This is a genomic window from Halalkalibacter suaedae, assembly GCF_017939705.1.
Lineage (GTDB): Bacteria > Bacillota > Bacilli > Bacillales > Bacillaceae_D > Halalkalibacter > Halalkalibacter suaedae.
On sequence record NZ_JAGKSQ010000007.1, the window covers coordinates 173014 to 230684 of the forward strand.

The following is a 57671-nucleotide window of genomic DNA, read 5'->3' on the forward strand; positions in this document are numbered from 1 at the left end:
TCAACGTAATCAAGATTGACCATCAAAAGAAGATAGTGAGTTTGATCCTGAAGATCACCAACAACAATATGGTCGCGACCAGCTTCCTCAACAACTCCTCTAAAGATTTTGGCATTCCACTCTGAGTTGTTTTCAAATGTCATATAAAACGAGGCTACTTTACCTCGGTTAAGTCTTAAAATGTTTTCAATGTAGGATTGTTCAAGTGGCAGCATATCTTGCCCACCTAATTGAGGCTGCTGATAGCCAGGTACTGGCCCTCCTAAAGGTGGGTATTGCTGTGCTTGCACAAATCCAGGTGTTTGATAGGCCTGAGAAGAGTAATAAGGTACACTTCCCTGTGTCTGTGAAGTTGGTGCTTGTGTCTGAGCTTGTGGCTGTGCCTGACCTGCTTGCGTTTGCCCATATTGTGGATACCATTGTTGTTGATTCATGCTGATCGCCCCTTTTTTTTAAAAGTGATTAAGTACTAAAATAGAGGGCTGTGCTCCTTACAGTTAAGTGCAAAGAGCCGAGCCGTCTTTTCTCACATTAGTAAGTTCTAAAAACATCAGGACATTCTGAAGCGAGTGGGCTGTAGAAGCAATGTGCTTTATAACGCCCGGTATTCCATTGTCCCCACCACTGGGCAGGGCAAGTTCCTTCAGGTCTGAAAAACCATAGTGAATTCTCCGCCGGATGAAATCTTTCACCATCAATCACACGTTTGGCTAACCGTTTATCGCGCTCTCTTGCGTGTTGGTAAAAGTAACTTTTCTGAACGGCTTCAAAGCCACCGGGTGACTGGAACGCCATATTAGGTACAGAGTTCACATTTTCAAAATCTAAGCAACGTGTACGTACGCGATTGACCATTACATTTCCTGCCGTAAGCATACCGAGTTCACCATCACCCTCAGCTTCGGCACGCATCAGCCTTGCCAGCATATCAACATCACTTGATGAAACATTTATAACAGCCATCCGTTCACCTCCTAATCAAAGTTGAAAATCTTAGTTGTTTTTAAGTATGACGTAGGCTGTGCAGTTACTTCACTATATGTGCCCAGTGAAGCGTGTATGATAGTTATTTTTAAAAAAATAACCCCCTCTTCCTATATAGAATAGGAAAAGGAGGTTATGAATTAGATCTGGAAATAGCTTGCTACATGGTCAGTATCGAGTAAATTTCCTACGTAAAAGGAACCGAATTCCCCGTAACGTGCAGATACTTCATCGAAACGCATCTCATAAACGAGCTTTTTAAATTGGAGCACATCATCCGCGAATAAAGTAACGCCCCATTCCCAATCATCAAAGCCAACAGAGCCGGTAATGATTTGTTTTACCTTCCCTGCATACGTTCGCCCGATCATCCCGTGACTACGCATAAGGGAACGACGGTCTTCCATTGGGAGCATGTACCAGTTGTCATTCCCCTCGCGTCGCTTGTCCATTGGGTAAAAGCAAACATGATTAGACTTAGGTAGTGTCGGGTAAAGTCTACTACGAACATGAGGATTTTGATACGGATCCTCATCGCTTTCGCCAGCCATATAATTACTTAACTCAACGACAGAAACATAGGAATAGGTTGGGATTGTAAATTCTGCTAGCTTTGATTTATTAAAAGCATTCTCAATTTCATTAAGCTCTTCCATTGTTGGGCGCAAAATCATCATCATAAAATCTGCCTTTTGGCCAACAATCGAATAAAGAGCATGGCTTCCGTTTTCACTTGCTTCGGTTTCTTGCCATAAACCGATCATTGAGTTGAACTCGTCCAATATTTGGTTGCGTTCCTCGTTCGAAATAGATTTCCATGCAGGCCAATTCATTGTACGAAAATCATGTAGGCAATACCATCCGTCTAGCGTTACTGCAGCTTCACTCATTTTTTGTCCACTCCTCATTTAGGGTCAATTACCCTTAATATACCATAACTAAAGTGAGACTTAAAATGATGAGCGATTCTGACACATAAGGTTCAAAGCTTTGGTCATCCTAAAAAACGACGGAATGAAGAAATAATGAGATATAGAGCGTCTGAAAGCGTAATCAGAAAGATTTTTTCAAAAATTGAAACTTTAACGAACTTGACAAAGATGGTTCCTTTTTACTACAGAGAAGAGTATTCTTATTATAAAGATAAATTAGAGAACGAAAAGGATATGAGGAGGAATTGACGTGAGTGATCTCTTTGCTGAAATAAAAAAACAAGTAGAGAAGCATCAGCCTACGATTGTGTTACCTGAAGGAACAGACGAACGTATTTTAGAGGCTGCAGTTAATCTAAAAAAGGATAAGGTTGTTGAACCTATTCTTATCGGAAGTGAAGAAGAAATTACAGAGAAGGCCGAAGAGCTGAACATTAATATACAGGGTGTAAAAATCATGGACCCATCTAGCTACGATGGAATGGACGAGATGGTCGCTTCCTTCGTAGAACGGAGAAAAGGAAAAGAGACAGATGAAACAGCGAGAGAAAAGCTAGTTGATGTTAACTACTTCGGAACCATGCTTGTCTATATGGGTAAAGCGGATGGTCTCGTAAGTGGTGCTGCACATTCTACTGGAGATACGGTTCGTCCAGCACTACAAATCATTAAAACACAGCCAGGAATCAAACGAACGTCCGGTGTGTTCGTGATGGTGAAGGATGATAAGAAATTTGTATTTGGTGATTGTGCGATTAATATTGCTCCAAATAGTGAAGAGCTAGCGGAAATCGCCATTGCTACAGCTGAAACAGCGAAGGTTTTTGGTATTGATCCAAAAGTAGCAATGCTAAGCTTCTCGACAAAAGGATCTGCATCATCGATTGAAACACAAAAGGTGTCTGAGGCGACGAAGCTTGCTCAGACGTCTAGACCAGATTTAGTCATTGATGGAGAGTTCCAATTTGATGCGGCTTTCGTCCCAGCTGTTGCTCAAAAGAAAGCACCAGACTCACCACTACAAGGGCAAGCAAATGTATTTATTTTCCCGAGTCTTGAATCAGGGAATCTAGGTTACAAAATTGCTCAACGACTAGGTGGCTATGACGCGATTGGACCGATTCTTCAAGGCTTAAATAAGCCAGTTAATGATCTTTCACGCGGTTGTAACGCAGCTGATGTCTATAAGCTCTCATTAATTACTGCAATGCAAGCAATTAACCAGACAGTAACAAGTAAATAAATACTTACTTATAAAAAGAGCATCCCAGTTCAAATGAGCTAGGATGTTTTTTTTGTGTATGAATTGAACATAAACCATCAACACTAAAGAAAACAGTAACTGAGGGGACGCTTGATGAAAAAGCAAACGAAGCCATTTGTCATTTTAGGAGTACTTCATTTAATTCTACTCGTTTTTACATTTATGAGAAAAAAGCAAAAAGTGGTGCTTCTTTTATGGAGTGCGATCGGACCTGCTTATTTATTTGAGTATTTTGTTTTGAATATGTTCAAAATGTACCAATATAAACCAAAAGTCTTCAAAAATAAATGGTTTGATAATGTGTTTGGGGCATTTCTGTCACAATGTCTCTTTGTGCCTATTAAAGCAACTGCCCTTATTTTATTTAGATTAAGCTGGCAATGGAAGTTAGGGGCAGCTGTCCTGTTTAGTTTAATTGAGCGTTTCTTTATTTTTAAAGGGATTTACAAAAATGATACTTGGAGAACGTATTATACAGTTACGTTAATGTTTCTATACTTCTTGATAATAACTAAGTGGTGGGAAGGTTTAAAAGCAAAAAAGAATGCTTTTTTTCCGATAACTACATTGTTTTTTGCGTACCTAATTAACTATACAAATGCCTTTTTCTTTATTACTGCCGTTTTTAAAGGTTTTTTATTTCAGGCCGGGTTTGTTAAGAATAAATATCAGGATCACTTCCTTGTTGCACCACTTTATGCGATTTACTTAAGTATTCTTGGGACGATCAACTCGCTACTACTTCCGGGCAAGTTTAAGATTATTGGTTTGCTGTTGATGCATGGGTCTGATCATCTCCTTGTGAAATGTGGGATTCTTAAATTAAAACGACTAAATATCTTTACTTTTATTCCGATTCATATTGGGGTTCTTTTCATTGGGCAATATACGAAGTCGTTGTTGAAAAAACTATGAGGGTTATTTGCGGACATTCACTCTGTTATAGGGTTTGCTGGACTTTTCGTAATAAATTAGTATTAAAAAAAGACAGTTAACTGAAAAACCAGCATATGTACGAGCTTTATCAAAGATGAGGTACTTATTACCCTTCATTCAGCTTAGAATCGGTTGATTAGGAGAGGCTTATGAGCCGAAATTTGCTTATTATGAGCGGGAATCATCCTTTTATGAGCGGGTTCACCGCACTTATGAGCCAGATCAACACTTTTATGAGCGGATAGCGATGTGGCTGGCCTTTTCGTTAATAAATCCCTTATTAAAAAGAACATTAACCGAAAAACCAGCATATGTACGAGCTTTTTCAAAGATGAGGTTGCTTTTTACCCTACATTCAGCTGAGAATCGGTTAATCAGGTGATGCTTATGAGCCGGGATTTGCTTATTATGAGCGGAAATCATCCTATTATGAGCGAGATCAACACTTTTATGAGCGAATAGCGATGTGGCTGGACTTTTCGTTAATAAATCCCTTATTAAAAAGAACATTAACCGAAAAACCAGCATATGTGCGAGCTTTTTCAAAGATGAGGTTGCTTTTTACCCTTCATTCAGCTTAGAATCGGTTGATTAGGAGAGGCTTATGAGCCGAAATTTGCTTATTATGAGCGGGAGTTATCCTTTTATGAGCGAGATCACCGCACTTATGAGCCAGATCAACACTTTTATGAGCGAATAGCGATTTTGGCTGGCCTTTTCGTTAATAATCTCTTATTAAAAAGAACATTAACCGAAAAACCAGCATATGTGCGAGCTTTATCAAAGATAAGGTACTATTTCCCCTACATTCAGCTGAGAATCGGTTGATCGGGTGAGGTTTATGAGCCGGAATTTGCTTATTATGAGCGGGAATCATCCTTTTATGAGCGGGTTCACCGCACTTATGAGCCAGATCAACACTTTTATGAGCGGATAGCGATTTTGGCTGGACTTTCAGTTAATCACTCTCTTATTAAAAAGGACATTTAACCATAGATCATAATGTGAATACGAACAAAAGCAATGAACCAAGGTGGAGTTCAACCTAGGTTCATTGCTTTTATATTTCTTTGATTTATTCGTTCATAATGGGTTTGGAGCATGTTGATTTCGGCGGGTGATAATGCTTGGATGTGTAGTTTGATGCCTTCATCATGTAGGGAGTGTAGAATTCGGCCAACGATGTCTGTTATCGTTAATGGTGTGTCTAGAAGGTCGGAGAGGGAGGCCATTGTCGCTGGGACAATTTGTGGATAACTGAACTTTGTCGGTGCGCCTTGGACTGATTTAGTATAGAAATTCTGAATCAGCTGAGCACGATCCTCTCCGCTTCCATCAACACATAGGTAGATTTGGACAGCTACTCCGCCCCTAATTCTTCGCTGGGATATTCCCGCAAACTTCTTGCCACCGATACTAAGGTCAAAGCTACCAGGGCAGTAAGACCCGACAATTTCCTTTGCTTCAATGTGAACAGGGAAGTCCGCAAATAATCGTTGGATAAAGGAATACATCAGCTCGTAGCCTGCATCAATCGTGAATCCTTTTTCTTCTTTAATAATTAATGAAAGATTTAAAATGCCTGGATCTAATACAACGGCTAAACCACCGGAATTGCGGACGACGACACGATAGCCCTCTGCTTCGAGATATGCTTGTCCATCCTCGATATAGGGTAAGCGGCTATCTTGAATACCTAGAACAACTGTCTTTTCATGAACCCACGGACGAATCGTTGGCGGAGCATCCTGCTGACCGACAACTGTAGATAATGTGTCATCATAGGCAAAGGATTGCAGGGCATCGAAATTCAATCCAAGTGTTGAATGATCTAGAAAACGCCATGACGTTGATATATTTTTCATACATTAAGCTCCTCGTAACAAACTTCATTTATTATAACACTATTCTAAATATGAAAGAACATCGTGCAACAACATAACCAATGTGCTATACTATTGCTTGGTTTAATGAAACATCCTGATATTATCAATGAAAGGAACCGAGATATGGCTAATGAATTTCGTATTTGTGATGAGTGTCAAGCAACTAATATTAATTCGCTAGTACCCAGGTTAAAAAAGCTCGATCCTACTGCAACTATCGATATTCGCTGTCAATCCTATTGCGGTCCTGGTCGAAAAAAATCATTTGCATTTGTAAATAGCCGTCCATTATCAGCACCAGATGAAGATCAATTGCTTGAAAAGGTCGGTCAGAAAATAAAAGCATAATCGTTTCTGATTCATAGATGAGCCTGTAGGAGAACCCGATTTTTCTATGGGCTTTTTGTTATGGGAATTTAATGTTCTTCATCCGTTTTTTCCTATGACAGCTGTCCACACTTTCGTTATAATGTAGATACTACTCACTGAAACGAGAGGGTTCACTATGACAAAACCACCATATGGTTTATTAGAAGAAGAGAAAGTATTTAAAGATCCTGTTCATCGATATATTCATGTTCGTGATGAATTAATCTGGGAATTAATCGGCACGAAGGAATTCCAACGCCTGCGACGAATTCGTCAGCTCGGAACTACCTATGTAACGTTTCACGGGGCTGAGCATACACGCTTCAACCATTCTCTTGGTGTATATGAGATCACAAAACGGATTCTAGAAGTATTTAAAGGACGTCCAGGCTGGGATGAAAAAGACCGGCTGCTAGCTCTTTCTGCAGCACTTCTTCATGATGTTGGACATGGGCCTTTTTCTCATTCCTTTGAAAAGGTTTTTGATACAGATCATGAGGAATGGACGAGGGAAATTGTTCTAGGTGATACCGAAGTGAATAAGGTTCTTTCACATGTAAGTCCGACTTTTCCTAAAGAGGTTGCTGATGTGATCGAGAAGACCTCCCCTAATAAATTAGTAACGAGCATGATTTCAAGCCAAATTGACGCCGACAGAATGGATTATCTTCAGCGTGATGCCTATTATACTGGTGTCAGCTACGGTCACTTTGATATGGAGCGGATTTTGCGTGTCATGCGTCCAACCGAGGATCAAGTCGTCATTAAGCAGAGTGGGATGCACGCTGTTGAAGACTATATTATGAGCCGATATCAAATGTATTGGCAGGTCTACTTTCATCCTGTAACTAGAAGTGCAGAAGTCATTCTGACGAAGATTTTAAAAAGGGCAAAAGAGCTTTCTGACCAAGGCTATGATTTTAAACAAAAACCAAATCATTTTTATTCGTTTTTTGACGGAAAAGGGAGTTTAGAGGATTATTTACGGTTAGATGAAGCGATAACCATGTATTATTTTCAAATTTGGCAGGATGAGGAGGATCGCATTTTGAGCGATCTTTGTGTAAGATTCCTTAATAGACACTTATTTAAGTACGTGGAATTCAACCCTAATTTAAGAATGAATGATTGGCCGATCCTTCAAGATCTTTTCAGACAAGCTGACTTGAATCCGGACTATTATTTAGTGATCGATTCTTCATCAGATTTGCCTTACGATTTCTATCGTCCAGGGGAAGAAGAAGAACGATTGCCAATTCATCTTGTTATGCCGAACGGGAAGTTGCGTGAACTTTCACGGGAGTCAGATGTTGTTGAGGCAATTTCGGGTAAAAAACGTACCGATCATAAACTCTATTTTCCGCTTGATTGCTTAGAGGACGAGCGTGAACATAAAGAAGTGAAACAGAAAATCAGAGACATACTTAATGTGTAAAGGAGGAGCAGGCATTGCTTAAGGATCATGCAAATGTAATGGCACTTTTCTTGCAGGCTGGAGAAGTAATTGGACGGAAGAAGCTCCAGAAAATCATCTATATTGCCAAGAAAATGGACGTGCCTTTTTCCGAGCGTTTTAAGTTCCATATGTTTGGGCCATACTCTGAGGAGTTAAGCTTGCGAATGGAGGAATTATGTAATTTGGGCTTTGTCGAAGAACAAAAAGAAGACAAAGGAAATTACTATCAATACCGGTATGCACTTTCTGAGGAAGGCAAGCGCTTTTTGAATTTATACCAGTTTGAAATTCCTCAATCTGAAGCCTTAATAAATGAATTAAACGGACAAAGCTCACGTTTTCTTGAGCTTGTATCGACCCTACTTTATTTCGAGGATCTCACAAAGGATGAGGTGAAGGAAAAGGTCTTTACACTCAAACGAAAACAAAATTATAGTGAGGAAGATATCGACCTCGCATATGCCTTTATCGAAACATTGCGTGATACAAAACAATAGTGCGGATCATTTACTGAAAGTAGCATATGTATACGATGTCTGTGTACAATGGAAAGATAGAACTGTGTAAGAAAGGGTGAGCGATTTGGATTTACTAAACAGTGACAACTTAAAAAAGAAAAAAGGTAGTGGCTTTACCATTCTTAGTGGCGACTCTACTGATGGACATGGTGGATACGGGGCTGGAGTAATGAATTTAGATAATATTTCACCTGTTTTTGTATGTCCAGATGACGATGAAGCATTCGTTGATATGGGTGCTCTCCATGCTCGCTCGGCCGTTGAAAAGCGAATTAAGTTCCTCCCTGACAAAGAGAAGGTACCTAATGGAAAGCTTTACTGGTTAGTATGGGTGGCCATTCAGTATAAAGAAAGCAAACCATACTATGCTGGAGTTGCTGCCTGTGAAATGACTGTTGATATAGAGATCCGTAGAGGCTACAAAAGTATGCCAGAGCATGTCAACCACATGGATCGTGCGTTAAAGGGTAAAATTATTGTTAGTCAAATGGATCAAAAATCAAAGCAAATTCTTGCTCGTTTTCTAAAGGAGCATAATGAACAAATGTGGGAGCATTCCGACAAGGAGCTTCATGAATCTTTGCTATCAGAGTAAAAGCGATTTGTAAATGGCAAATATCATAAACTTTTGAACGATTATTGAACACTGGCTTCGACTCTTGAGCTTTTCGGTTAGAGCGAGTAAACTGAAAGAAGTATAAACGCACATTTATACTAGGACACGAAGAAGCGTGAAGGCAACCAAGCCTTCACGCTTTTTCAATTTCTTAGTTCCCTAACCAACGAAATAAGCGATTAATTAAATTTTCTTTTTCCTTTGTCGCTTCATCAATAACCTCTGTCTCAGGTTGTCCATCTGCTGCTGGTGGTGGACAAGGCTTAGTAGGCTCGGTTCCTTCAACAAAGTAAGAAACACGATGGGTCGGGCAATCCTCTGTTGCAAGTAGCCCATTTTCAGGATTCATTTTAACACCAACGACACCGGCTGGAACTGGAAATTCCTTTTTGAGCTGGCCTTTCAAAGCACCCTCTGTAAATTGAGCCCAAATTCGTTTGGCAATTTGTCCTTCTGCAGGCTTCTGTAGGTTTCCTTTGTCATAACCAACCCAAACACTTGTCACTAATTGCGGTGTAAAGCCAACCATCCAACTATCAGATGAGGTAGAGCCTGATTTACCTGCGATTGGACGACTAACTAGATGTGAAACAGAGCCTCCTGTTACTGAGGTGTGAGCATTCAAGTAAGGATCGAACATCCCTGTCATCAGGTCTGTCATAATAAATGCGAGCTTCGGATCGAGTACTTGCGTCATCTCTGGCTCGGCCTCAAAAAGAACCTCACCCTCTGAATCAACAATTTTTCGAATTAACCGTGGTTCGACTCGTTTTCCGCCATTTGCAAACGCACTGTAAGCACGAGCCATCTCAAATGGACTAACTCCAGAAGTTCCAAGAGCGAGTGATGGATGATTCTTTAGCTTGCTTTCGACCCCTACACGTTCAGCGACCTCGACGAGCTTATCTGTGCCTAGAAGAAGATGTGTTTTGACAGCATAGATGTTGTCCGAGAAAGCTGTAGCTTGCAGCAGTGTAATAAAATCATCCGCATAATTGTCATTGAAATTACTAGGAGACCAAGAGCCTCTTCCCTCATCAATAGTAAATGTTGTTTCCTCACTAAGCAGCGTTGTTGCAGCGGTATAGCCGTTTTCTAATGCGGCGTAGTAGAGAAATGGCTTAAAGGAGGAACCTGGCTGTCTTTTAGCTTCGGTTGCTCGGTTATACGGGCTCTCGGTATAATCCTTTCCACCAACAAGTGCTTTTACATCACCCGTTCGTGGATCAATTGCGACTAATGCCGTTTGTAGTTCTGAATCGGGCATTTCACTAGCGACCCATTTCTCAGCTTCCTTTTGCATTTGGGGGTCAAGTGTCGTATAGATTTTTAAACCACCAGCCTCAAACAAAGCTTGATCAATACCGATCGTTTGGATCAATTCCTTTTCAACCGTATCCTGAAAATAAGGACCGATCGTTGAAGGCTGATCAAGCTCGTTTTGAACAAAGGTAAGTTCCTCTAGATGAGCCTCATCAGCTTCAATCTGATTAAGATACCCAGTCGCAACCATTGATTGCAACACAACCCCTTGACGCTTCTTGGCACGCTCTAAATCGAATAAAGGAGAATAATAGCTAGGACCTTTCGGGATACCTGCAAGCATGCTTGCTTCAGCTAGATTAAGTTGTTCAGCTGTTTTACCGAAATAATGCTGGGCTGCTGCTTCAATTCCGTAAGCCCCGTGCCCGTAATAGACCGTATTTAAATAACCTTCAAGAATTTGATCCTTGTCATAGTTCATTTCTAGACGTAATGAGTAGAGGAGTTCATTCCATTTTCGCTTCCATGTTTTATCATGACTTAAATAGAGATTTCTAGCATACTGCTGCGTAATCGTACTAGCCCCTTGTGATTTTGATCCAGTCTTTAGGTTAGCAAGAACGGCAGCCCCGATTCGAGTAGGGTCAAATCCAAAATGACTATAGAATTTTCGGTCCTCAACCGCAAGTGTTGCTTCAATCACTTCAGTGTCAATCGAGGAAATAGGAAGCCAGTGCCGATTCTCGCCTTGATGATGTTCACCGATGATTGATTGATCTGCCCCGTAATAGACGGTTGTTTGAGTAACATTAAGTGGAGGCGGTCCTTGCATTTTTGTATAGGAGAGTAGACCGACTGCACAAGCAGCTGCAAAAACCAAACTAATTAATAGTAAGCGAAGAAACAAACGAACAAGTCGTCTCTTTCTCCGATCCTGTCGATTTACAACGACTTCCATCATGCCACCCCCTGTAGTTTTTTCTTGTTTTTTTTGACGATAGGAATCAATTGATAAACTCATTTACATCATTGGTAGAAAGTGAGTATTTTAAACATCGATCCTCGCTTTTAATTGGTTAGGTTTTCCTTGATTTTTCGATTTGATGTTATATACTTTCACTTGATACATGCAAAGATGGTTTAAGAAAACATAAAAGAGAGAACCTATAGATAAGACTGTTCAAAGAGGTGATAGGATGGAGTTATGGTATACAGAGAAGCAAACCGAGCGTTTTGGGATTACAGCAAAAGTTAAACAAACGCTTCATACCGAGAAAACTGATTTTCAACAATTAGATATGATTGAGACAGAGGAATTTGGAAAGATGCTTGTACTCGACGGAATGGTCATGACAACGGAGAAGGATGAATTTGTGTATCACGAGATGGTCGCACATGTACCGTTATTTACACATCCAAATCCAAAGCGAGTCTTAGTCGTTGGTGGAGGCGACGGTGGGGTGATTCGTGAAATTCTTAAGCACCCTTCTGTTGAGAAGGCCGTCCTCGTTGAAATTGATGGCAAAGTAATTGAATACTCAAAGAAGTACCTCCCAACCATTGCGAGTGCTCTTGATGATGCAAGAGTCGATGTTCAAGTTGGCGATGGATTTATGCATATTGCCAAATCTGAAAATGAATATGATGTCATTATGGTCGACTCAACCGAACCAGTTGGACCTGCTGTGAAGCTATTTGAGAAGGGCTTCTATGAAGGAATAGCGAAGGCGCTGAACGATGACGGTATTTTTGTTGCCCAGACCGATAACCCGTGGTTTCACAGTGAACTGATTACAAAGGTGTACAGTGATGTGAAAGAAATTTTCCCAATCACGAATCTATATACAGCGAATATCCCAACATACCCAAGTGGACTTTGGACATTCACAATTGGTTCAAAGAAGCACGATCCTCTTCAAGTTGAAGAAAGCCGCTTCCATGACATAGAAACGAAGTATTACACGAAGGAACTTCATAAGGCAGCATTTGCGTTGCCTAAGTTTGTTGGGGATTTACTTAAGCGTTAGTGACCAAGACCAAGAAAGCATGTGGACACCCGCTGCTGAAATATACTTCGCTTTCCGCGGGAAGCCGGTGAGCCTCCTCGTGCCTTGGCACTGTGGGGTCTCACCTTTGGCTTTTGCATCCCGCAGGAGTCTACGTATATTTCATCCGCTATATGAGTGCTTTGTTCGAGATTTCAGTCAACCCCTGCCTTTTTATGTTGGTTACGGACATTTGTTCCGTTAATCTATCGAAAAGCGGGAAAACTACGTGCTAACGGACATTTAATCCTTTATTCAGCTCAATAACCGTCTATTTCAAAGGATTTGTATGAAATAAGGGATCATATGTCCGCAAACTTGTTAGGATAGGGGTTTTAGACGAAATTAAGGGATCAAATGTCCGTATAAATTCCTGAACAGCATGAGCCACGACTACTTCCTCTCTCATGCTAGTTTTTTTCTTTAAATAAAAAAATAAAGGAGACATTCAATGGATCTACTATTATTTCGCTTAATTAATAATCTGAGCATGAAAAATGACCTCTTGGACAATATAGCTATTTTATTATCGAAATATGGAATTATTTTAATGATTATTTGCATTATTTGTCTTACACTTAGTAAACAGAAGCGTCTTATTGGTCTTTATGGCATTCTTGCCCTTGCGATTTCACTTGGGGTAAACCGACTGCTTAAGATGAGCTTTGATCGGCCGAGGCCTTTCATGGAGCACACGGTCAATCTTGTTATTGAACGAGCGCCATCACCGTCGTTCCCGAGTGATCAGGCGTTAATTGCTGGGGTCTTTCTTGTCGTTATATTGCTAGCAAGTAAGAAGCTAGCGGCAATTGCATTCATTTATTCGTTCGCAGTGATTGTCTCAAGAGTGTATGTCGGACACCATTATCCTAGTGATGTGCTGACTGGATATATGTTAGGGATACTACTCACAATAGTTGTTTTTTATGTTGTCAAACGAATAAAGAAAGCACCATCACCGAAGCTTACTGTTGATGTTTAATAGGCTAAGTAATCGTCGCGAAAAAGGGCTTCTTGCAACAATGATACAAACTCGCTAAACTTGATGGATAGAAAGGTGTGCGAGACACATGAATAAACCAATCAAACGTTTCTTGAAAATGCGGTTCCAAACAAAAGTTGAACATGAAGATCACACAGATTCCTATGAGTTCACGGCTCGAGGAGAATTATTTCATAAAGGCAGTCAGGATTACCTGCGTTTTGAAGAAGCGTTGTCTAAGGATGAAACGGTCCAAACGACGATGAAGTGGGATGGACGCGAGCTTATGTTGATCAGACAAGGTGTTATTTTAATGAGACAAGGCTTCGTTGCCGGTCAACAAACGCTTGGTCGCTACGTCACTCCAGAAGCATCATGGGAAACGGTCGCAACAACAGAAAAGGTCTTAGTTCAATGGCCTCAAGGAAAAAGTCGTGGCCGAATTGAAATTAAATATCGCTTTACATTACAGGGGCAGGACACGGGCAAACATCAGGTTCGGTTAACGTTAGAGGAGGACAAAGGAAATGAATAGTGTTGAGCAAATGAAACAACAATTAAAGGAAGAAATCATCCTAGCGGTTAAAGCCGCAGAGCTTGCAACGGATGAAACGATACCAGAGGTGACACTTGAGTCGCCGAAGGATAAGGCACACGGGGATTATGCAACGAATATGGCGATGCAGCTCGCACGTGTGGCAAAGCAGGCACCGCGTGCTATTGCTGAGCAACTAGTTGCAAAGCTTAACCAAGAGCGTGCTTCCATTGAGAAAGTTGAAATTGCAGGACCTGGATTTATTAATTTTTATATGAATAATAGCTATTTAAGAGAGGTTATTCCAACCGTTTTAGCGGCAGGCGAAGCATATGGACAAACGAATGTCGGGCAAGGAAAGAAAATTCAAGTTGAGTTCGTCTCAGCCAATCCAACAGGTACGCTTCATTTAGGGCATGCCAGAGGTGCAGCAGTCGGTGATGCACTTTGTAATGTTCTTGCTAAAGCAGGATTTGAAGTAGAACGTGAATATTACATAAATGATGCTGGTAACCAGATCAATAACCTAGTGTATTCATTGGAAGCACGTTATTTTCAGGCATTAGGAATTGATAAGGAAATGCCAGAGGATGGCTACCATGGCAAAGACATTATTGAATTTGGACAGGCACTTGCAGACCAATATGGGGATCATTATGTGAATGTATCTGAGGAGGAGCGTGCAGCGTTTCTACGTCAATATGGTCTTGAGAAGGAATTAGATAAAATCAAAGTCGACCTAAAGGAATACCGTGTTGAATTTGATCATTGGTTCTCTGAAACCTCTTTATATGAAACAGGAAAAGTGGTTGAGACACTTGATGTGCTAAAGAATAAAGGTGAAACATATGAAGAAGAAGGAGCGACTTGGTTCCGCTCAACAACGTATGGTGATGATAAAGATCGTGTATTGATTAAAAATGACGGTAGCTATACGTACTTAACGCCAGATATTGCTTACCATCAGGATAAGATGAGCAGAGGCTTTGAGAAATTAATTAATATTTGGGGTGCCGATCATCATGGTTACATACCAAGAATGAGGGCTGCCATTCAAGCACTAGGCTATGGTCCTGAGCAGCTTGAAGTCCAAATTATTCAAATGGTTAGCTTATTCCAAGGCGGGGAAAAGGTCAAAATGAGTAAGCGTACAGGAAAAGCTGTTACGCTACGAGACTTAATGGAAGAGGTTGGCGTTGACGCAACAAGATACTTCTTTGCAATGAGAAGTGCTGATTCGCATCTTGATTTCGATATGGATCTCGCCGTTTCAAAATCAAACGAGAATCCAGTCTATTACGTCCAGTACGCTCATGCTCGGGTTAGTAGCATGCTTCGCCAAGGGGCAGAACAGGGATTAACCTTTGACGAGTCAACTGATTTATCATCACTAACATCTGAAAAGGCATATGAGCTTTTAAAAACACTTGGAAACTTCCCAGAAGCAATTGCAGAAGCTGCTCAGAAGCATAGTCCGCACAGGATCACGAATTATGTCCACGAGCTCGCTTCAACCCTGCATAGCTTCTACAATGCAGAGCGCGTTATTGACGTTGAGAAGAAGGAAGAAAGCTGTGCAAGACTTGCTCTAATGAAAGCAACTCAAGTAACAATAAAAAATGCACTAGCACTGGTAGGAGTTTCGGCACCAGAGAAAATGTAAACAATACGTGAACCTAGCCATTTAATCGCACGCTTCTTTGTCGAAGTTGAGCAAGTAAAAGGCTAGGTTCTTTTTAAAGGAGATGAAAATATGGACGTTATTTTATGGGTGCTTATTTGTATATTATTTGTTCTTAGCTTTGTCGGATTAATATTTCCGATTATCCCTTCAATCCTCGTACTATGGGGAGGGTTCCTTCTCTATTTATTTGGGATAGGTGGTACGTTATCACCATGGTTTTTCATTGGAGCAGGGTTATTTACTGTTCTGATCCTAATAGCTGATTTGCTCGTTAATCAGTTTTTCGTTAAGAAATACGGTGGCTCAAAATGGTCGGAGCGTGTGGCAGCAGTAGCGGTTATTGTCGGATCCTTTGTCTACCCGCCATTCGGTCTCTTAATCATCCCTTTCTTAGCTGTTTTTATCACAGAAGTAATCGTGACGAAAAATACAAAGCACGCCTCACTTGTCGCTGTTGGCTCGGTCTTTGCCTTTTTAAGTAGTACCTTTGCGAAAGGATTTATCCAGCTCTTATTAATTGGTTGGTTTTTTATAGAGGTTTTTTTCTAAGAAGTGTGCAAATGCCGCATGAAAGTCCCTCTTTCTACGCATAGTACAAATAGAAAGAAGGGATGATTATGCAGGAAGTAGCACTAGCTCTCTTGGCTGGACTGGTCGTTGGCTTTCTTTTCGCACTAATTAAGCTACCTATTCCAGCTCCTCCAGCCCTTGCTGGAGTTATGGGCATTGTCGGGGTTTTCTTAGGCTATAAACTCTTTCTATTAATTGCCCCGTATTTCCAATCTTAGAGGTCGACCTTCGTTGGGAGGCCTCCAACAATTATTAGAAAGGGGTTATTGAATGCCCTATATAGAGACCGAGCATTATCACATCTATTACGAAGTTCACGGCGAGGGACAACCAATTGTCTTTATTCATGCCCCTGTCATGGGACATCTCACGTTTAGATCACAGAAACCATTAGCTGAGCATTTTCAGCTTATTTTTATTGACTTACTTGATAGTGGACGAAGCACTAAACATACGGAGGGACAGGATCTCTCAATCCGAGCATTTGCCGACATCGTCTATACGGTTGTTTCCACATTAGATCTCAAGCCGGTGGTGTTATGTGGCTATTCAAACGGTGGATCGATTGCTCAAGAATTTGCTCTCGCTTATCCTAAACATACTGCAGGCTTAATTATGATTAGTGCTTTTCCTGAAGTCTCGTCCTTTTTACTAAGTAAGGAGTTTGATTTAGGGATTTGGGTCGCGAAGCATCAATGGTTGCCACTACTTTCAACCGTCCTCACGAAAGCCCATTTCAAATCAAAGGAAGAACAAAAAGAAATGGCCCGATTTATCACAAATGCGGATGGTCAAGTGTTACATCAGATCTATGAACGAGGGAAGGCGTATGCAGCAACTGGAAGATTGAAGGAAATCAACGTACCAGTGCTTGCTGTATATGGAAAGCTGGATATGGTCACAAGCAGATATATGGTTCCGTTTGTAGAGGGAATTAGTGATGTTGAAGTCGCTGTCGTTAGCGGAGTAGCCCACCAAGTCCCAACAAGAAAACCAACCGAATGCAACCAAATTATCAAAAGCTGGATCAGTCGTAAACTAGGAAAAACACCTCTTTTAATTTAGAGGTGTTTTTGTTTTGGAGTGAAAAAAGGGTGGAGAAGTGGGGGCTCATAATAGTGTGGGTTTGGCTCATAAACTTGCTGATTCCGCTCATAACCATGCTAAGTCCGCTCATAAACCTCTCTATCCGGCTCATTAATAGCTCCGCCCCTTGAGAAACAGCTTGTTATGGGCGGTTAGAGAGGTCGCTTCTTCGAAAAAGCATGAGGAATTGGCTGGAATTTGATTAATATAGATGGTTTTAGAGTGCATATTGTATGAAAAGCCAACCGTAAAGTGAAAAAACTACGCATCAGGTGCTAGTTCGCGGCTAGGCTTATAATAGTGTCAATTTGGCTCATAACTCCGCAAATCCCGCTCATAACTATGCCAAGTCCGCTCATAAACCCCCAGATCCCGCTCATAAATAGCCCCAACCCTTGAGGAACATCCTGTTTTGGCGGTTCGAGAGGTGACTTCTTCGAAAAAGCCTGAGAAATTGGCTGGAATTTTATTAATATAGATGGTTTTAAAGTTCATATTGAATAAAAAGCCAACCACTAAGTGAAAAATACTAATTCATAATCTAGGTTCAACTACGCATCAGCTGCTAGTTCAGGGCTTGAGGCTCATAATAATGCGGATTTGGCTCATAACTCCGCAAAACTCGCTCATAACTATGCCAATTTCGCTCATAAACCCCCAGATCCCGCTCATAACTAGCTCCCGCCCCTTGAGAAACAGCCTGTCTTAGCGGTTCGAGAGGTCACTTCTTCGAAAAAGCATGAGAAATTGGCTGGAATTTTATTAATAGATGGTTTTAGAGTGCACATTGAATAAAAAGCCAACCATAAAGTGAAAAATATTAATACATAATCTAGGTTCAACTACGCATCAGCTGCTAATTCAGAGCTAGGCTCATAATAGTGTCAATTTGGCTCATAACTCCGCAAATCCCGCTCATAACTATCTCCCGCCCCTTGAGGAACAGCCTGTTTTGGCGGTTCGAGAGGTGACTTCTTCGAAAAAGACTGAGGAAATGGCTGGAATTTTATTAATATAGATGGTTTTAAAGTTCATATTGAATAAAAAGCCAACCACTAAGTGAAAAATGATCATTTTAATATATTAATCTAGATTCAACTACGCATCAGATGCTAGTTCAGGGCTTGAGGCTCATAAAAATGCGGATTTGGCTCATAACTCCGCAAATCTCGCTCATAACTATGCCAATTTCGCTCATAAACCCACAAAACTCGCTCATAACTATCTCCGTCCCTTGAGAAACAGTCTGTTATGGCATTTCGAGAAGTCACTTCTTCGAAAAAGCATGAGGAATTGGCTGGAAGTTTATTAATATAGAAGATTTTAGAGTGCATATTGAATAAAAAGCCAACCAGAAATTGAAAAATCTAATTTAAGGTTCAGCTATGAATCTCAGTCAATCTTTATTTTAAGATTGCCCATGCATCGAAGTTACATTCATCAATATTGAAAAGCAGCTAAATCCCATTTAACCTCTCGCAAAGCGGACGGGATGGGAGGGCCGACTCCTGCAGGAAATAAGGGCAAAATGGAAATCCACCGGCTTAGCCGGTTAGTTCCATGCCCTCCTGCGGAAAGCGTGCCCCCCATCCCGGTAGCGTAGCCGGAGCCCCTCAACATCGCCTCAAAAATTCCGTCCTCCTACAATAAACCAGAAACCAGCGAGGCAATCTTCTCCTTACCCTTATGAACAAACGGACGCTTCTTATAATTTTCAAACGTCAACCGCTCTGAAATCGCGAGATCATGGTCAAGCTCGCGTATAACCAATTGAACAAAATCACTATCATAAATCAAACAATTGATCTCATGATTAATATGGAAGCTACGCTTATCGAAATTTGCTGTGCCGACATCACACATTTGGTTATCGATGACGAGGCATTTTGCGTGAAAGAAGCCTCGGTAGTACTGATGAATCGTAATGCCAGCAGTTAAGAGATCGTTGAAATAAGGATATGCTGCTTCCTTTACAAGAGGATGATCACCCTTCTTTGGCAAAATAAGCTTCACATCAACACCACGCTTCGCTGCTGCAATTAGCTCCTGATGAACTGGATCACCAGGAATATAATAGGGTGTTCCTAGCATAATGGTATGCTTGGCTTGTGCGATTAGATCAACGAATGTCTCCTCAAGATATACCCCATCTGTTGGTAGGATTCGTATTGGGCTATCACCTTTTGTCAGAAACGGATAATGTGAGGGCTGCTCAACATATCTCTGTTTCGCTGTTTGCCAGTCCTGCATGAATTGTTCCTGTAAATCTTGAACCCCGTCTCCAAAAAGACGAAGGTGGAAATCACGCCAGAAGCCGAATTTTGGATCGCGTCCTAAATACTCATCCCCGACATTATAGCCACCGATAAAACCTGTATTGCCGTCAATGACCGTTAGCTTGCGGTGATTTCGGCGGTTTGTTGTAAAGAATAAATACGGGAGTGAGGCAGGGTGAGAATAAGCAAAGTGGATGCCGTCCTTTCTCATCTTCCTAATAATTTTTTTGGGGATCCTGCAACCAGCCCGATCAACAAGGAGTCGAACGGTGACGCCTTCCTTCGCCTTTGATTCTAGAGCGGAAATCATTTTCTTCCCAATATGGTCATATCTAAAAATGTAGAAAAGCATATGAATATGGTCTGTGGCAACCTGGATATCCTGGAAGAGTTGCTTAAAAAATTCATCACCAGTCGGTAACAGAGTGATGTCACTATATCGTGTTTCTTGAACATGTCGTGAAGCCTCGCTTCGCTGCTTTCGCATTCCTAATACAAAATCGAGACGTAGCCAAATGACTATCGCTATAAATATAATGCCTGCAATCATCCAACCATTCATAGCATGACCTACCTTCTGAAAAAATGTCCTCTTTTTATCATGACCGAATTCGGCATAGAACATGAAAAAAATAAAAAAATGCTTTCTCAAAAGTAAAGGTATAGCTGAAATGTGTAAATTTTAGTATGCTTATAGCAACATAATCAGCGGAAGTAGGTTGATAGAGTTGAAAAAAGCAGTAAAATCAGCTGTAAAAGATCCGGAGCTTATTAAGAAGCGTCGTGAGCAAATGGTTAAGGCAGCTGTTCATCTTTTTACAGAAAAGGGATTCCATCGCACGACAACACGCGAAATTGCCAAAGCGTCAGGCTTTAGCATTGGGACATTGTATGAATACATCCGCACAAAGGATGACGTTCTGTTTCTAGTGTGTGATTCGATCTATGAAGAGGTTCAAACGAGGCTTCAATCGCTGTTAACGGATGATACCAAAGGAATTGAACGATTGAAAAATGCAATAACCTCATATTTTCAAGTGATTGATGAAATGCAAGATGAGGTATTAGTTATGTACCAAGAGGTGAAATCGCTTCCGAAAGAGGCTCTTTCCTATGTACTTGAAAAAGAAGTAGAGATGACGTCAATGATTGAAGAGGTCATTCGCTATTGTGTGCGGGAAGAGGTTGTATTTCTAACCGAAAAGCAAGTCAAGCTCGCAGCACATAATATTTTGGTGCAAGGTCAGATGTGGACTTTTAGACGGTGGTCGATTCAAAAGCTATATAATATTGAAGACTACACAAAGCTCCAAATTGAACAATTTATCTCAGGAATCACGAAAGCACAGGTGGCGGATTAATTTTTCTTTTCCATGAACTAGCATAAACCCCTGAATTATGTTTATAATGAAAAAGATGCTCTAGAGATGTGTAAGAAATAGGTGGAAGATTGATCTGAAAGGAAGTGCCTTGATGAATTTACAGGAAATGACGAAGGAAGAGTTACAAGAGGTATCAATGATTGAAGTTGCTTTTGAAATTATGAAAAAAGAGCGTAAGCCATTCGACTATTATGATTTAATTAAAGAAGTTGCGAAAATAAAGGGTATGTCAAAAGAAGAAGTGAACCAACGTATCGCTAATCTATATACAGCTATGAATATTGATGGACGTTTTCATTCATTAGGAGACAACAATTGGGGACTTAAGAGTTGGTATGCTCTTGAACAATCAGATGAGGAAATCACAACACCGGTCAAGCCTCGTAAGAAAGCGAAAATCGCTGATACTGATCTTGATGCTGGATTCGATGACTTTGATGATGAGTATGAGGATCTTGAGGACGAGCTTGATGAGCTTGCAGTTGATGACGATGCAGATGATGATGACGATACCGATGTCGAGGACTTCGACGATAAGGCAGATATCGACGAAGATCTTGATGATGACGACGATGATAGTGATGATTTAGAAGATGATGATGACGACTTAAGCTAGTCTAATCCAACTCTTGACTTATGCCCGCTTTCTAGGTAGAATCATTTTTGGGCTTAAGAAAATACTGATAATGTTGAAACAAAAGTGTGCCCCCTACTTTGAGGGAGATCTCACTTTTGTTTTTTTATTTATATACAAAAAAATACTTATATTACAGCGAGGGAGACGAAAAAATGGCAGCAAAATATATTTTTGTAACGGGCGGTGTTGTGTCATCTCTTGGTAAGGGAATTACAGCAGCTTCTCTTGGACGTTTGCTTAAAAACCGTGGCCTAAAGGTGACCATTCAAAAATTCGATCCATATATTAATGTCGATCCAGGAACAATGAGTCCATATCAGCATGGAGAAGTATTTGTAACCGATGATGGTGCCGAGACAGATTTGGACTTAGGCCATTATGAGCGCTTCATTGATATTAATTTAAGTCAGAATAGTAATGTCACAACAGGGAAAATCTATTCAACTGTTATCAAAAAAGAACGTCGCGGCGATTACTTAGGTGGGACAGTTCAAGTTATTCCACACGTCACAAATGAAATTAAAGAACGTGTCTTCCGAGCAGGTCGTGAAACAAATGCTGATGTTGTTATTACCGAGATTGGTGGTACGGTTGGTGACATCGAAAGCTTGCCTTTCCTTGAAGCAATTCGTCAAATCAAGAGTGATGTCGGCTCTGAAAACGTCATGTATGTTCACTGTACACTTATTCCTTATTTAGCAGCTGCTGGTGAGATGAAGTCGAAACCAACACAGCACAGTGTTAAGGAATTAAGAAGTCTTGGTATTCAGCCGAATATTATCGTTGTTCGTACCGAAAAGCCAGTCCCTCAAGAAATGAAAGAAAAGATTGCTTTGTTCTGTGATATCGATAAGGATGCAGTTATTGAAGCACGTGATGCGGATACCCTTTACAAAGTTCCACTAGAACTACAAGCACAGCATCTTGATGATATCGTTTGTCGTCATCTACGTCTAAAATGCCAAGAAGCTGATATGACTGAATGGATTGACCTAGTGAATAAGGTTCAAAATCTTTCTGAGAAAGTAACGATTGGTCTTGTTGGTAAATATGTTTCTCTTCAAGATGCTTATTTATCTGTTGCTGAGTCACTTCGTCATGCAGGATATGCTTATGATGCAGACGTAGAAATTAAATGGATTCATGCTGAAGATGTAACAGAAGCGAACGTAGCTGAGCTTCTTTCGTCAGTAGATGGCATTCTAGTCCCAGGTGGCTTCGGTGATCGTGGGGTAGAGGGCAAGATCAGTGCAATTAAGTATGCGAGAGAGAACAATGTACCGTTCCTCGGTATTTGTCTTGGAATGCAGCTAGCATCGATTGAATATGCACGTAATGTTCTAGGGCTTGAGGGTGCTCATTCGGCAGAGCTAGATCCACAAACGCCTTATCCAGTCATTGACTTGTTACCAGAACAAAAGGACGTCGAAGATATGGGTGGAACGCTGCGTCTTGGACTATATCCTTGTAAGCTTGTTGCAGGCTCCCTTGCAGAGGCGACATATCAAGAGCCAGTTGTCTATGAGCGTCACCGTCATCGTTATGAGTTTAACAATGAATACCGTGAGCAAATGGAAAAGGCCGGCTTTATCTTCTCTGGGACAAGCCCAGATGGCAGGTTGATTGAAATCATTGAATTGAGTGAGCATCCATTCTTTATTGCATCTCAATTCCACCCTGAATTCAAATCAAGACCAACGCGTCCGCAGCCATTATTTAGAGAATTCATCGGTGCATCATTAAAGAAATAGATTAAACAAAAGAAGGTGCCAACCGTTAACCCCGGTTGATACCTTCTAGCCTGTCGACAAAGTCTTGCTAAGGCGAGACTGTTGACAGGTTTTTTTGGTTAGTTGCCACGATATGGTGCTTCGACCTCGCTACCGGGATGGGGGGCAGCACCCGCCGGAGGGCATGGAACTAACCGGCTCAGCCGGTGGATTTCCATTTTGCCCTTATTTCCTGCAGGAGTCGGCCCTCCCATCCCGTCCGCTTTGTTTAGTGCGAAAACAGGGAATTTCCTTCTCCTCAAACAAAAGACAGGGGCCAAGTACCAGTGTCGCCAATAGAAAACAAACGAAATAACATAAAACGCCTTTGAGAGTCATTTCTCAAAGGCGTTTTATCTATGTCTGGAAGATGGTGGAAATGTTTAAGGTGTCTAACAGAAATAACGAATAAAGCAATCACGGAGCGGATGAAATATACGTAGACTCCTGCGGGATGCAAAAGCCAAAGGTGAGACCCCGCAGTGCAAGGCACGAGGAGGCTCACCGGCTTCCCGCGGAAAGCGAAGTATATTTCAGGAGTGGATTACGCCCGCTACCTATATTGTTCGTATTTTCTATTAATTAAATCACTTTTGTCCCAGTCTCTTATTTTCTCATTCAAGCTCCTCGAGCATTTCCCTCATCAAAAGGGCGAGAGCGAAATAACAGTAGAGGGCTGTAATCGAGGCGGGATAGCCTACTCGCTCACCAGTATCTGTTGGCACTAATCCATTACGTACACCTAAATCGATGACGATATCAGCGAGTGTGCCTAACGGTGCTGAATCTTCCTCTGCAACAATACATACAAATGGAATTTGTTGATCATATAGCTTTTGAGCATAATCAAGTACTCGCTCGTCCGATGCCTTTCTTGCAACGAGTAAGACACGGTCAACGGAATCGAGCTCAGCCATTGAATCGTTTACAATGAGGGAAGCGGTTTGATCTAATCGGTCTTGTCCATATAGAGCCTCCACGACAACGGTAGCCATTTCGTCGTCGCCATAAATATATAAAGTCCCTTCCCCAATCAGTGCCTGACTAAGTAAACGGGCAGCATCCTCTAATAATTCTTCTTTTGTAGCGATGGATTGAAATAATCCTGCTAGCTGTGTTGTGAAAATCTTTAGCACGTAACAATCGCCTTCCTTCTCTTCTTTTAGTTGTCATTATAGCTTAATCCTTGATTATCGACAAAAAGAGACAGGTGATGTCGGACGGTTTTTCTAGTAAGTTCATCAATTTTGGCAGGACTTTAATAATAAACAACGAATCTTAAGCTAGATGACGATGTCCAAACACCAATTATAAATAAATATGAAAGTGATTATAAATGAGGAGGAGTTATACAGTGAAGAAGATATTAGTGGTTGATGATCAATACGGAATTCGGGTGTTACTTTGTGAGATTTTACAGAAGGATGGCTATCAAATGCATGATGCGGCAAATGGTGTCCAGGCACTGAAAATTGTTGAGAAGGAGCAGCCAGACTTAGTGCTATTAGATATGAAAATTCCTGGAATGGACGGGCTTGAGATCTTGAAGCATATTAAAGAGGACCATCCACAAATCAATGTAATTATGATGACTGCATATGGTGAACTGAACCTGATTAACGAGGCAATGAGCTTAGGAGCAATCACTCACTTTGCGAAGCCTTTTGATATTGACGATATTCGTGCAGTGATTAAGGAAAGCATTGATGGCTCGAAAACCGAAGCAAAATAATTTACGAAAAATAGAGGAATAAGGGCAGAAAGACGTGTAATTTGAGTTGAGTGTGCTATAATGGACACGTTAAACAATAGAGAGTTTCTTATAGATATAAAAGTGGGCGGAGAGATCTTATACATAGGTAAGAGGATAATGTTAGCTTAGGTCGGGCACATTTTAAATGGATACGATCTAGGATGGATAAGAAAAACGTTCGCTATCTATGATTGCTCAAATACAAAGGAGGAAACAAAATGCCTTTAGTATCAATGAAAGAAATGCTTAACAAAGCAAAGGCGGAAAGCTATGCAGTGGGTCAATTCAACATTAACAACCTTGAATTTACTCAAGCGATTCTTCAAGCAGCAGAGGAAGAGAAGTCTCCAGTAATCCTAGGTGTATCTGAGGGTGCAGCACGTTACATGGGAGGATTCAAATTAATTGTCAACATGGTTAAGGATCTTATGGAAGAGTACGGTACAACTGTACCAGTTGCGATTCACCTTGATCACGGTTCTAGCTTCGAGAAGTGTGTAGAAGCAATCCATGCAGGTTTCACATCTGTTATGATTGATGGTTCACATCACCCACTTGAAGAAAACATCGCAATTACGAAGCAAGTTGTAGCTGTTGCTCATGCTCTTGGAGTATCTGTTGAAGCAGAGCTTGGTCGTATCGGTGGACAAGAAGATGATTTAATCGTTGATGATGCAGAAGCTGCTTACGCGATTCCTGCTGAGTGTAAAGAACTAGTTGCTGCAACTGGCGTAGATTGTTTCGCTCCTGCTCTAGGTTCTGTACATGGTCCTTACAAAGGTGAACCAAACCTTGGTTTCGATCGTATGAAGGAAATTGATGAGCTTGTTGGAATTCCACTTGTTCTTCACGGTGGTACTGGTATTCCGTTGAAGGATGTTCAAAAGGCAATTTCATTTGGACATGCAAAGATCAACGTTAACACAGAAAACCAAATCACATCTGCTAAAGCAGTTCGTGAAGTGCTTGAGGCAAACCCAGAAATGATTGATCCTCGTAAATACTTAGGACCAGCACGTGACACAATTAAAGCAACAGTAATTGGCAAAATGCGTGAATTCGGTTCTTCAAACAAAGCATAATACATCCGTATGGTTAGACAAAAAGCAGTTCAGCTGAACTGCTTTTTGTCCATTCATAGGGGAATATCGACGAATTTCTACCTATTCCTAAATTCCTCAACAAATTTTCATAATAAAAGATGACAATTCCAAGCAATAACACCGATAATAGAAAAGACTTCTTTCTATTTTGACAAGAAAAGATTCGTTACTTTCGCTTTGAAATGGTTATAATGGAAAATAGAAGATTACTCTAGATGGTGACTAGCAACGATGGAAAGGATGCGAGTATGGATAAATTAATGATTGAAGGCGGATATCCTTTAGAAGGTAGTGTACAAATAAGTGGAGCAAAAAATAGTGCAGTAGCATTAATTCCAGCTGCAATTTTGGCTGATTCCGAAGTAACCATCGACAATCTACCAGCAATTTCTGATGTTCAATTACTAGCAGAGCTTCTCCGTGAAATTGGAGGAGAGGTTGAGTTAAGTACTCATGAAATCAAAATTAATCCGGAAAAAATGATAGCAATGCCACTTCCGAATGGAAGAGTGAAGAAGCTACGAGCTTCTTATTATTTAATGGGAGCAATGCTAGGGAAATTCAAAAAAGCAGTGATTGGTCTACCAGGAGGCTGCAATCTGGGCCCAAGACCCATTGATCAACATATTAAAGGTTTCGAGGCACTTGGAGCAAAGGTAACCAATGAACAAGGGGCTATTTATCTGCGTGCAGATGAGCTTCGTGGGGCAAGAATCTATCTTGATGTTGTCAGTGTTGGGGCAACGATTAATATCATGCTTGCAGCTGTGCGAGCAAAAGGACAGACAATCATTGAAAATGCAGCGAAAGAGCCAGAAATTATTGATGTTGCAACATTACTTACGAGTATGGGAGCACGCATCAAAGGGGCTGGAACAAATGTAATCCGGATTGATGGTGTGGATTCATTATCAGGCTGCAGGCATTCAATTATTCCAGACCGTATTGAAGCGGGAACGTATATGATCCTAGCCGCAGCGATGGGGCAAAAGGTAGTCATAGATAATATTATTCCATATCATGTTGAGTCACTCATTGCTAAGCTAAGAGAGATGGGAGTCGTCATTGAAGAGAGCGACGATCAGCTACTTATACATAGTACTGCTGTCAAAAAGGGTGTCGATATCAAAACCCTAGTCTACCCTGGTTTCCCAACGGATCTCCAACAACCGTTTACTAGCCTGTTAACACAGGCCGAAGGGACAAGTATTGTAACAGATACAATATATAATGCCCGCTTCAAGCATATTGATGAATTACGAAGAATGGGTGCGAATGTTAAGGTTGAAGGCAGGTCGGCAATTTTGAACGGACCAACCAAGCTTCAAGGAGCCAAAGTAAAGGCAAGTGATCTCCGTGCCGGAGCTGCACTTATTGTTGCTGGCTTGCTTGCTGATGGAATCACCGAAATCTCCGGACTTGAGCATATTGACAGAGGCTACGCAAACCTTGAAGAAAAGCTAATCGGACTAGGTGCAAAAATTTGGCGTGAAAAAATGACCGAAGAAGAAGTCGAGCAAGTCGAAAGTTAACTGAAAGAAAATGAAGAGGGGCTTTGACCTAAAGAATGGTGGCTAATTGAAACTCCGAACAAAGCAAGTGTTTAGCGGATGAAATATACGTAGACTCCTGCGGGATCTAAAGCCAAGGGTGAGACCCCGCAGGCGTAGACGAGGAGGCTCACCGGCTTCCCGCGGAAAGCGAAGTATATTTCAGAAGCGGTGCCGCAAACGATCTATCTTGTTCGGGCGGTTCAGACCACTTGTCCCAGCCTTCTCTTCTAAATGTTTTTTAGTGATCTTGAATAATGATCATGAAAAAGGTTAAAATAAAAGATATTCGATTCCTTCACCTTATCTTTCTCCGTACAATCTCTATCCCTTCTTACATACAAGAAAAGGCTATTCCAGACTACGATGAGTATAAGTGAAGAAAAATCCATATAATCAATCAGGTTACAACTGATTAGTAAATAGAAACGTGGTGTTACAATGGGTGTCCATATATCAGATTTAGAGAATATGAAGCTAAAAGAACTTTATGAACTTGCTAGAGAATACAAGATTTCCTATTACAGCAAGTTAACGAAAAAAGAATTGGTGTTTGCGATCCTTAAAGGACAGGCCGAACAGGATGGACTTCTGTTCATGGAAGGTGTCCTAGAAATTATTCAGTCAGAAGGCTTTGGCTTCTTGCGACCAATCAATTACATGCCAAGCTCAGAAGACATCTATATCTCCGCTTCTCAGATTCGTAGATTCGATTTAAGAAATGGTGACAAGGTTTCTGGTAAGGTTCGTCCACCAAAAGAAAATGAGCGCTATCACGGTTTGTTACATGTTGAAGCAGTGAACGGCGATGCACCGGAAACATCAAGAGAACGTCCTCATTTCCCTGCACTTACTCCACTATATCCTGAACAGAAAATTGAATTAGAGACAGCACCTGGTCGTGTATCATCACGAATCATTGATATGATCTCACCTGTTGGTTTTGGTCAACGTGGATTAATTGTTGCACCACCAAAGGCTGGTAAGACGTCATTAATGAAAGAGGTTGCTAACAGCATCGCTGAAAATCACCCCGATGTTGAGTTAATCGTCCTTTTAATTGACGAACGACCAGAGGAAGTAACCGATATTGAGCGTTCGGTTAAGGCTGAAGTCGTCAGCTCTACCTTTGATGAAATGCCAGAAAACCATATTAAAGTAGCTGAGCTTGTATTAGAGCGTGCAATGCGACTCGTTGAGCATCGAAAAGATGTGGTCATTTTAATGGATAGTATCACAAGATTAGCGCGTGCGTATAACCTTGTTATCCCACCAAGTGGCAGAACCTTATCAGGTGGTATCGATCCAGCTGCATTTCACCGTCCTAAGCGTTTCTTCGGGGCAGCCCGTAATATCGAAGAGGGTGGAAGCTTAACCATTTTAGCGACAGCTTTAGTTGAGACAGGCTCCCGTATGGATGATGTTATTTATGAGGAATTCAAAGGGACAGGAAACATGGAGCTACATCTTGATCGTAAGCTTGCTGAGCGTCGAATCTTCCCATCAATTGATATTCGTCGGTCTGGAACAAGAAAAGAAGAGCTTCTTTTACCGAAGGATCAGCTAGAAAAGCTATGGGCTGTTCGTAAGACGATGAATGACTCACCAGAATTTGTTGATCATTTCATCAAACGAGTGAAAGAAACTAAAACAAATATTGATTTCTTTGCTTCAATGGAAGAAGAAATGAAGAAATCCACACGGAAACGATAAACGGACTGGTGTAAATTGGAGTTGCAATTTACTCATTAAGTTGATATAATTTCGTCATGTGTGATTGAGATAACTCTGTTTCGAAGAGATTCAGGGCAAAAGGAGATGAAAAGTAATGAAACAAGAAATTCACCCAAATTACCAAAAAGTTGTTTTCTTGGATACAAGCACAGGTTTTAAATTCCTTAGTGGTTCTACAAGAGGTTCAGCTGAAACAATTGAGTGGGAAGATGGTAACACATATCCACTTCTTAAAGTTGAAGTTAGTGCGGATTCTCACCCATTCTACACTGGTAAGCAGAAGCTTAACGATGTTGGTGGACGAGTTGACCGCTTCAAGAAGAAATACAACATGAAGTAAACTTCATAAATAAAGCAGGCAAGCGAGAGCTCTGCCTGTTTTTTTTTCAGAAAAGAGTGCCGTTTCTAGTAAATTAGACGATAAAACAGTACAAGCAACCCTAAAAAAGGGGTGAAAGAGGCTTGTTCATTATAGATTATTTTCGTAAGGTGGGGGAATATAGATGCAGATTTTTAAGCAGCTTGGTTGGGTTGAAGTGATTTGTGGAAGTATGTTTTCGGGCAAGTCTGAAGAGCTAATTAGACGAGTGCGACGCGTGAGTTTTGGAAAGCTTAAGGTTCAAGTATTTAAGCCAGCACTTGATAATCGTTATAGTGAGGAAGAGGTTGTCTCACATAATGGAAACAAGGTAATGGCAACACCTGTTGCTTGTTCAAGTGATTTGTTGCCGCTCGTTCTTGAAGATACTCAGGTTGTTGGGATCGACGAGGTTCAATTTTTTGATGAAGAGATTGTTCATGTGGTGGACGAGCTTGCTAATCGTGGCATTCGTGTTATTTGTGCTGGACTTGATCAAGATTTCCGTGGCGAGCCATTTGGACCAATCCAAGCATTGATGGCGATTGCTGAAGAAGTAACGAAGCTTCAAGCCGTCTGTCCTAGCTGTGGTGCTCCAGCGAGCCGAACGCAACGCTTGATTGATGGGCAACCTGCTTCTTATACAGATCCGATTATTCTTGTTGGTGCATCTGAATCCTACGAACCACGCTGTCGTGACTGCCATGAGGTTCCTCACCGCCCGCAGCATGCCAAAGTGATTGAAAGAAGTACAACGCAAGTGTAATAAGGCAAAAAAGCCGAACATCTCATATTGGATGTTCGGCTTTTTTTTATGGTCAAAACTAACAGCTACATTTCCTACAAGATCGGGGACACTAATTGATGCAGCCCTACTTTAGTATTATGGAGGTGCATTTGCATGAGAAAATGGATAGCTCCGCTAACATTAGGAGTGCTGCTTGTCACGGGGTGTCAGGCTGGACCAATCGAAGGAACACAGGACGGACAAGGGATACAGAGTATGTCGACAGACTCAGATGTGAACCGTCTGACTTATGGCTTATTCGGACCGGGTCCAATGAATTTCGAAAGTATTAATCGACAAAAGCCGACATATGGTTATCGAAGTGATATCCAAAATACGACTGGAACAAGCTTTAGATCAATGCATGCTGAACGTCGTCATTTAGGGAACGACCAACAGCTGATCCATCATATTATTCATGATGAATTTGGGCTTGATTCAGGTATGGTCATTCTTGCGGGAAGTCATGCGTTCGTCAATGTGTCGATTCCTAAGGATCTTGAAGACGATGAAAAGAAAAAGAAGATCGATTCACTCGAGCGAAAGTTCCAAGAGGAAATCCCGAGATATCGCGTTCATATTACCGAAGAGAGTAACTAGAAGAAAGAGGGTGTCCTGTCTAGGGACACCCTCTTTACGATTAACGTCGTCGTGCTGTTTGCTGTAATGGATCCCATGCCATGTTAAATGGCGGGGCGTAGGCGAGGTCTAGATCCTCTAATTCCGCGATCGTCATCCGATGATAAAGAGCTGTCGCAAGCACATCGATACGCTTGTCGACACCCTTTTTCCCGATGATTTGGCCACCAAGTAATTGATTAGTTTCCGTGTGATAAAAAAGACGAAGCGTCATTCGTTCAGGGTCAGGATAATAGCCAGCGATATCGGGTAACGAAGCTGTAACGGCTTCATATGGGAATCGCTGTGTTTCAATCTCACTTGCAGATAATCCAGTTCTCGCTAAGGTAAGGTCAAAGAATTTAATGATTGATGTACCAACAATCCCTTGAAAAGCCCGACCTTTGCCAATCATAGAGAGTCCTGCTAAGCGTCCTTGTTTATTTGCGTGGGTTCCAAGTGGAATATAGTCATCCTTCTCCTTGATACGATGGTACTGAGTGGCACAATCTCCAGCAGCGTAGATATCCTCAATATTCGTCTCTAAAAAGGCGTTGACTTTAATGGCTCCATTTTTGTGAAAGTGGATCCCTGTTTCCTTTAAGAATGAAGTGTTTGGACGAACACCGACAGCGACAATGACAAGGTCACTCTCAATCTCGCCTTTATCCGTTAGAACACGCTGGACTCGCTCTGTTCCTGCAAACCCTTTGACCGATTCATTTAATTTAACGGTGATCCCGTGCTTTGTTGCTTCCTCCTCGATCATTTCAGCTAGATCCTCATCGAAAATCGTTGCGAGCTGTGAGGATTGTTCGATAATGGTCACGTCTTTTCCAATTTCTACGAGGTTTTCAGCCATTTCAAGACCGATATAGCCACCACCGATAATCGTTACCTTTTGTCGACCTTCTGCATCCTTAATCAATGCTTCTGTCTCAGGGATCGTTTTGATTGTATGAATCCCATCAAGATCTGCCCCGTCCCATTTTGGCATGACAGGTGTGGCACCAGTTGCGATCAGTAATTTATCATAGCTTATTTCAAAACCGTCACCAATGACGACTTTCTTCTTTGGATCAATTTCTGTAACTTCATGGTTTGTCCGAGCGTCAATCCCGTACTTCTCTCTAAAAGTTTCGATACTTCGGGCAATAAGAGAATCAGTTGAATCAATCAACTGACCGACAACATAAGGAAGACCACACTGGGCATAAGAATAGATTTCCCCTTTTTCAAGTGTTGTGACCTCAGCCTCCGAATCATTGCGGACAATTTGCATAGCAGCACTCATCCCGGCTGCGTCACCACCGATAATGACATATTTCATGAAAGCACCTCTTTTCCACATTAATCATACATACCATATGTATTCCCGATTTAATTAGTATTGAAGCAAACTTTTGGAAAGTATACATATGAAAGCCACTGAAAAAGGTGCGATTTTCACCTTTCTTAGTGGCTTTTAAGCAATGAGCGAAACCGTTGCAATGTCTTAAGCCTTGCTATGAGTGAGTTTCTCATAGCAGGCGTGCAACGAGTGGAGCCATTGCTGCTTCCCTGAGATGTTTGACTACCTGTTGCTAAAAAACCTACAGTGCCCACGAAAATGGGACCTCACATTGACCCGGGTATCTCAGTATACTATAATTAGACTGTTATACATTGGAAATCCTTAATGAGGTGAAAGCCGTGTTAGATCGTGTACAATCGTTAGAAGACCGTTATGATCGGTTAAATGAATTACTTAGTGACCCTGATGTCATCAATGACACGAAAAGGTTACGTGAATATTCAAAGGAACAATCCGATTTGCAGGAAACAGTGCAAGTCTATCGTGAATATAAGGAAGCACATGCTCAGCATAAGGATGCACGTGCAATGCTTGATGAGAAGCTTGATGATGAAATGCATGCAATGGTGAAGGAAGAAATTGATGAGCTATCTGAGAAGCTTGAAGAACTCGAAGCTCGTTTAAGAATTCTCCTTTTACCGAAGGACCCTAATGACGACAAGAACGTTATTGTTGAAATTCGTGGAGCTGCTGGTGGAGATGAAGCTCAGCTATTTGCTGGCGATCTCTATAAAATGTACTCTCGCTTTGCGGAAGCACAAGGCTGGAAAACAGACATGATTGAATCAACAACAACAGAGCTTGGCGGATTCAAGGAAGTCATCTTCAGCGTGAACGGGACGGGAGCTTATTCAAAGCTTAAGTATGAAAACGGGGCCCACCGTGTGCAACGTGTCCCGACAACAGAATCTGGCGGTCGCATTCATACATCAACGGCAACCGTTGCTGTTCTTCCAGAGGCAGAGGAAGTTGAAGTGGAGATCCACGATAAAGACATTCGTACAGATACGTTTACATCAAGTGGACCAGGTGGACAAAGTGTTAATACAACGATGTCAGCTGTTCGATTAACACATATTCCGACAAACACAGTTGTTTCCTGTCAAGATGAGAAATCACAAATCAAGAACAAGGAAAAGGCAATGAAGGTTCTTCGTGCTCGCGTATTTGATAAAATCAATCGTGAGATCCAAGCAGAATATGATTCAACCCGAAAGCTTGCCGTAGGTACAGGTGATCGTTCTGAGCGAATCCGCACGTATAACTTCCCACAAAGTCGTGTGACGGATCACCGCATTGGTCTAACGATTCAAAAGCTAGATCAGATTTTACAAGGAAAGCTTGATGAAATCATCGATGCCTTGATCGTTGAAGAACAAGCAGAAGCAATGAAAAATGCTGAAGAAATATAAGATGACTGTGCAGGAGGCCCTTAGGTGGGCTTCTTCTTTTTTAGAGGAAAGAAAATTAGAGCCGCCTGTTGCAGAATGGTTAATACGTCATTACTTACAGGTAAACCGGACGAAGCTCTTTACAATGCTACAGGACCCGATTGAGCCGAAGTGGATTGATCAACTCGAGCATGACTTGCATGAGCATGCAAAGGGTGTTCCTGTTCAGCATTTAATTGGCTATGAGGAGTTTTTTGGACGGCGCTTTGCCGTGAACAAGCATGTCTTAATCCCAAGACCAGAAACAGAGGAATTGGTTGTTGCCGTTGGTCAATTAGCAGCGAAGCTCTTCCGAGATGAGCAAGTGACTGTTGTCGATGTTGGAACAGGAAGTGGAGCGATTTCAATAACGCTGGCACTTGAACACCCCACCTTCGAGGTCAATGCTATTGATATTTCTGAGGAAGCGTTATTCGTTGCCCAAAAGAACGCGAAGAACCTTGAGGCAGATGTACACTTTTTAAAAGGTGATTTACTCCAACCACTAATCAATCAGCAAAAAAAAGTGAAGCTCATCGTCTCAAATCCACCGTACATCCCTTTAACAGACGCTGAGCAATTGGCTGTTCACGTGAGAGATCACGAACCACATCTTGCCTTATTCGGCGGTCAGGACGGACTCGATCTCTACCGCAGGTTCATGACCGAGCTCCCACAAGTAATTGAACAAACCGGCATCATCGCATTTGAAGTCGGCATCAATCAAGCAAGAATTGTTGAAGCGATGCTAGCTAAGGCATTTCCGTATGCCACGACTGAGATACGGAATGATATTAGTGGGAAAGAACGTATGGTGTTTGCTTATGGGGATATGAGTAAAGATGAGGGATAATGAAATAAATAAAGTACCTAACTAACATACCGAACAAAGCAATCACGTAGCGGATGAAATATACGTAGACTCCTGCGAGATGATAAAGCCAAAGGTGAGACCCCGCAGTGCCGAGGCACGAGGAGGCTCACCGGCTTCCCGCGGAAAGCGAAGTATATTTCAGGAGCGGTTTCCGTCCTCGAGCTATCATTTTTCGGAATTTATATAAGTTATATCCCTTTATGTCCAAGTCTTTTTTTATGTGCGAAAGATAATATTGTAAATTTTTTTAGTTTACTAGGTTTAAATTCACAGCACCCTGTCCACAATGTTTGTATGAAGGGGCGGTGCGAATCTATGAAACCAAATGTAGTTATTTATCTATTATTCTCTTTGTTCGTATTAATATTAAACTGGGAATCGCAAAATGCGGTTGCTGTTGCCACATACCATCAAGAAGTCAGTGAAGAAGAAGCCATTCGTTTACGTATTCTAGCAAATAGTGATTCTGTGCAAGATCAAGCATTAAAGCGTGATATTCGTGATGCGGTGAATGTGGCCATTACAGAGTGGGTCGTTGGTATTGACGATTTAGAAGATGCTAAGAAAACAATTGAAAATAATCTTCCGGCTATAGAGGAAATTGTACAAGAAGAGTTAGATCGTATGGGGATGAACCAAAGCTATGAAGTCAGCTTCTCAGAGGTTCAATTTCCGACGAAGCTTTATGGAAACCTTGTCTATCCAGCTGGGTTATATGATGCAGTCTTAATCACCCTTGGTGAAGGAAATGGTGAAAACTGGTGGTGTGTACTGTTCCCGCCGTTATGCTTCCTAGATATGTCTAACGGTGAAGCGGTTGAATCAGAACAAGCAGCAACTCAGGTTCAAGCAGAAACAGAAGAAGTTGAAGAAGTAGAAGAAGAGGATGTTGAAGTATCATTCTTTGTCGCAGAATTTTTCACGAAGATCTTTGATCGTATCTTTTCTTCAGAAAAGGCATAATTGGTACAAGCTCCACATACATATCATGTAAGATGGTTGGAAAGGGTGGAGTGATATGAGTATCGTTGTTAGAAAAGCAGAACAGAAGGATCTACTTCCCATTCAAAGATTGGTAGCGAAAGCCGGCTTGCGTGATGAAGGGATTGAACAATATATAAATGAGTTTCTAGTCGTTGAAGATGATTCAGAGAATTTAATTGGGACAGTTGGAATCGAACAGTATGATGGCGATGGCCTACTACGTTCACTTGTCCTTGATTCACCAATTTGGGATGCAAAGCTCAGCCTTGAATTTCTGCAGCTTACGTTAAAATATGCGGAGGAAAAGGATATCGAGACTGTCTATCTATGTGCGAAAGGAACAAATGCCTTGTTCCACCAGCTTGGCTTCCGAGAAGTCGATCTAGATGACGTCCCATCAGCTATTCAAAGCTCGCCTCATTTTAAGAAAAATGCGAAGCAAGATGTAAAAGTATGGGCTTGTGGATTAGGTGAAGAGTAGAGAAAAGGAGGTTGATTCTCCTTTTAGCTTGTCGATCATGTCTCTGTATGGAGATAGTCGACAAGCTTTTTTGTATTTGTGGGTATTGGGGAGTTATGATCGTACTTGCAGTGTTTATGAGCGGAATCGATATACTTATGAGCCAAATCCCCACTATTATGAGCGGGCACTATTTGGCTGGCATTTGATTCAATAAAAGCACTTCAAAAAGACCAATTAAATTCAAAAAGCCAGCCGATGTATGAGCTTTTTCGAAGGAGAATGGCTTTTTAGCTTAAAATGAGCTAAGAATCTGCTAGTTGAAGAGATTTATGAGCCGAGTTGAGTAAGTTATGATCGTACTTGCTGTGTTTATGAGCGGAATCGATATACTTATGAGCCGGATCCGCACAATTATGAGCGGGCACCATTTGGCTGGCATTTGCTTCAATAAAAGCAATTCAAAAAGACCAATTTAATTCAAAAGCCAGCCAATGTGTGAGCTTTTTCGAAGGAGAATGGCTTTTTAGTTTAAAATGAGCTGAGAATCTGCTAGTTGAAGAGATTTATGAGCCGAGTTGAGTAAGTTATGATCGTACTTGCTGTGTTTATGAGCGGAATCGATATACTTATGAGCCGGATCCGCACAATTATGAGCGGGCACCATTTGGCTGGCATTTGATTCAATATAAGAACTTCAAAAAGACCAATTTAATTCAAAAAGCCAGCCGATGTATGAGCTTTTTCGAAGGAGAATGGTTTTTTAGCTTAAAATGAGCTGACAATCTGTTAGTTGAAGAGATTTATGAGCCGAGTTGAGTAAGTTATGATCGTACTTGCAGTGTTTATGAGCGGAATCGATATACTTATGAGCCGGATCCGCACAATTATGAGCGGGCACCATTTGGCTGGCATTTAATTCAATAAAAGCACTTCCAAAAGATCAATTTAATTGAAAAAGTCAGCCGATGTATGAGCTTTCTCAAAGTGAAGTGGTTTTTTAGCTTAAAATGAGCTGACAATCTGCTGGTTGAAGAGATTTATGAGCCGAGTTGAGTAAGTTATGATCGTACTTGCAGTGTTTATGAGCGGAATCGATATACTTATGAGCTGGATCCGCACACTTATGAGCGGGCACCATTTGGCTGGCATATAATTCAATAAAAGCACTTCAAAAAGACCAATTTAATTCAAAAAGCCAGCCAGTGTGCAAGACTTCTCAAAGAAGAGTGACTTATCCACTTAACAAGCTACTCAAACAATAAAACGCTTCCAATTAAATAATTCCACACACATAGGTTTTGCTTGTGTATAACTGGATAAATGGGATGAGTTATCTACAGGTTGTCCACGGGTGTGGACAACTTCGCTTGGGATATGTGGTTAGAATTATGTCGAATTGATTATTTGGATTAAATAGAACAGGTTCGTTTTCGGCATATTTGTTAGGGTTTGTGTCGATTTTCGGGTTTGAGATTGACAACTTTAGACAAGGCTTGCAAAATGGAGAAGTTAGGAGCGATGAAACATGAGTTATAAACAAACAAAAATTTGGACTGTGGATAACTCTTCTTTACTGGAGGATAAAGCTCCGGAAATTGAAGAGGCAGCCTTGTGGATAAAAAATGGAGAGGTTGTTGCCTTTCCGACAGAGACTGTTTATGGGCTCGGCGCTAATGCATTGGACGAAAAAGCGATTCAAAGCATCTTCACAGCAAAAGGGCGGCCGAGTGATAACCCGCTTATTGTACATATTGCAAAGGAAAGTCAGCTCGATGATTTAGTTGAAGAGATTCCTGCTACAGCCCAGTCGCTTATGGAAGTGTTTTGGCCTGGTCCGTTATCGATTATTTTTAAACGAAAGGAAGGGATTGCACCGAGTGTGACAGCGGGATTATCAACAGTGGCTATTCGAATGCCTGATCATCCGGTTGCACTTCGTTTATTAGAGGAGGCGGGTGTGCCTGTTGCCGCACCGAGTGCTAATCTTTCAGGGAAGCCGAGTCCGACTACTGCAGCTCATGTCTTTCATGATCTGAACCGGAAGATTGCAGGAATTGTTGACGGGGGACCGACTGGGGTGGGTCTTGAGTCAACGGTCATTGACTGCAGTGAAGGGACTCCAATTCTGTATCGCCCAGGTGGCATTACAAAGGAACAGATTGAGGAAATTATCGGACCGATTGACGTTGATCCAGCTCTTGCGTCGGCAGGAGAAGCACCGAAATCACCTGGAATGAAATACACTCACTATTCTCCAGCAGGAATTTTATATCTCGTAGACAACCGTGAGAATATTTCAAACTATGTTCATGAGGCGAAAAAGGCAGGTAGTAGAGTTGGTGTGTTAACAACAGAGGAAAACGCGGATGCGTATGATGCCGATGTCGTTATTGCCTGCGGGAAACGCAATGACCTGGCAACCGTAGCGATGTCTCTATATAAAAGCTTAAGAAGCTTTGATGAGGAAAAGGTTGAGGTTATTTTTGCTGAGACGTTTGCCAAAGAAGGCCTTGGAATTGCCATTATGAACCGATTGGAAAAAGCAGCTGAATCTAAACGGTTATAATCGCTTTCTCTCTCTGATCCCTCCTGCACTAGCGGACTTTAAATCCAATAAATACATAGGAGCCACAGAAAAAGTCGTACCTTTTTCTGTGGCTTCTTTCAGATAGGCTGTCTTTTTCCTTTAGGACGTGCATAGACATGGGGTGATAGCACGTTCAAGGAGTGATGACAGGTGGGAGAGTTAGTGACGCTATTTATTATGGCATGTGCGTTAGGAATGGATGCATTTTCGGTTTCGTTAGGGATGGGTATGCTTGGTTTGAGGTTGAGACAGATCTTCCGAATTGGTGTTGTGATAGGAATGTTTCATATTATCATGCCACTACTTGGGATCATAGCTGGTAGACTGTTGTCTTCTTATTTTGGAATGATTGCGAATCTGATAGGTGGGGGCTTGTTGTTACTTATCGGCCTTCAAATGATAGTGAGTGCCTTTAAATCTGAGGACGAACCGGCGATTAAGCCAGTTGGATTCGGGTTGATTATTTTTGCATTAAGTGTAAGTGTTGATAGCTTTTCAGCTGGACTTAGCTTAGGTATGCTTGGAGCTAAGACGATTGTGGCTGTGGGGCTGATTGGATTTATGAGCATGCTGCTGTCGTGGCTTGGTTTAATCATGGGGGCGAAATTTCAAAATCTTGTCGGTTCATATGGGGAAGTGTTGGGTGGCTTTATTTTACTAGGATTTGGAGTCAAGCTTATTCTCCCTTAGTTCTAGTTGAAGTTCCGCCTAATATGTTTTTGCGAATGGTTATGTTAAAATTAATCACATCTAAAATAAGAAAGACGTTGACTAAGGAGGCTCATAAGCTGATGAGAAAGGTCCTATTTGTATGTACTGGAAACACTTGCCGAAGTCCAATGGCGGAGGCCTTGCTTCGTAAAAAAGCGGGAGAGCGGGTTGAGGTGAAGTCTGCCGGATTGCAGGCGTCCTTTTCATCACCGCTATCTGAAGGGACGAGAGCGATCTTGGAGGAAAAGGGGATTTTTCCGACCCATCAATCTCAGCCTTTAACTGAGGAGTTGTTAAAATGGGCCGATTTGATCTTAACGATGACCGAGGGCCATAAACAATCCATTTTAGTCTTTTTCCCGGAAGTGCAACCGCGTCTGTTTACGTTAAAGGAATTTGCGGATGAAGCGACACTGACAAAGGATATTGCTGATCCATTTGGAGGCTCCTTAGAGGAATACCGATTAACGTCGGTTGAGATCGAGAATAGCTTAGACAAAATAATCGAGAAATTATAAAAGAGTTGCCTATAGGTGTAATCGTAAAGCGAAAAAATACCGGTCAATAATCAAATGACAGGAGGACTCTTCTCTTGTCTGATCAAGCAAAGAAATTGAAAGTGACGATTGAACGCTTTACAATATAGAGAAAAATCGATGTAGGAGGTCTCGTCAGTGGATGTGCTTGCAATTAAGAAACAGGTCGAACAGGCATTACATGATTTACATGAAGCGTTTCCGTTAACCGAGGATGTTCTCCTCGTTGTTGGGACAAGCACAAGTGAAGTGATTGGTGAACATATCGGGACAAATGGCTCTGAGGAAGCGGCAGAAGCTATTTTTTCTGCATTGAAAGAGCAGCAGGATCGTAGTGGGGTTCAGCTTGCCTTTCAGTGCTGTGAGCACCTAAACAGGGCTCTTGTGCTAGAACGGTCGACAGCAAAGGAACGCCGATATGATTTAGTTAGTGCGATCCCGATTCGAACAGCCGGTGGGGCGATGGCGACATATGCCTATCGACACCTGAGCGACCCTGTGTTAGTTGAGAGCGTTGAAGCAGAGGCTGGTATTGATATTGGCGATACGCTCATTGGAATGCATCTTCGAAGAGTAGCGGTCCCGATCCGGAGCAAAACGAAGTCAGTTGGACAAGCCCATCTTACGCTTGCGAAAACAAGACTTAAGTTAATTGGTGGGGAACGGGCCGTTTATCACATAGAACATGAATAAAATGATCTAATTTTGTAAAATTGTACGGAAATGAGTTTTCTTTTATGATAGAATGAAAATTGAATTAGAGTATTTTGTTCAGATTCCGAAAGATAAAGATTGGAAGGGGAATGGAGATGAATTCATTAAAAACGCAAGACCCGAAAGTATTTGAGGCTATCCAACTAGAGTTAGGACGTCAGAGAGATAAAATTGAACTCATTGCTTCGGAAAACTTTGTAAGCCCAGCTGTTATGGAAGCTCAAGGGTCTGTTTTAACAAACAAGTACGCAGAAGGTTATCCTGGTCGTCGTTATTACGGAGGTTGTGAGTATGTTGATATCGTAGAGGATATCGCTCGTGACCGTGCAAAAGAAATTTTTGGAGCTGAGTATGTCAATGTTCAACCGCACTCTGGTGCACAAGCTAACATGGCCGTTTACTTCACGATTTTAGAGCAAGGCGATACAGTACTTGGTATGAACTTATCCCATGGTGGACATTTAACTCACGGAAGCCCAGTAAACTTCAGTGGAGTCCAATACAACTTTGTTGAGTACGGAGTCGATAAGGAAACACAATTACTTGATTATGATGTTGTACGTAAGCTTGCTCATGAGCATAAGCCTAAATTAATTGTTGCTGGTGCTAGTGCGTATCCAAGAGCAATTGATTTCGCTAAGTTCCGTGAGATCGCGGATGAGGTTGGTGCCTATCTAATGGTTGATATGGCTCATATTGCAGGACTTGTTGCTGCAGGCCTTCACCAAAATCCGGTTGAGCACGCTCATTTTGTTACAACAACTACACATAAAACACTACGTGGACCACGTGGTGGGATGATTCTTTGTCACGAGGAATTCGGTAAGAAGATTGATAAGTCAATTTTCCCTGGAATCCAAGGTGGCCCGTTAATGCATGTTATTTCTGCGAAGGCAGTTGCATTTGGCGAAGTACTTACACCGGAATTTAAGGAATATGGACAAGCGATTATTAACAACTCTAAGCGTCTTGGCGAAAAGCTAAAGAGCGAAGGAATTGACCTTGTGTCTGGTGGTTCTGATAATCACTTGCTACTTCTTGACCTGCGTTCACTAGAGCTTACAGGAAAAGTAGCGGAGCATGCCCTTGATGAAGTAGGAATTACAACGAATAAAAACACAATTCCGTTTGATCCGCAAAGCCCATTTGTGACAAGTGGTATCCGTATCGGTACAGCTGCTGTGACATCACGTGGCTTCGACGAGGAAGCGATGGATGAGATCGGTGCTCTTATTGCATTGACTTTGAAAAATGTTGATAACAAAGAGAAATTAGCGGAAGTAAGCGAAAGAGTTACGGCTCTAACAGCGAAATTCCCAATGTATACACATCTTTAAGATGAAAAAGTCGAGCGAGTGCTCGGCTTTTTTTCGTGAAATTGGAGCTATAGGTTGAATCAGGCTTGTTTTTTTTGTAGAATTTCAAAGAGTAATGTAGAAGTCCGAAAATCGAAGGAGCAAAAAAGCATGAGTAAAGTGTTTGTATTTGATCACCCATTAATTCAGCACAAATTAACGTATATCCGTGATAAGGCAACAGGGACGAAGGAATTCCGTGAGTTAGTTGACGAAGTGGCTGGTCTGATGGCATTTGAAATTACACGTGATCTTCCAACACAGGATGTCACAGTAGAGACGCCAGTAGGGACAGCGAAGTCAAAGACAATTGCAGGGAAAAAGCTTGGGTTAGTGCCAATTCTTCGTGCAGGTCTCGGAATGGTAGACGGTATTCTTAGAATGATTCCAGCTGCAAAAGTAGGCCATGTTGGTCTTTACCGTGATCCTGAAACATTGAAGCCAGTAGAGTACTACGTGAAACTTCCAACTGATGTTAACGAACGTGAATTAATTGTGATTGACCCAATGCTTGCAACAGGCGGTTCGGCAATTGATGCGATCACAAGCATTAAAAAGCGCGGGGCTACAACGATTAAATTAATGTGTCTAGTCGCGGCTCCTGAGGGTGTTCAAGCTGTTCAAGAAGCTCATCCAGATGTTGATATTTATCTTGCAGCACTAGACGAGAAATTAAATGAAAAAGGCTATATTGTTCCTGGTCTAGGCGATGCCGGTGATCGTCTGTTTGGAACAAAATAAGTGGGTAGAGTGCGGATCATGTCCGTGCTCTTTTTTTTATTTTCAAAATCGTATCCAATGAGAATCAATACATTTTTTTGGAACAATTGCTCCATACTATTTGCATATGAGAATTGGTGGAGGAGATGGATATGAATAAATTATGTGCATGCTTACTTATATTTGTGATGATGAGTAGTGTCAGTTTGAACGCCGCTCAAGCTGCCATGTATCCAGACATTCCGCAACCTAAACAGGAAGAGAACCTTGATAAGAGGATTGTTGTCATCGTTACAACTAAAGGGGAAATGGAAGATGTAGCGATGGAAGTGAGTAGCTTGATCCCAACAAGTGAAATTAGAAAAAGATTCAAAACATTGTTGAATGGTTTTTCACTTGAGCTTAAAGAGGGAGATCTTGATCTGTTACAGGGAATTGAAGAAATTGAACGTGTCGATAGAGTGGTTGAATATACAGCAAATTTAGATGGAAGTGTCCCGTTCATTGGTGCAGATCATAGCAGGGATATGCGTGATGCCGACGGGGAACGGTTAACAGGAAAAGGAGTCAAAGTCGCGGTTATTGATACAGGGATTGATTATAATCATCCAGACCTGAAACGAAATTATAAGGGTGGATACGACCTTGTTGATTATGATAATGACCCAATGGAGACAATTGCGTCTCAAGGTCTACCGACATTGCACGGTACGCATGTGTCGGGAATCATCGCAGCGAATGGACAGGTTAAGGGCGTTGCTCCTGAGGCAGAGCTGTATGCCTATCGTGCTCTAGGTCCAGGCGGATCTGGTACGACAGAGCAGGTGATCGAAGCGATTGAGAAGGCAGTAGAGGATGAAGTCGACGTCATTAATCTCTCGCTAGGTAATACGGTGAATGGTCCAGACTGGCCGACAAGTATCGCTTTAGATAAGGCTGTAGAAGCGGGTGTTGTCGCAGTCACGTCAAATGGGAATAGTGGACCGAAAATGTGGACGGTAGGTTCACCTGGTACGTCAACAAGGGCGATTTCAGTCGGTGCCTCTGCTCCGCCAATCAATACACCTTATGTGACATTTATCGGAGAGGATAAGGAGCTGACCTTGTTTCAAATGGCAGGAGCCTTACCTTGGAACCTTAAGCGTGATTTTGAAGTGGTTGATGGTGGTTATGGGCTTGAAGAGGATTGGAAGGAGCTTGATGCAAGAGGGAAAATCGTTCTTCTAGAGCGTGGGATGATTCCATTTTCTGAAAAAGTATCATATGCCCAAAGTGCTGAGGCAGAAGCAGTTATTATTTACAATAACTTGCCTGGTGCATTTGTTGGGGCGATTGAGCAGGGGGCGAAAATACCTGTCGTGAGTGTGACAAAGGAAGACGGGGAATGGCTCCAGCAGCAAATGGAAAAGTCAAAGAAAGAAGGCTTCATCCGCACGATTTACCGTCATGAAGAGGATTTCATCGCACCATTTAGCTCAAGAGGTCCTGTTACTCAGACATGGGAAGTGAAGCCAGACATTGTCGCACCCGGTGTATCAATTGATAGCACCGTACCAAATGATAGCTATCTTGGCTTGAACGGAACAAGTATGTCAGCCCCGCATGTTGCAGGAGCAGCTGCCCTTGTAAAGCAAGCACACCCAGACTGGACACCAGATCAAGTGAAGGCAGCCTTAATGAATACAGCAAAAAAGCTTGTCGATGAAGATGGCGAAAAGTATCTCCCTTACGAACAAGGGGCTGGAAGGCTTCAGGTCGACAAAGCACTTGCTGTCAAAACATTAGCATATCCAGCAACACTGACCTTTGGGAAATGGTCAAAAACCGATCCAAGAGAGCGCAGACGGGTGTCATTCACATTAGAAAATCACGATGATGTAACAAGGACATACCATGTCAAACCACCGTTTGAACTGCCTGATGGTTTGCAATGGAAGATCCCATTTGCAATCGAGCTTAAACCAGGTGAGTCAGAGGAAGTAGAAATTGAACTTGATTTATTCCCTGCTGTACTTGAAGAAGGGATTCATCATGGTGATATCATAATTGAAGGTGGTCCCGAGCCGATCCAAATTCCGTATGTGTTTTTTATCGAGGAGCCGAGCTATCCAAGAGTGATGGCATTTAATTTTGGTGTCGGTGATCGAGAAAATGAGTATCGCTACGAATTGTATTTGCCAGGTGGAGCAGAAGAAATGGGAATTGCTCTATATGATCCTGATACATTCGAGTTCATACAATTTATCGATGTTAAGTACAATGTTGGACGTGGCATGGTCGGAGGAGATTGGTTTAGACCTGATTTACCAGATGGACCGTATAAGGCGTTAGTCTATGCGGTTAAGGACGGGAAAGAGGATACGCTAGAAGCGACAATCATTTTAGGTGCAACGTTACCGCCACGTAAGCAAGAGAATTAAGTGAATAGAGAAGAGATTGGGACAAAAGTGGAAAAATTGAAACAATGGTAGATGGCGGATGTAAGCCGCTCCTGAAATATACTTCGCTTTCCGCGGGAAGCCGGTGAGCCTCCTCGTCTACGCCTGCGGGGTCTCACCCTTGGCTTTGTGTCCCGCAGGAGTCTACGTATATTTCATCCGCTACGTAATTGCTTTGTTCGGTATTTCAGTTAGACACTTTAGCTATGTCTCATTCTCGCAATTCATAAAGAAACCGCCTTTAAGATCATGGGCGGTTTCTTTATTTTCGTACACTTTCCATTACTGGAGGTATTCAAAAGTAACCGGAGAAAGTCATTAGAGGTTTTATAATATTAAGAAGTTAGTCATCCTCCCCGCTCTTACTAAGCGGACGGGATGGGTGGGCCGACTCCTGCAGGAAATAAGGGCAAAATGGAAATCCACTGGCGAAGCCAGTTAGTTCCATGCCCTCCTGCGGAAAGCGTGCCCCCCATCCCGGTAGCGAAGCCGAAGCGTCCCCGCTTGGCTATTCCTCCTCTCACTAATACCCTTTACTATACAAAAACATAAATAATAAACCACATGTATAATTTCCATTCATTAAGTGAAAAAATGAATCCGAGGACATGGAAGCACCCTAAAATTCAAGGGTCGTTTTTGACAGATATGTGAACAGTTATACAAGCTGTGGGAAACTGTGGGAAAACGGCATTGACACAAGGTTTTCCCTATTGTACGATTACAAAGGATATGATGATAAGGTTTACATATTCTTGTAGCTCAACAAAAGTTGAGGAGGAAAATGGATGTCTAATGGCAAACGAAGTCCTTGGCGTGCTATGGCTTTAGTATCGACGATTTCATCTTATGTCGTTGGTGGCACTGTCGGAGGGGTCTTTCTTGGCCTTTGGTTAGGAGATCAGTTCGGGTTTAAGCCCTTTTTCCTTGTCTTTTTTCTTTTGTTGGGACTTGGTATGGGGTTTTACGGTGTGTATAAGACGGTTCAACCTTTTTTAGGAGACGGTAAAGAGTGACAAATATTGGGCAGAAAATGAAAGTTTATGTCGTAATCGTTGCAGGTCTTATGATATTATTTATGATAGGATATCTGACAAGCCCGCTCCAACCTCAATTCCTCGGTTTAATCGTTGGTCTTTCCCTAAGTTTCTTCAATCAATGGACAACTTATAGCAAAACGCTTATTGCAACAAATACAACTGGTGAGAAACGTTATTCTATCTTTTCTTATGCACTGGCTGGATTTGGATTTGCAATAAGAATTAGTATTGTCCTCTTTGGGGTTTGGCTAGCACTTGTATTCCCAGAACGGTTGGATCTTATCTCAGTCATTATAGGGTTAGCACTTATGTATTTCATTATCATGGCTGATATGTTACTTGAATTTGGTAGAAAGAGGTGAGAATTTAATGGATCATATTTCTCCTATGAGAGATTACTTCGGGCTGACATTTAATATGTCAACAGTGCTTATGACAACTGTTACCTGTCTAATCGTGTTCTTCATTTGCTTCTTTGGAACAAGAAAACTAGCAATGAGACCGAGTGGTTTACAGAATTTCCTTGAATGGGTCATTGATTTCATTCGTGGAATCATCAAAGCAAACATGAGTTGGAAGGTTGGTAAGCAGTTTACCGGACTTGCCTTTACGCTTTTGTTCTTCGTATTTGTTGCGAATATGCTAGGGATTCCTTTTGAGATTGTCAATTATAAGACGCATGAAGTATGGTGGAAATCACCAACTGCCGACCCTGCTTTAACAATAGGAATGGCAGCGCTTGTAATCATAATGACACATTATTATGGAATTAGAGAGAGAGGGGTAGGCGAGTATTTCAAGGACTATGTTCGTCCAGTACCGTTTCTACTACCATTCAAAATTATTGAGGAATTCGCTAACACATTAACACTTGGAATGCGACTCTTCGGTAATATCTATGCAAAAGAAATCCTCATGGTGCTTCTTGTTGGACTAGGTACATCAGGGGCAATCGGGCTTTTTGGAGCCTTTCTACCGACAATGGTATGGCAAGCTTTCGGTTTGTTTATCGGGGCACTTCAAGCATACATATTCGCTATGCTTGCGATGGTTTACATGGCACATAAAGTTGAACATCATTAAAATGTTGTAACAACGTCCTTATTGGACATTTTTCATAAAAAATAATACAAACAATTCTTAGGAGGAAACAAATTATGGAACTCGCATTATTAGGAGCAGCTATTGGAGCAGGTCTTGCAGCAATTGGGGGAGCAATCGCAGTAGCGTTAATCGTTAAAGCAACAATCGAAGGTACAACTCGTCAACCAGAACTACGTGGTCCACTACAAACTCTTATGTTCATTGGTGTCCCTCTTGCGGAAGCCGTGCCAATCATGGCAATCGTTGTAGCTTTCATCTTGATCTTCGTATAATAGCATCATTTATATCTCGTGATGGGAACGCACAAGAAATGGCGACTGTGTTCAGTTAGAACCTTCGCCATTCCTTGTGTATAACTAGAAATGTAAGAAAGTTTCAAATAAATAATTGAGTGATTTTCACATCCAAGAAAGGAGTGAATCGAAGTGGTAATACCTTGGGGATCAGTTTTTTACCAACTAGCAGCCTTCATCGTACTTCTCATTTTCCTAAATAAGTTTGCTCTTAGACCGTTAATGGGTGTTATGGAGAAGCGTGAGCAGATCGTCAATGATAATCTTGATTCAGCTGAAAGAACTCGTAAAGAGGCTGAAGCTCTTATTGCAAACCAGTCTAAAGAGCTTGAAAAGGCAAAGGCTGAGGCGCATGAGATTATTCAACAAGCGAAAAAGCTTAGCGAACAACAAGGTCAAGATATTCTAGCACAAGCACGTGAAAATGCTGAGCGTCTTAAAGATTCAGCCTTGGCTGAAATTCAACGTGAAAAAGAACAAGCTGTTGCGACTCTTCGCGAACAAACAGCTACCCTTTCTGTATTAATCGCATCAAAGGTTATTGAAAAGGAATTGGATGAAAAAGAACAAAGCAAATTGGTTGAAGAGTATCTTAAAGAAGTAGGCGAAAAGCTATGAGTAATTTAACAGTAGCGAATCGTTATGCAGACGCTCTATTTCAAGTGGCGAAAGAGCAAAAGACACTTGAACAGGTCAACGATGAACTTCAATTACTTAAGACAGTTATCGAATCTACTCCTGAATTTATCCAATTCTTAGTCCATCCAAAAATCACGCTTGAAAAGAAACGAGTCTTTATTCAAGAAAGCTTTGGCGGAGCACTAAGCGAAGCTAGCCTTCATACGATCTACCTCTTAATAGAACGTAAAAGAACGGATATTCTCGTTCCATTAATTAATAAATTCAAAGAGCTTTCATATGAAGCTCAAGACAAGGCAGAAGCAATTGTCTATTCTGTGAAGCCTTTAGAAGCAAGTGAACAAGCACATATTGTGAAGCTATTTGCTAAGAAAGCAGGCAAAAAGCATCTTGAAGTGAAAAATGTCGTTGATCCAGAGCTAGTCGGAGGCATCAAGATCCGAATTGGAGATCGCATTTATGACGGTAGTGTTAAGGCGCAGCTTGACCGCATGCAGCGTCAACTTATTGCCGGAACACGCTAATCGAAGATAGGGGTGAAAGAAATGAGCATCAAACCAGAGGAAATTAGCTCTCTCATTAAACAGCAGATTGAAAATTTTCAGTCTGATGTTCAAGTACAAGATGTAGGTACAGTTATCCGTGTTGGTGACGGTATCGCACTTGCTCATGGTCTTGAAAACGTCATGGCTGGTGAACTTCTTGAATTCTCAAACGGGGTTATGGGGATGGCTCAGAACCTTGAGGAGAATAACATCGGGATTATTATCCTTGGCCCATTTTCAGACATCCGTGAAGGCGACGAGGTAAAGCGTACTGGTCGTATCATGGAAGTACCTGTAGGGGAAGAATTACTTGGTCGTGTCGTCAATCCACTTGGACAACCAATTGATGGTCTAGGTCCGATTGCAACATCAAAAACACGTCCAATCGAATATAAAGCACCTGGAGTAATGGATCGTAAGTCAGTACATGAGCCACTTCAAACAGGGATTAAATCAATCGATACAATGGTACCAATTGGCCGTGGTCAACGTGAGTTAATCATCGGTGACCGTCAAACAGGTAAAACAGCGATCGCAATTGATACGATTTTGAATCAAAAAGACCAAGACATGATTTGTATCTATGTCGCGATTGGTCAAAAGGAATCAACGGTTGCAGGTGTTGTTGAAACACTTCGTAAGCGTGGTGCTCTTGACTACACAATCGTTGTATCTGCTGGTGCATCTGATCCAGCTCCAATGCTATTCCTAGCACCATATACAGGAGTATCAATGGGTGAGGAATTCATGTATAACGGAAAGCATGTTCTAGTGATCTATGATGACTTAACGAAGCAAGCTTCTGCTTACCGTGAGCTTTCTCTATTACTTCGTCGTCCTCCAGGTCGTGAGGCATTCCCAGGGGATGTATTCTACTTACATTCTCGTTTACTTGAGCGTGCTGCGAAGTTAAGTGATGCAAAGGGTGGCGGTTCAATCACTGCACTTCCTTTCATTGAGACACAAGCAGGTGACGTATCAGCATATATTCCAACAAACGTAATCTCGATCACAGATGGTCAGATCTTCTTGCAATCAGATCTATTCTATTCTGGTGTTCGTCCTGCGGTTAACGCTGGTCTTTCTGTATCACGTGTTGGGGGTTCAGCACAAATCAAAGCAATGAAGAAGGTTTCTGGTACATTACGTCTAGATTTAGCGGCGTATCGTGAGCTTGAAGCATTTGCTCAATTTGGATCTGACCTTGACCGTGCAACACAAGCGAAGCTAAACCGTGGTCAACGTACAGTTGAAGTATTAAAGCAAGGCTTGCATCAACCATTACCTGTTGAAAAACAAGTAACAATTATTTACGCATTAACAAAAGGATTCTTAGATGATATCCCAGTTCAAGACGTTCTTCGTTTTGAGTCAGAAATGTTCACATATTTTGACCACAACAAGAAAGAGCTTCTTGAAGGCATTCGTACTACTGGAAACCTTCCAGAAGACAGCGAATTCAAGGCTGCCATCGAAGAGTTCAAAAAAGGGTTTACTGTTAGCAAATAATAATGCTTGAGTTTTCAAAAAGGTGGTGAACGAACATGGCTTCAATGCGAGATATAAAAGGGCGAATTACGTCAACGAAAAAGACGAAGCAGATTACAAAAGCAATGCAAATGGTTTCAGCAGCTAAGCTGAACCGTGCACAAAATAATGCTCAGTCGTTTCTACCATATACAGAAAAGATTCGTGAGGTTGTAGGAAGTATTGCCTCTTCTGAAACAGAAGTTTCTCATCCGATGCTCGAGGAGCGTCCGGTCAAGAAAACAGGTTATATCGTTATTACATCTGATCGTGGTCTAGCTGGTGGATATAATGCTAGTTTGACGCGTGCCCTTCTCAATAAAATTAAAGAACGTCATAAATCACCTGATGAGTACGGCATTGTTGTAATGGGTCGTATCGGACGAGACTTATTCAAGAAGCGTAATCTACCTGTTATTCAAGAAATTATTGGACTTTCTGATCAACCTGAGTTTAACGAGATCAAGAATCTTGCTAAGACAACGGTTGATATGTTCACGGACGGCTTGTTTGATGAACTATACATTTGGTATAACCATTTTGTCAGTCCAATTACTCAAGAAGTAACAGAGACGAAGCTTTTACCGTTAACCAACTTAACGGAGGGTACGAAAGCAAGTACTAGCTATGAATATGAACCGTCAGAGCAAGCCATTCTCGAACGTTTATTGCCACAATACGCAGAGAGTCTCATTTTCGGTGCCTTGCTAGATGCAAAGGCTAGTGAATTTGGAGCTCGTATGACGGCAATGAGTGCGGCAACAGATAATGCTACAGCTCTCATCGATGATTTAACGTTAGTCTATAACAGAGCTCGTCAAGCGGCGATCACACAAGAAATTACGGAGATTGTCGGCGGGGCAGCTGCTCTAGAATAAATAGGTAAGAGAAGCCCATTAGGAGCTTCTCTCTACAAGAACATAGTAGATCCTAAAAATGTGGCTCTAAGCCATTAGGAGGGAATAAAATGAATATAGGTCGCATTACTCAAGTAATGGGTCCGGTTGTCGACGTTAAGTTCGATAATGGCCAATTACCTGAAATCTATAATGCCTTACGTGTTGAACAAAAAGGCGAAGCAATCAATGCGGTTGATGTTAACGTAACGCTTGAAGTAGCAATTCATTTAGGTGACAATACGGTTCGTACGGTTGCAATGGATTCTACAGACGGTCTTGTACGTGGCACAGCTGTAGTAGATACAGGTTCAGCAATTTCTGTACCTGTTGGTGAAGTAACACTTGGACGAGTATTCAACGTTCTTGGGGAAACAATTGATTTAGATGAGCCTATTCCTGCAAGTGTAAAACGCAGTCCAATTCACCGTGAAGCTCCTAAGTTTGAAGAGCTTTCTACAACAACAGAAATTCTTGAAACAGGAATTAAGGTTGTTGACCTTCTTGCACCATACATTAAGGGTGGTAAGATTGGTCTATTTGGAGGAGCGGGTGTAGGTAAAACCGTTCTAATCCAAGAATTAATTAACAATATCGCTCAAGAGCACGGTGGTATCTCGGTATTCGCTGGTGTTGGTGAGCGTACACGTGAAGGTAATGACCTTTACCACGAAATGACAGATTCAGGCGTTATCAAGAAAACAGCGATGGTGTTCGGTCAAATGAACGAGCCACCTGGTGCACGTATGCGTGTTGCTCTTTCTGGATTAACAATGGCTGAGCATTTCCGTGATCAAGATGGTCAAGACGTTCTTCTGTTCATTGACAACATCTTCCGCTTCACGCAAGCTGGTTCAGAGGTTTCTGCCCTTCTTGGACGTATGCCATCTGCCGTTGGTTACCAACCAACACTTGCGACGGAAATGGGTCAATTACAAGAGCGTATTACATCAACTAAAATCGGTTCAGTAACGTCGATCCAAGCGATCTATGTACCTGCCGATGACTATACAGATCCAGCTCCTGCAACGACGTTTGCTCACTTAGATGCAACGACGAACCTTGAGCGTAAGCTTTCTGAGATGGGTATCTACCCTGCGGTGGATCCACTTGCTTCAACATCACGTGCCCTTTCTCCTGAGATCGTTGGAGAAGAACACTATAATGTTGCTCGTCAAGTTCAAACAACGCTTCAAAAGTATAAAGAGCTTCAAGATATTATTGCGATCTTAGGTATGGATGAGCTTTCTGAAGAAGATAAGCTTGTCGTTCACCGTGCTCGTCGTGTCCAATTCTTCTTGTCTCAAAACTTCCACGTAGCTGAACAGTTCACTGGACAACCTGGTTCATATGTACCAGTTAAAGAGACATTAAAAGGATTCAAGGAAATTCTTTCTGGGAAGTACGATGATCTTCCTGAAGATGCATTCCGTCTTGTTGGTCAAATTGAAGAAGTTATTGAAAAAGCAAAGCAAATGGCGTAACACGAAAGAGGGATTCACTCCCTCTTTTCAATGCTAGTAAGGAGGGTTTCACATGCAAATAAATGTCAATGTTGTAACTCCTGATGGCAAAGTGTATGACGGAGATGTCGACATGGTTAGTGTCGTTACCACTGAAGGTGAACTTGGAATCTTACCTCGACATATTTCGTTGGTTGCTCCGTTAACAATCGGTGCAGTGCGCTTGAAAAAAGGCACCACTGTAGAAAAAGTAGCTGTGAGTGGCGGGTTTGTAGAAGTCCGTCCAGATCAGGTGACGATTTTAGCAGAGGCAGCTGAGTTGCCTTCAGGGATTGATGTGGATCGTGCACGACAAGCAAAAGAACGTGCCGAGAAACGTGTATCCGAAAATAAAGCCGATGAAATTGATCACAAACGAGCAGAGCTGGCACTACGCCGAGCAATCAATCGTTTAAACGTTTCAGGCAAATAAGGAAAAAGACACCCTTTGTGGGTGTTTTTTTTTTGCTATGGCTATAACGTGGTCGCGAAAAAGTACTGAATCGACCCAAACCCAGACAAAAGGTTATAGTATGGACACCGCTCCTGAAATATACTACGCTTTCCGCGGGAAGCCGGTGAGCCTCCTCGTGCTTCGCACTGCGGGGTCTCACCCTTGGCTTTTGGGTCCCGCAGGAGTCTACGTATATTTCATCCGCTAGTTTTGTCTTATCTTCTTTTTTGAATCATTATTACGAATTATCAAATCACGTAGTTTTGCTTGCGAGTGGTTAGAATGTAGATATTTCTGCATTGCAATAGGTTAGTTTAAACCATAAAAACAAACATCATGTCTTTGAATTTTTTAGAAATTACTGTCTTAGCTGTCTAGTACTTATGACTATAAATGAAAAGAAATCGGACTCCTGCTATTCCTTTTACAAAGCGGACGGGATGGGTGGGCCGACTCCTGCAGGAAATAAGGGCAATATGGAAATCCACCGGCGAAGCCGGTTAGTTCCATGCCCTCCTGCGGAAAGCGTGCCCCCCATCCCGGTAGCGGAGTCGAAGCTTCTCACCATCGCAACTCTCCTCATTTCTCAGTTTCCTTCTATATGAACCTTATTAAAATTATGTAAAGTGTTTTTATATGTTATCTAAATATGCCTGTGGCCTTGGTTTGGAACATGTTGGAGTGTATAAGCTATGGATCCGACATCTAAAATTCAAAAAATTAGGCTGTATTTCTTCCAGTATCATGTTAGAGTTGTAAATGGTGAGAATTTATAGCATGGAAGTTATTTGAAAATAGCTTTTAATACCTATAGATTTTTCACAAGTAATCCGTTAATATGAAATAGTCTGCTTTGTTATTTGACAACTTGCGACAAAATATGTATTAGGTTAAAAAAAGAGATCGATGATAAAGGGGTCATGATAATGCTTGAAGGATTTGGGCAACAAGCGATGTTAGCGATTGTCGTCAATGTCTTTTTTCTTGCGGTTACATGGTGGGCATTACAATCTTTTCGATTTGATCTATTTGTAAAGGAACCAAATGGGACGAGGGCGAAAGTTCTCACTATAATCGTTACGATTGCCATTGCTCAGTTGGTTAGTTCATTCTTTCTTGACTACCTAAACTCTTCTCAAATGCTCCGTTATATTTGGGAGTAGAGGTTTTTGTCGAGAGATGACTACAACTTCCATGTATGCAGACTCTTCTCCTGGTAAAAATGATAATAATCATGTTTTCTTGGGGAGGAGAACGAAAATGGCTATATGGCGATTGGTTGTAATTGGTTTTGTTTTATCGGTGGTTGGGTATGTACATGTAAATGCACAAGGTGCCGCTCCTGACGCTCTAAGTTATCAGCAGCCTCTAACTGAGTTTCTTCAATTAGCTGAAGAAGAAGGGTTTGACATGAACGATTGGCAAGTTCGATTAAGAGATCAGCAGGATGTAACTGTTGACTCAGAGCAACAATTTATTGAACTTGTTAACAAATGGTCAACCAAACTTGGTGATTGGACAGAGGTTGATGCATCAACGAAAGGAACGGAATGGGTAGCCCATTTTACATATCAACATTCTGACCTTCATGTTACAGAGTCAATACAGCTTTTTGCTTATTCTCTACCTCAATCCAAGGAACGTACAATATTGGTGACGTACAAGGTACTTGGTAGTGAACAACTTCAAGATGAGAACGAGCTGAATGAACTAGTGGTTGACCGTATTAATGAACTTGGCTTAGAACATGCAGAAGCCTATGTTCAAATACAAGCATCACATGAAAACAAGAATGCAAATGAAACTGATATAGAAATACAAGGATTTGACTTAATTTCAAAATTGGGCGCGAAGAAAGTTGAAGCGCTAAGTGAAGATCGATTTGTCTCCTTTTCTGCCTACAAATCCGAATGGGAACCGTACATCGAAACGAACGGAAGTAAGATGAATGTCCAAGTTGCCTTAAGGACAAATGAAGGATTGGGCTCAAGGACAACGGTGACAATAGGAACGCCTATTATTACGAGTGAATATTGATGTAGAGAAGAGACTATAATTTAGAGACGCGGAGGGGAATACGTTGGAAAAAATTATTGTCCGGGGTGGCAACCAGCTACGCGGCACTGTGAAGGTTGAAGGGGCTAAGAATGCCGTTTTACCTGTAATTGCTGCATCTATCTTAGCAGGCCGCGGCACAAGCCACATATATGATGTGCCAGAACTGGCAGATGTATACACGATGAAAGAAGTTTTACGCAACTTAAATATTGACGTTGAGTATCAAGAGGGTGTCTTCAAAGTAAATGCTGAGGATACACTTAAGACAGAGGCGCCTTTTGAATATGTGCGTAAAATGAGAGCCTCATTTCTAGTAATGGGTCCATTACTTGCACGAGTAGGAAAGGCAAGAATTGCTCTTCCTGGTGGTTGTGCTATTGGTTCAAGACCAATTGATCAGCACTTAAAAGGCTTTGAAGCTATGGGTGCGACTGTTGAAATTGGAAATGGTTTTATCGAAGCTCGAATTGACGGGCGACTTCAAGGTGCGAAAATTTATCTTGATTTCCCAAGTGTTGGGGCAACAGAAAACATTATGATGGCAGCATCAATGGCAGAAGGTATGACGATCATTGAGAATGCTGCTGAAGAGCCAGAGATTGTTTGTTTGGCTAATTACTTGAATGCAATGGGTGCCAAGGTACGTGGAGCAGGAACAGGCGAGATTCGCATTGAAGGTGTAAATGAATTACTTGGTAGCAAGCACACGGTTATTCCTGATCGTATTGAAGCAGGAACGTTCATGGTAGCCGCAGCGATTACAAAAGGAAACCTATTAATTGAAGGAGCCCTTTCTGAGCACCTTAGACCTCTTATCGCAAAAATGGGAGAAATGGGCGTTGAGATTATCGAAGAGGCTAATGGTCTTCGTGTTATCGGTCCAGAGACATTAAAGCCCGTCGATCTTAAGACAATGCCACACCCAGGCTTCCCAACAGATATGCAGGCACAAATGATGGCTCTTTTACTGCGTGCTAACGGAACAGGTGTCATTACTGAGACTGTATTCGAAAATCGCTTTATGCATGTAGAAGAGTTTCGTCGTATGAACTCTAACATTAAGATTGAAGGACGTTCAGCGATCATTACCGGTCCAAGTGAACTTCAAGGTGCTGAAGTGTCAGCAACAGATCTTCGAGCAGGTGCTGCTCTCATTCTAGCCGGTCTTGTCGCAGATGGTGTCACACGTGTGACAGAGCTGAAGCATATTGACCGTGGTTACGTGAACTTAGCAGGTAAGCTTCAAGCAGTCGGTGCCGATATCGAACGCGTTGAAGAAGAGGTTGAAGAAGAAATCGAAAACCTTGATGCACCAGCACCACTACATCTAAATGAGAACTTAGTTTAAAAAAAGATCGGTTTGTGATCTTTTTGAAGATCGGTTTGTGATCTTTTTGAAAAGCGCCTTTGAGAGATGGATTCTCAAAGGCGTTTTTTTGATGTTTTGGGGTTGGCATACTTTATACGGACATGAGATCCGTTATTTTCGTCTAAAGCGCCTAACTTCAAACTCTAAAGGACATATGATCCGTTATTTTACATAAAACCTCCAAAAATGACAGTTCTATCTCAAAATAACGAACTAAATGTCCGCTCCACACTTAATTTCTTGTTTTTACGGGTAGTTAACGGAACCAATGTCCGTAAAAAACCTTGGGTATTTATCCATTTTCTGATTCTATTTCCCGACTAGTCCTCATATACTTCCTTAGACAAACGATTAATGGAGGACTAAACATGAAGCGACTCATAATTATAGCAACCATTCTCTGCACCGTCGTCCTACTTATCCCAACAATGCTTGTTCTATTTGTTTCTCCCTCTGACAATACAGTAGCAACAGAATCAGCAGGCCAAGAGTTATTAGCTGCAGACATCCCTGACTATGATCCGAGTCAGGATATGCCAGTTGCTGTATTTAGAAGTCAAAAAGAGGTGATTGAAACAGTCCCACTTGAGAAGTATGTGATGGGGGTTGTAGCCTCAGAAATGAATGCCAGCTTTGAAGTCGAAGCTCTAAAGGCTCAGGCACTAACGGCAAGAACGTATTTAGTGAAGTTAATTTTATCACCGCCCACTGAGGTACCAGAAGGGGCAGTGACGATTGATACGGTCGACCATCAAGTATATAAAAGTGAAGAAGAGCTTAGGAAACAATGGGGTAATGATTATGAAATGAATATGAAGCGGATCGAGCAAGCCGTTTTATCAACACAAGGCCAGGTGCTAACATACGAAGATGAACCAATCGATGCACTTTTCTTCTCAACGAGCAACGGCTATACAGAGAACTCGGAGGATTATTGGGCCAACGAGATCCCATATTTACGTAGCGTCGAAAGCCCGTGGGATCA

General features: G+C 41.7%; 56 protein-coding genes (2 of these 56 only partly in view). 48 read left to right on the forward strand and 8 right to left on the reverse strand.

Annotated features, from left to right (window positions below; all coding sequences use genetic code 11):
• The 3 genes from gerQ to hemQ all read right to left on the reverse strand — a co-directional run.
• A protein-coding gene (gene gerQ / locus J7W16_RS16595; RefSeq protein WP_210598589.1) for a spore coat protein GerQ crosses the window boundary here: on the reverse strand, nucleotides 1-434 show its 5' portion. Its footprint begins 91 nt before the window's first position; 434 of the gene's 525 nt are visible here — the first part of the coding sequence; it begins with the start codon at nucleotides 432-434; its stop codon lies off the left edge, out of view.
• 97 nt (nucleotides 435-531) lie between these two features.
• Nucleotides 532-963, reverse strand: coding sequence for a cell wall hydrolase (locus tag J7W16_RS16600; protein WP_210598590.1), 432 nt, complete (start codon nucleotides 961-963; stop codon nucleotides 532-534).
• Between the two features lie 161 nt (nucleotides 964-1124).
• A complete protein-coding gene (gene hemQ, locus J7W16_RS16605) occupies nucleotides 1125-1874 on the reverse strand; it encodes a hydrogen peroxide-dependent heme synthase (protein WP_210598591.1) in 750 nt (249 codons plus the stop codon).
• A 292-nt stretch (nucleotides 1875-2166) separates the two neighbouring features.
• Here hemQ and pta point away from each other — a divergent pair, with 292 nt between their 5' ends.
• Entirely contained in the window at nucleotides 2167-3159 is a 993-nt protein-coding gene (gene pta / locus J7W16_RS16610; RefSeq protein WP_210598592.1) for a phosphate acetyltransferase, read from the forward strand.
• A 114-nt stretch (nucleotides 3160-3273) separates the two neighbouring features.
• Complete coding sequence (locus J7W16_RS16615) at nucleotides 3274-4095, forward strand: hypothetical protein (RefSeq protein WP_210598593.1); 822 nt, start codon at nucleotides 3274-3276, stop codon at nucleotides 4093-4095.
• A 1061-nt stretch (nucleotides 4096-5156) separates the two neighbouring features.
• On the opposite strand, the gene lipL is transcribed toward J7W16_RS16615, so the two are convergent.
• The gene (gene lipL / locus J7W16_RS16620) at nucleotides 5157-5981 is read right to left on the reverse strand and encodes an octanoyl-[GcvH]:protein N-octanoyltransferase (protein WP_210598594.1); all 825 of its coding nucleotides are present in this window, start codon (nucleotides 5979-5981) and stop codon (nucleotides 5157-5159) included.
• A 144-nt stretch (nucleotides 5982-6125) separates the two neighbouring features.
• Here lipL and J7W16_RS16625 point away from each other — a divergent pair, with 144 nt between their 5' ends.
• From J7W16_RS16625 to J7W16_RS16640, 4 genes are all read left to right on the forward strand, one after another.
• The gene (locus tag J7W16_RS16625) at nucleotides 6126-6350 is read left to right on the forward strand and encodes a YuzB family protein (RefSeq protein ID WP_210598595.1); all 225 of its coding nucleotides are present in this window, start codon (nucleotides 6126-6128) and stop codon (nucleotides 6348-6350) included.
• Between the two features lie 157 nt (nucleotides 6351-6507).
• Nucleotides 6508-7806 (forward strand): HD domain-containing protein, encoded by a 1299-nt coding sequence (locus tag J7W16_RS16630; RefSeq protein ID WP_210598596.1) that lies wholly within the window; start codon nucleotides 6508-6510, stop codon nucleotides 7804-7806.
• 14 nt (nucleotides 7807-7820) lie between these two features.
• Complete coding sequence (locus J7W16_RS16635; RefSeq protein ID WP_210598597.1) at nucleotides 7821-8324, forward strand: YwgA family protein; 504 nt, start codon at nucleotides 7821-7823, stop codon at nucleotides 8322-8324.
• A gap of 85 nt (nucleotides 8325-8409) precedes the next feature.
• The gene (locus J7W16_RS16640; RefSeq protein ID WP_210598598.1) at nucleotides 8410-8940 is read left to right on the forward strand and encodes a YwhD family protein; all 531 of its coding nucleotides are present in this window, start codon (nucleotides 8410-8412) and stop codon (nucleotides 8938-8940) included.
• A 172-nt stretch (nucleotides 8941-9112) separates the two neighbouring features.
• Here J7W16_RS16640 and J7W16_RS16645 read toward each other — a convergent pair whose 3' ends face one another.
• Nucleotides 9113-11182, reverse strand: coding sequence for a transglycosylase domain-containing protein (locus J7W16_RS16645; RefSeq protein ID WP_210598599.1), 2070 nt, complete (start codon nucleotides 11180-11182; stop codon nucleotides 9113-9115).
• A 238-nt stretch (nucleotides 11183-11420) separates the two neighbouring features.
• On the opposite strand from J7W16_RS16645, the gene speE reads away from it, so the two are divergent.
• The 7 genes from speE (at nucleotide 11421) to J7W16_RS16680 (ending at nucleotide 17105) form a co-directional block, all read left to right on the forward strand.
• A complete protein-coding gene (gene speE, locus J7W16_RS16650; protein WP_210598600.1) occupies nucleotides 11421-12251 on the forward strand; it encodes a spermidine synthase in 831 nt (276 codons plus the stop codon).
• 469 nt (nucleotides 12252-12720) lie between these two features.
• Nucleotides 12721-13251 carry a phosphatase PAP2 family protein gene (locus J7W16_RS16655; RefSeq protein WP_210598601.1) on the forward strand — a complete coding sequence of 177 codons (531 nt, stop codon included), beginning with the start codon at nucleotides 12721-12723 and terminating at the stop codon, nucleotides 13249-13251.
• Between the two features lie 88 nt (nucleotides 13252-13339).
• On the forward strand, nucleotides 13340-13786 hold the full coding sequence (locus tag J7W16_RS16660; protein WP_210598602.1) for a YwiB family protein: 447 nt from the start codon (nucleotides 13340-13342) through the stop codon (nucleotides 13784-13786).
• Entirely contained in the window at nucleotides 13779-15449 is a 1671-nt protein-coding gene (argS, locus tag J7W16_RS16665; protein WP_210598603.1) for an arginine--tRNA ligase, read from the forward strand. Before J7W16_RS16660 ends, argS begins: the two co-directional genes overlap by 8 nt.
• Nucleotides 15450-15539: 90 nt before the next feature.
• Complete coding sequence (locus J7W16_RS16670; RefSeq protein WP_210598604.1) at nucleotides 15540-16019, forward strand: DUF456 domain-containing protein; 480 nt, start codon at nucleotides 15540-15542, stop codon at nucleotides 16017-16019.
• Between the two features lie 68 nt (nucleotides 16020-16087).
• On the forward strand, nucleotides 16088-16258 hold the full coding sequence (locus J7W16_RS16675) for a XapX domain-containing protein (RefSeq protein ID WP_210598605.1): 171 nt from the start codon (nucleotides 16088-16090) through the stop codon (nucleotides 16256-16258).
• A 52-nt stretch (nucleotides 16259-16310) separates the two neighbouring features.
• A complete protein-coding gene (locus J7W16_RS16680; protein ID WP_210598606.1) occupies nucleotides 16311-17105 on the forward strand; it encodes an alpha/beta fold hydrolase in 795 nt (264 codons plus the stop codon).
• A 1662-nt stretch (nucleotides 17106-18767) separates the two neighbouring features.
• Here the strand turns inward: J7W16_RS16680 and cls are convergent.
• Nucleotides 18768-19964 carry a cardiolipin synthase gene (gene cls / locus J7W16_RS16685; RefSeq protein ID WP_210598607.1) on the reverse strand — a complete coding sequence of 399 codons (1197 nt, stop codon included), beginning with the start codon at nucleotides 19962-19964 and terminating at the stop codon, nucleotides 18768-18770.
• Between the two features lie 229 nt (nucleotides 19965-20193).
• On the opposite strand from cls, the gene J7W16_RS16690 reads away from it, so the two are divergent.
• The 3 genes from J7W16_RS16690 to J7W16_RS16700 all read left to right on the forward strand — a co-directional run bounded on the left by J7W16_RS16690 (nucleotide 20194) and on the right by J7W16_RS16700 (nucleotide 23172).
• The gene (locus J7W16_RS16690; protein WP_210598653.1) at nucleotides 20194-20763 is read left to right on the forward strand and encodes a TetR/AcrR family transcriptional regulator; all 570 of its coding nucleotides are present in this window, start codon (nucleotides 20194-20196) and stop codon (nucleotides 20761-20763) included.
• A 112-nt stretch (nucleotides 20764-20875) separates the two neighbouring features.
• Entirely contained in the window at nucleotides 20876-21400 is a 525-nt protein-coding gene (gene rpoE, locus J7W16_RS16695; RefSeq protein WP_210598608.1) for a DNA-directed RNA polymerase subunit delta, read from the forward strand.
• Nucleotides 21401-21573: 173 nt separating this feature from the next.
• A complete protein-coding gene (locus J7W16_RS16700) occupies nucleotides 21574-23172 on the forward strand; it encodes a CTP synthase (protein ID WP_210598609.1) in 1599 nt (532 codons plus the stop codon).
• Between the two features lie 632 nt (nucleotides 23173-23804).
• On the opposite strand, the gene J7W16_RS16705 is transcribed toward J7W16_RS16700, so the two are convergent.
• Nucleotides 23805-24326: a DUF2529 family protein gene (locus J7W16_RS16705; protein WP_210598610.1), complete on the reverse strand. Its 522-nt coding sequence runs from the start codon at nucleotides 24324-24326 to the stop codon at nucleotides 23805-23807.
• Nucleotides 24327-24544: 218 nt separating this feature from the next.
• On the opposite strand from J7W16_RS16705, the gene J7W16_RS16710 reads away from it, so the two are divergent.
• From J7W16_RS16710 to J7W16_RS16740, 7 genes are all read left to right on the forward strand, one after another.
• A complete protein-coding gene (locus tag J7W16_RS16710) occupies nucleotides 24545-24922 on the forward strand; it encodes a response regulator (protein WP_346726952.1) in 378 nt (125 codons plus the stop codon).
• A 239-nt stretch (nucleotides 24923-25161) separates the two neighbouring features.
• Nucleotides 25162-26025 (forward strand): class II fructose-1,6-bisphosphate aldolase, encoded by an 864-nt coding sequence (gene fba / locus J7W16_RS16715; protein WP_210598612.1) that lies wholly within the window; start codon nucleotides 25162-25164, stop codon nucleotides 26023-26025.
• Between the two features lie 269 nt (nucleotides 26026-26294).
• Nucleotides 26295-27578, forward strand: coding sequence for a UDP-N-acetylglucosamine 1-carboxyvinyltransferase (locus J7W16_RS16720; RefSeq protein WP_210598613.1), 1284 nt, complete (start codon nucleotides 26295-26297; stop codon nucleotides 27576-27578).
• Between the two features lie 459 nt (nucleotides 27579-28037).
• Nucleotides 28038-29309 (forward strand): transcription termination factor Rho, encoded by a 1272-nt coding sequence (gene rho / locus J7W16_RS16725; RefSeq protein ID WP_210598614.1) that lies wholly within the window; start codon nucleotides 28038-28040, stop codon nucleotides 29307-29309.
• Nucleotides 29310-29424: 115 nt separating this feature from the next.
• On the forward strand, nucleotides 29425-29670 hold the full coding sequence (locus J7W16_RS16730) for a type B 50S ribosomal protein L31 (protein WP_210598615.1): 246 nt from the start codon (nucleotides 29425-29427) through the stop codon (nucleotides 29668-29670).
• A 163-nt stretch (nucleotides 29671-29833) separates the two neighbouring features.
• Nucleotides 29834-30454, forward strand: a complete 621-nt coding sequence (locus J7W16_RS16735; protein ID WP_210598616.1) for a thymidine kinase — start codon at nucleotides 29834-29836, stop codon at nucleotides 30452-30454.
• Nucleotides 30455-30589: 135 nt separating this feature from the next.
• Nucleotides 30590-31075 carry a hypothetical protein gene (locus J7W16_RS16740; RefSeq protein WP_210598617.1) on the forward strand — a complete coding sequence of 162 codons (486 nt, stop codon included), beginning with the start codon at nucleotides 30590-30592 and terminating at the stop codon, nucleotides 31073-31075.
• Nucleotides 31076-31115: 40 nt separating this feature from the next.
• On the opposite strand, the gene J7W16_RS16745 is transcribed toward J7W16_RS16740, so the two are convergent.
• Nucleotides 31116-32423, reverse strand: coding sequence for an FAD-dependent oxidoreductase (locus J7W16_RS16745; protein ID WP_210598618.1), 1308 nt, complete (start codon nucleotides 32421-32423; stop codon nucleotides 31116-31118).
• A 362-nt stretch (nucleotides 32424-32785) separates the two neighbouring features.
• On the opposite strand from J7W16_RS16745, the gene prfA reads away from it, so the two are divergent.
• The 25 genes from prfA to spoIID all read left to right on the forward strand — a co-directional run.
• Complete coding sequence (prfA, locus tag J7W16_RS16750; protein ID WP_210598619.1) at nucleotides 32786-33859, forward strand: peptide chain release factor 1; 1074 nt, start codon at nucleotides 32786-32788, stop codon at nucleotides 33857-33859.
• Nucleotides 33843-34730: a peptide chain release factor N(5)-glutamine methyltransferase gene (gene prmC / locus J7W16_RS16755; RefSeq protein WP_246880070.1), complete on the forward strand. Its 888-nt coding sequence runs from the start codon at nucleotides 33843-33845 to the stop codon at nucleotides 34728-34730. The genes prfA and prmC overlap by 17 nt, the downstream gene beginning before the upstream one ends.
• 336 nt (nucleotides 34731-35066) lie before the next feature.
• Entirely contained in the window at nucleotides 35067-35714 is a 648-nt protein-coding gene (spoIIR, locus tag J7W16_RS16760; protein ID WP_210598620.1) for a stage II sporulation protein R, read from the forward strand.
• A gap of 55 nt (nucleotides 35715-35769) precedes the next feature.
• Nucleotides 35770-36216, forward strand: coding sequence for a GNAT family N-acetyltransferase (locus J7W16_RS16765; protein ID WP_210598621.1), 447 nt, complete (start codon nucleotides 35770-35772; stop codon nucleotides 36214-36216).
• Between the two features lie 1507 nt (nucleotides 36217-37723).
• Nucleotides 37724-38764 (forward strand): L-threonylcarbamoyladenylate synthase, encoded by a 1041-nt coding sequence (locus tag J7W16_RS16770; RefSeq protein WP_210598622.1) that lies wholly within the window; start codon nucleotides 37724-37726, stop codon nucleotides 38762-38764.
• Between the two features lie 198 nt (nucleotides 38765-38962).
• Nucleotides 38963-39475 carry a manganese efflux pump MntP gene (locus J7W16_RS16775; protein WP_210598655.1) on the forward strand — a complete coding sequence of 171 codons (513 nt, stop codon included), beginning with the start codon at nucleotides 38963-38965 and terminating at the stop codon, nucleotides 39473-39475.
• A 101-nt stretch (nucleotides 39476-39576) separates the two neighbouring features.
• Entirely contained in the window at nucleotides 39577-40014 is a 438-nt protein-coding gene (locus tag J7W16_RS16780) for a low molecular weight protein arginine phosphatase (protein WP_210598623.1), read from the forward strand.
• Between the two features lie 156 nt (nucleotides 40015-40170).
• Nucleotides 40171-40725, forward strand: a complete 555-nt coding sequence (locus tag J7W16_RS16785; protein ID WP_210598624.1) for a TIGR01440 family protein — start codon at nucleotides 40171-40173, stop codon at nucleotides 40723-40725.
• Between the two features lie 116 nt (nucleotides 40726-40841).
• A complete protein-coding gene (gene glyA / locus J7W16_RS16790; RefSeq protein WP_210598625.1) occupies nucleotides 40842-42083 on the forward strand; it encodes a serine hydroxymethyltransferase in 1242 nt (413 codons plus the stop codon).
• Between the two features lie 129 nt (nucleotides 42084-42212).
• On the forward strand, nucleotides 42213-42842 hold the full coding sequence (upp, locus tag J7W16_RS16795; protein WP_210598626.1) for a uracil phosphoribosyltransferase: 630 nt from the start codon (nucleotides 42213-42215) through the stop codon (nucleotides 42840-42842).
• Nucleotides 42843-42973: 131 nt separating this feature from the next.
• Nucleotides 42974-45241, forward strand: a complete 2268-nt coding sequence (locus tag J7W16_RS16800) for a S8 family serine peptidase (protein WP_210598627.1) — start codon at nucleotides 42974-42976, stop codon at nucleotides 45239-45241.
• A gap of 806 nt (nucleotides 45242-46047) precedes the next feature.
• Nucleotides 46048-46275, forward strand: coding sequence for an AtpZ/AtpI family protein (locus J7W16_RS16805; RefSeq protein ID WP_210598628.1), 228 nt, complete (start codon nucleotides 46048-46050; stop codon nucleotides 46273-46275).
• A complete protein-coding gene (locus J7W16_RS16810; protein WP_210598629.1) occupies nucleotides 46272-46661 on the forward strand; it encodes an ATP synthase subunit I in 390 nt (129 codons plus the stop codon). The genes J7W16_RS16805 and J7W16_RS16810 overlap by 4 nt, the downstream gene beginning before the upstream one ends.
• Nucleotides 46662-46668: 7 nt before the next feature.
• Complete coding sequence (atpB, locus tag J7W16_RS16815; protein WP_210598630.1) at nucleotides 46669-47382, forward strand: F0F1 ATP synthase subunit A; 714 nt, start codon at nucleotides 46669-46671, stop codon at nucleotides 47380-47382.
• A 74-nt stretch (nucleotides 47383-47456) separates the two neighbouring features.
• Nucleotides 47457-47675: a F0F1 ATP synthase subunit C gene (gene atpE, locus J7W16_RS16820; protein ID WP_210598631.1), complete on the forward strand. Its 219-nt coding sequence runs from the start codon at nucleotides 47457-47459 to the stop codon at nucleotides 47673-47675.
• 153 nt (nucleotides 47676-47828) lie between these two features.
• On the forward strand, nucleotides 47829-48314 hold the full coding sequence (gene atpF / locus J7W16_RS16825) for a F0F1 ATP synthase subunit B (protein ID WP_419095850.1): 486 nt from the start codon (nucleotides 47829-47831) through the stop codon (nucleotides 48312-48314).
• Nucleotides 48311-48859 (forward strand): F0F1 ATP synthase subunit delta, encoded by a 549-nt coding sequence (locus J7W16_RS16830; RefSeq protein ID WP_210598632.1) that lies wholly within the window; start codon nucleotides 48311-48313, stop codon nucleotides 48857-48859. The genes atpF and J7W16_RS16830 overlap by 4 nt, the downstream gene beginning before the upstream one ends.
• A gap of 21 nt (nucleotides 48860-48880) precedes the next feature.
• A complete protein-coding gene (atpA, locus tag J7W16_RS16835; RefSeq protein WP_210598633.1) occupies nucleotides 48881-50389 on the forward strand; it encodes a F0F1 ATP synthase subunit alpha in 1509 nt (502 codons plus the stop codon).
• A 35-nt stretch (nucleotides 50390-50424) separates the two neighbouring features.
• Nucleotides 50425-51285 (forward strand): ATP synthase F1 subunit gamma, encoded by an 861-nt coding sequence (atpG, locus tag J7W16_RS16840; protein ID WP_210598634.1) that lies wholly within the window; start codon nucleotides 50425-50427, stop codon nucleotides 51283-51285.
• Between the two features lie 89 nt (nucleotides 51286-51374).
• Nucleotides 51375-52787 (forward strand): F0F1 ATP synthase subunit beta, encoded by a 1413-nt coding sequence (gene atpD, locus J7W16_RS16845; protein ID WP_210598635.1) that lies wholly within the window; start codon nucleotides 51375-51377, stop codon nucleotides 52785-52787.
• A gap of 52 nt (nucleotides 52788-52839) precedes the next feature.
• Nucleotides 52840-53238 (forward strand): F0F1 ATP synthase subunit epsilon, encoded by a 399-nt coding sequence (locus tag J7W16_RS16850; protein ID WP_210598636.1) that lies wholly within the window; start codon nucleotides 52840-52842, stop codon nucleotides 53236-53238.
• A 947-nt stretch (nucleotides 53239-54185) separates the two neighbouring features.
• Nucleotides 54186-54422, forward strand: coding sequence for a DUF1146 family protein (locus J7W16_RS16855; RefSeq protein ID WP_210598637.1), 237 nt, complete (start codon nucleotides 54186-54188; stop codon nucleotides 54420-54422).
• Between the two features lie 97 nt (nucleotides 54423-54519).
• On the forward strand, nucleotides 54520-55296 hold the full coding sequence (locus J7W16_RS16860; protein ID WP_210598638.1) for a YwmB family TATA-box binding protein: 777 nt from the start codon (nucleotides 54520-54522) through the stop codon (nucleotides 55294-55296).
• 43 nt (nucleotides 55297-55339) lie between these two features.
• A complete protein-coding gene (gene murA / locus J7W16_RS16865) occupies nucleotides 55340-56665 on the forward strand; it encodes a UDP-N-acetylglucosamine 1-carboxyvinyltransferase (RefSeq protein ID WP_210598639.1) in 1326 nt (441 codons plus the stop codon).
• Between the two features lie 389 nt (nucleotides 56666-57054).
• Nucleotides 57055-57671, forward strand: the 5' portion of a protein-coding gene (spoIID, locus tag J7W16_RS16870; protein ID WP_210598640.1) for a stage II sporulation protein D. It continues 400 nt past the right edge of the window; the window shows 617 of its 1017 coding nt (coding positions 1-617); the start codon lies at nucleotides 57055-57057; its stop codon lies off the right edge, out of view.

Excerpts from the sequence above, each read along its gene's own strand:
- J7W16_RS16625 (WP_210598595.1), top strand. The coding sequence starts at position 6,126 with ATGGCTAATGAATTTCGTATTTGTGATGAGTGTCAAGCAACTAATATT.
- J7W16_RS16600 (WP_210598590.1), bottom strand. The coding sequence starts at position 963 with ATGGCTGTTATAAATGTTTCATCAAGTGATGTTGATATGCTGGCAAGG.
- J7W16_RS16680 (WP_210598606.1), top strand. The coding sequence starts at position 16,311 with ATGCCCTATATAGAGACCGAGCATTATCACATCTATTACGAAGTTCAC.
- atpB (WP_210598630.1), top strand. The coding sequence starts at position 46,669 with ATGGATCATATTTCTCCTATGAGAGATTACTTCGGGCTGACATTTAAT.
- J7W16_RS16670 (WP_210598604.1), top strand. The coding sequence starts at position 15,540 with ATGGACGTTATTTTATGGGTGCTTATTTGTATATTATTTGTTCTTAGC.
- upp (WP_210598626.1), top strand. The coding sequence starts at position 42,213 with ATGAGTAAAGTGTTTGTATTTGATCACCCATTAATTCAGCACAAATTA.
- fba (WP_210598612.1), top strand. The coding sequence starts at position 25,162 with ATGCCTTTAGTATCAATGAAAGAAATGCTTAACAAAGCAAAGGCGGAA.
- spoIIR (WP_210598620.1), top strand. The coding sequence starts at position 35,067 with ATGAAACCAAATGTAGTTATTTATCTATTATTCTCTTTGTTCGTATTA.
- J7W16_RS16645 (WP_210598599.1), bottom strand. The coding sequence starts at position 11,182 with ATGGAAGTCGTTGTAAATCGACAGGATCGGAGAAAGAGACGACTTGTT.
- J7W16_RS16770 (WP_210598622.1), top strand. The coding sequence starts at position 37,724 with ATGAGTTATAAACAAACAAAAATTTGGACTGTGGATAACTCTTCTTTA.
- J7W16_RS16720 (WP_210598613.1), top strand. The coding sequence starts at position 26,295 with ATGGATAAATTAATGATTGAAGGCGGATATCCTTTAGAAGGTAGTGTA.
- J7W16_RS16630 (WP_210598596.1), top strand. The coding sequence starts at position 6,508 with ATGACAAAACCACCATATGGTTTATTAGAAGAAGAGAAAGTATTTAAA.
- rpoE (WP_210598608.1), top strand. The coding sequence starts at position 20,876 with ATGAATTTACAGGAAATGACGAAGGAAGAGTTACAAGAGGTATCAATG.
- atpA (WP_210598633.1), top strand. The coding sequence starts at position 48,881 with ATGAGCATCAAACCAGAGGAAATTAGCTCTCTCATTAAACAGCAGATT.
- rho (WP_210598614.1), top strand. The coding sequence starts at position 28,038 with ATGGGTGTCCATATATCAGATTTAGAGAATATGAAGCTAAAAGAACTT.
- J7W16_RS16675 (WP_210598605.1), top strand. The coding sequence starts at position 16,088 with ATGCAGGAAGTAGCACTAGCTCTCTTGGCTGGACTGGTCGTTGGCTTT.
- J7W16_RS16775 (WP_210598655.1), top strand. The coding sequence starts at position 38,963 with ATGGCATGTGCGTTAGGAATGGATGCATTTTCGGTTTCGTTAGGGATG.
- atpG (WP_210598634.1), top strand. The coding sequence starts at position 50,425 with ATGGCTTCAATGCGAGATATAAAAGGGCGAATTACGTCAACGAAAAAG.
- cls (WP_210598607.1), bottom strand. The coding sequence starts at position 19,964 with ATGAATGGTTGGATGATTGCAGGCATTATATTTATAGCGATAGTCATT.
- lipL (WP_210598594.1), bottom strand. The coding sequence starts at position 5,981 with ATGAAAAATATATCAACGTCATGGCGTTTTCTAGATCATTCAACACTT.
- J7W16_RS16800 (WP_210598627.1), top strand. The coding sequence starts at position 42,974 with ATGAATAAATTATGTGCATGCTTACTTATATTTGTGATGATGAGTAGT.
- J7W16_RS16830 (WP_210598632.1), top strand. The coding sequence starts at position 48,311 with ATGAGTAATTTAACAGTAGCGAATCGTTATGCAGACGCTCTATTTCAA.
- glyA (WP_210598625.1), top strand. The coding sequence starts at position 40,842 with ATGAATTCATTAAAAACGCAAGACCCGAAAGTATTTGAGGCTATCCAA.
- J7W16_RS16660 (WP_210598602.1), top strand. The coding sequence starts at position 13,340 with ATGAATAAACCAATCAAACGTTTCTTGAAAATGCGGTTCCAAACAAAA.
- argS (WP_210598603.1), top strand. The coding sequence starts at position 13,779 with ATGAATAGTGTTGAGCAAATGAAACAACAATTAAAGGAAGAAATCATC.
- J7W16_RS16850 (WP_210598636.1), top strand. The coding sequence starts at position 52,840 with ATGCAAATAAATGTCAATGTTGTAACTCCTGATGGCAAAGTGTATGAC.
- J7W16_RS16855 (WP_210598637.1), top strand. The coding sequence starts at position 54,186 with ATGCTTGAAGGATTTGGGCAACAAGCGATGTTAGCGATTGTCGTCAAT.
- prmC (WP_246880070.1), top strand. The coding sequence starts at position 33,843 with ATGCTGAAGAAATATAAGATGACTGTGCAGGAGGCCCTTAGGTGGGCT.
- J7W16_RS16700 (WP_210598609.1), top strand. The coding sequence starts at position 21,574 with ATGGCAGCAAAATATATTTTTGTAACGGGCGGTGTTGTGTCATCTCTT.
- speE (WP_210598600.1), top strand. The coding sequence starts at position 11,421 with ATGGAGTTATGGTATACAGAGAAGCAAACCGAGCGTTTTGGGATTACA.
- atpD (WP_210598635.1), top strand. The coding sequence starts at position 51,375 with ATGAATATAGGTCGCATTACTCAAGTAATGGGTCCGGTTGTCGACGTT.
- J7W16_RS16805 (WP_210598628.1), top strand. The coding sequence starts at position 46,048 with ATGTCTAATGGCAAACGAAGTCCTTGGCGTGCTATGGCTTTAGTATCG.
- J7W16_RS16690 (WP_210598653.1), top strand. The coding sequence starts at position 20,194 with ATGGTTAAGGCAGCTGTTCATCTTTTTACAGAAAAGGGATTCCATCGC.
- J7W16_RS16655 (WP_210598601.1), top strand. The coding sequence starts at position 12,721 with ATGGATCTACTATTATTTCGCTTAATTAATAATCTGAGCATGAAAAAT.
- J7W16_RS16745 (WP_210598618.1), bottom strand. The coding sequence starts at position 32,423 with ATGAAATATGTCATTATCGGTGGTGACGCAGCCGGGATGAGTGCTGCT.
- hemQ (WP_210598591.1), bottom strand. The coding sequence starts at position 1,874 with ATGAGTGAAGCTGCAGTAACGCTAGACGGATGGTATTGCCTACATGAT.
- J7W16_RS16735 (WP_210598616.1), top strand. The coding sequence starts at position 29,834 with ATGCAGATTTTTAAGCAGCTTGGTTGGGTTGAAGTGATTTGTGGAAGT.
- J7W16_RS16860 (WP_210598638.1), top strand. The coding sequence starts at position 54,520 with ATGGCTATATGGCGATTGGTTGTAATTGGTTTTGTTTTATCGGTGGTT.
- J7W16_RS16615 (WP_210598593.1), top strand. The coding sequence starts at position 3,274 with ATGAAAAAGCAAACGAAGCCATTTGTCATTTTAGGAGTACTTCATTTA.
- J7W16_RS16780 (WP_210598623.1), top strand. The coding sequence starts at position 39,577 with ATGAGAAAGGTCCTATTTGTATGTACTGGAAACACTTGCCGAAGTCCA.
- J7W16_RS16730 (WP_210598615.1), top strand. The coding sequence starts at position 29,425 with ATGAAACAAGAAATTCACCCAAATTACCAAAAAGTTGTTTTCTTGGAT.
- J7W16_RS16740 (WP_210598617.1), top strand. The coding sequence starts at position 30,590 with ATGAGAAAATGGATAGCTCCGCTAACATTAGGAGTGCTGCTTGTCACG.
- atpE (WP_210598631.1), top strand. The coding sequence starts at position 47,457 with ATGGAACTCGCATTATTAGGAGCAGCTATTGGAGCAGGTCTTGCAGCA.
- J7W16_RS16765 (WP_210598621.1), top strand. The coding sequence starts at position 35,770 with ATGAGTATCGTTGTTAGAAAAGCAGAACAGAAGGATCTACTTCCCATT.